Raw genomic sequence first — 56,675 nt, 5'->3', positions numbered from 1 at the left:
GATTCCCTACGCGACGCTCATCGACCGGATCTGGGACGAGTCCCTCCCCCGCCATCCGCGGGCGGCGCTCTACACGCTCGCGGCGCGGTTACGGGCGGCGTTCGGGATCGAGGGGAGGGATCGGGTGGTGCGGCGGTGCGGTGGATACGTGCTGCTCACCGCGCCCGATGCGGTAGATGTTCAGCGCTTCCGGGACGTCGTGGGCCAGGCGCGCGAGAAGGCGGGGAACGGCGCGGAGGCGGCGCGCCTTTTCGACGAGGCGATCGGGCTTTGGCGGGGCGCCCCGCTCGCGGGCATTCCGGGGACGTGGGCCGAACGGGTCCGCACGACCTTGGAGCAGGAAAGGCTGTCGGCGATGCTGGCGTGCGCCGAGGCGAGGCTGCGGCTGGGGCGGTACGCCGAAACCGTGCCGTTCCTGGCGGGGCTCGCCGACGAACATCCTTTGGACGAGCGGATCGCGAGCCTTCTCATGGTCGCCCTTTACCGCTGCGGGCGGCAGGGCGACGTGCTCGAACGCTACACGGTGGTTCGCAGGAGACTGGTCGGGAATCTCGGCGTGGAGCCGGGAGCCTCGATCAGCGAAATTCACCGGCGAATTCTCCGCGGCGAACTCGTCTCCGTCGCCTCCCGCGCCGACGGGCGATGAAAGGGCTTCCGGCATGCCGCCGAGCCGGCGCTCGGCCGGCTCGGCGGATCCGGAGAACGGAACGGGGCGGGTCAGCAGTGGGCGAGCCGGACGCGGCCGACGCTTCCGCCGACGTGCCAGATCTTCTTGCGTCCGTGGGTCCGGGGGTTGACGCGGATGCACGCGGTCACGTTGCCGGTCCCCGGGACGTGGACCTTGATCTTGATGTAGCTCTTGTGGGAGCAGTGGTTGTTGAAATAGAAGGTCGTGGACGCGCGGCCCGGCGAGTACGAGACGGTGAACCGCTTGTCGCGCGGCCGGGTGCACCGCTTGCTCAGCCGCCGGGTGCTGAGGGGCGTCGCGGCCGGGGTCCCCGCGCCCGCCTGCTTGACGGTGACGTGCGACGCCGGGGCCGCCGGGGGCGCCTCGGCCATGGCCGGGGTGGCGAGCGCGGTCAGCGCCAGCGCGGAGACGCCCACCGTTCGGGCCAGTTTCGTGGACTGCATTTCTTGCTCCTTTCTCAGGTGCGGAACTGCGTACCTGAGAAGTGTCGCGAGACCGCCTTTCTCATTTCTGTCGAGGATCTGTCGGCGGGGATTCGTCCGTGCGCAGCCACCGGGCGATGGCCGCGCCGCGCGTCCCGACCCCGAGTTTCGCGAAGATATGGCTCACGTGGTTCTTCACCGTGAATTCGGAGATGACCAGGGCGCGGGCGATCTCGGCGTTGGTGCGGCCCCGGGCGATGAGGTCCATGACGGTGCTCTCGCGCGATGTGAGGCCGAATTCGTCCCGGCCGGGCGGCGTCCCCCCGGCGGAGGGCGTTCGGCGGAGCGCCTCCACGACGGCCGTGCTCGCCGCGGGCGACAGCGGGCTGGCCCGCCCGCCGACCGTGTCGCGGATCGCGGCGACCAGCTCGGGCATGTCGAACGCGCCGTGGACGAGGTACCCCGACGCCCCGTTGCGGATCGCGTCGCCGATCAGCCCGGCGTCCGTGGCGTAGGACAGCATCAGCACCTTGGCGACGCGGCTGAGCGGCCCGGCGGCGGCCACGCCGTCCAGGACCGGCATCCGGACGTCGAGCAGCACGATGTCCGGGCGGAGCCGCCCGGCCAGCTCGATGGCGTGGCGTCCGTCCACGGCCTCGCCGACCACCTCGACGTCGGCGGCGCGCAGCAGCGTCACGAGCCCGCTGCGGACGATCGGGTTGTCCTCGACGACCAGCGCGCGGATCCGCGGCGGCGGCCCGGCGGTCACGGCGCGCGCCCGTCGTCGTCGCCCGCCGGGACCAGCAGATGGACCGTCGTGCCCCGGCCCGGTGCGCCGTCCACGGTGAGCCGCCCGCCGATCCGGTGCGCGCGCTCGCGCATGCCGACCAGGCCGTAGTGGCCGTCGCGGGCCAGCAGGTCCAGCCGTCCGTCCGGGGGAGGGACGAAGCCGCGCCCGTCGTCGCGGACGGCCAGCGCCAGGCACGCTGCGTCGGCGGAGCCGCTCACCGTGACGTTCCGCGCGTCCGCGTGCCGCTCGACGTTGGCGAGCGCCTCCCGGACGATCGAGACGATCTCGTGCCGGACGGCCGTCGCGCCGTACCCGCCGACCGCGTCGGGGAGGTGCATGACAGCGGCGATGCCGGTCCGCGCGCTCCACTGCGCGACGACGGCGGCGAGCGCGCCGTCGAGCGGCCACCGGTACAGGTCGTCGCGCAGGTCGGCCAGCAGGTCACGGGCCTGCCGGGCGGCGACCCGCAGCCCGGCGACGATGGCGCGGGCGTCCGCCTCGGCCTGCTCAGGCGACCGGCGGACCCACACCGGCAGCGCCTCGGCCGACATGCTGATCCCCTGCAGCGTCTTGGCGAGCGAGTCGTGCATCTCGCGGGCCAGCCGGGCGCGCTCCTCCGCCGCGGACCGCTCCGCCGAGAGCGCCGCCGCCGCGTCCCGGTGCCGTTCCTCGAGGACGGCGTAGTCGTCCAGGAACCGGCGCAGCGCCACCCCGGCGCAGGCCGCGAGCGGGTAGAAGGCGGGCAGCCCGATCAGGACGGGCGGGGCGGCGTCCGGCCCGGTCCCGCCCGCAGCGGCGGCGAAGAACAGCGCCGTCTGCGCCGCGCAGACGACCAGCACCGCCCGCCATTCGTACAGCACCCCGGCGATCGCGGACGTGAGGACGGTGACCGCGAAATACGGCCCGCCCGCCCCGGCGGCGAGCAGCACCGGGCACATGAGCAGGGCGTCCAGGCACCACAGCGCCGGATGGCGCAGCAGCAGGGACAGGACGCCGCGCCAGGCCAGGCAGGCGGCGGCCGTTCCCGCGCCGACCGCCGCGACCGCGAGCATCAGTGCCGTGTCGCGCCAGCCGTCCGGGACGAGCAGGACCGTCATGGCGAGCACCAGGCCCCGCAGCACGAGCAGTACGCGGAACGCCACGCCGAGCCGCGCGCGGTCGGGACGCTGCCCGGCAATCGTCGGCACGGCGGGGGTCGGCACGGCGGGGGTCGGCACGGCGGGGGTCAGCACTGGGGCGGGCTGCAGACGCGCATCAGGTCGGAGTTCCGGAACAGTTCCTCGATTCCCTCCGGGTTCCTGATCTGGAACGACTGCCCCTGCACCGCCCCGGTGAGCTGTTTCAGCCCCGGGTCGAGCCCGCTGCCGAAACCGACGACCACGAAGACGATCGGGCGCGCGGGATCGACCTGCCGCCGCAGCCGTTCGAGCGCCTTTCCGAATTGCGCGGGCGGACGCCCGTCCGCGCCCATCGCGGTGAGCACCAGCACCACATTGATCTGGTCGCCGTCGTAGCGGCGCTTCATCTCCTGATAGGCGGCGACGACCGATTCGTAAATGGCGCCGTCGCGGGCGCGCCGGGGGCGGATCGCGTTGAGCCGCTGCTCCAGGACGAGCCGGTGGGTGGTGCCCGTCGTCCGGGTGCGGCCGCCCAGCCCGCCGATCCCGGCGACCGGACGGTAGGGGCGGTGCGCCTCGCCGGACGTCGTCCACAGGCCGAACTCCGAGTCGTCCCCGACCAGGTTGAGGCCCCGGTTCAGGGAGACCAGCATGGCGTCCAGGCGGGTCCCGCCAGGGCGGATGGCGTCGCGCCAGGCCGCGCCGGTCATCGCCGTTCCGGCCGGGCCGGACGGGTCGACCAGCGCGAGCACGTTGATCTCCTGCTTGAAGCTCCGCCACGTCTGCTGGATCCGGGACGCCGCGCCGGGGCTCGCCAGCGGGAGGATGCGCGGCAGCGGCGTGGAGAGTGCCCCTCCGGCCGCCTTAGTCCGGCTGCCGCGGAGCCCGCGCCGGTTCAGTTCCGCGACGCCGGACGGGGACCGGAAGCGGCGGAGGAGATCGTCCGCGCGCCGCTGCCCGGCGAGGTCGGCCGTGGTGACGGTGAAGGGGAAGTCCAGCGCGGGCGTGCCGGACGCCGGGTAGACCGTGCCGGGCCGCCCCGGTGGCCAGCGCGTCGCCTGCTGCTCCGAGACCACGGCGACCTGCCCGGACGCGCCCTCGGCGGGGTCGCTCAGCGCGGCGCGCGGGTCCTCGTCCGGGTCCAGCGTCTCGATCGTGCGGAGCGTCGCGGCGAACCGCTTGAGCGAGGTGAATCCCTGCCCCTGCCCGATGGAGTCCTGGAGCGCGAGCAAGGACGCCATCCCGGACGCCGTCCGCGCGGGGTCCGGGACCCGCACCACGAGGTCGTTCCCCGCTTCGGACCGGTCGGCGTCCGTCCCGTCCGGAAGGGCGGCGAGGAGGCCGGCCCACGTCCGGTCGTCCGGCGCGCCTTCGTCCGGGGGATAGGCGAACAGCAGCGGCGAGACGGCCACGGACGCCGACCGTCCGAGGACGGTGCGCCCGGACGGCCCGCCCCGCGCGAGGTCGAGCCATAACTCCGAGTCCGGGATCCAGACGTCGGGGACGTTCCGCCCGGCGGAGATCGCGGCGGCCGTGTCGGCGGACGACTCAGCCACGACCCTCACGGCGGCGCACCGGCCGGACCCCTCCCGCGCCGCGAGCGCGGACGCCGCCGGCGCGATCGCCGGATCGGCCTTCACGACCAGCGACGCCTCATCACGCGCGCATTCATCGCCATTCGCGATGAGCGCCCAGCCGCCGCCTCCGAGAAGCAGTCCCGCGCCGAGCGCGACGGCCGCCGCGACACTGATCCGGTCGCGGCGGGAACGGGGCGAGCGTGCGGTGTAGGGATCCATTCTGAGCCGTCCTTGGTACCGGGACGCCCGAAGCGCGACGCGGGGCCGAACGGAAACTCGACCCACTTCTCTTGACGGGCGTGACCACGACTGTAGCCCCATCCGACCAATCCCGAATTCCGTCCGAGCAACTCGGAGAATCGGGGATGAAGCGCATTTTTGCTGATCACGTCGGCGACTCGTGTTCATGGACCGTTTTAATCGCCGTAGCGTCCGGAGGCACACCGCCTGTGGCAGCATGTGCACCCCATCCTCGTGGCGTGCCGGGGGGCCGCGACCGTGAAACCCGCGCTGGGTGTCGACGAGCAGGACGAAGAGCCGGTCGGCGACGAGCCGCGGGCCGCGCAGGAGCCGCGGGCCGCGCAGGAGCCGAGGCGGCGGCGCCGGGTGGGCGTGCTGTCGGCGGTGCCCGTCTGGGCGGTCGCCGCGCCGCTCGCCGCCGCCGCGCCCGCCGCCTTCGGCCTGGACCCGTTCCGGCAGGCGGACGCCGACGTCCCGCTCGCGATCGGCGGCGCCGCGACCGCGCTGGCCGCCTGCCTCGCGCTCTGGCGGCGCGGCGGTCCCGCGATCACCGGCGCGGCGGCGGGCCTCTTCGCCGCCTGGACCGTCCTGCTCCTGCGCACCGCCTGGCAGGGCACGCCCTTCCCGGCGGGAGGCGTCTACGGCGACGCCGGACGCATGGCCGCGATGGCCACCCGCTACACGGTCGGCTCGGCGAGCGCCGACGGCATCGTCGCGGGCGTCCCCTCCGAGTACCCGCCGCTGCTGCCCTGGCTGATCGGCAAGTCCGCGCTGGTCCTGGACGTCCCGGCGTGGCGGATGGTCGCGCCCGCGCTGATCCTCGTCGTGTCCGCGTCGGTCGTCGCGGCGTTCCTGCTGTGGTCGCGGCTGACCTCGCCGGGCGCGGCGCTCGCTATCGCCGCGCTCGGCCTCGCCGCGTTCGGCAAGCCGGACAAGGCGCACGAGGTCCTGTCCCTCGCGGTCGTCGTCCCGCTGCTCCTGCTCGCGGTCGCGAAGCCGCCGCGCGGGCGCCTGCACTGGCTGCCCGCCGGGCTCGCCGGGGGCCTCGCGGCGCTCGTCCACTTCGGCTACCTGGTGTACGCGGCGCCCGGCATCCTCGCGCTGGTGTGGCTGACCTGGCGCGGCGAGGACGACCGCCGCGCGTACGCGTGGCACGTCGGCCGCGTCGTCGCCGTGATGCTGGCCGTGTCGTCGTGGTACGTCGTCCCGTACGGGTGGGCGATGCTGCACGGCGGGCAGCAGGTCGCCGACACCTACGAGTCGAGCGCGATCTCGTCCAACCCGCTCCCGTTCCTCGCGATGACTCCGCTCGGCGTCGCGCAGGCGGCCGGGGCGGTCGGCCTCGTCTGGCTGCGCCGGACGGCGTGGTGGGCGACGCCGCTGCTCGCCGTGGTGCTCGGCGCGTACGGCTACTACCTGATCAGCATGGCGCGGTTCGTCACGACCGGGCACACCGGGCTGCTGCACTACGTGTTCCCGCTGGTGTCCGCGTGCCTGCTCGCCGCCGCCGCGCTCACCGCCGTCCACGCCGCCCCGGCGCTGGCGCGGCGGGCCGCGACGCCCTTCCCGCGCGGCGGCGGGACCGCCGTCGCCGCCGTCGTCCTCGTCTTCACCGGGTACACGTACTGGCAGCTCAACATGCCCGTCACGCACTGGACGCCGGGACGCGACGGCGTCGCCGTCCCCGACCTCGCCGCCGCCGGGCCGCAGAACCGGCAGGCCGCCCGCGCCCACGTCCAGCCGCTCCCGGACGGCCGCCGTTCCGAGTTCAGCGGCGAAGCCGCGCAGGCGGGCGCCCCGACCTGGTTCCCCGTCGAGCCGGTGCGGCGCGCGGTCGAGAACGTCCTCGGGACGGACGCCCGGCCCCGCACCCTGTCGTCCGACGAGCAGTTGTTCGCGTTCCTGCCCTGGCGCGGGTACATCGCCGTCGACCGCGGCTCCGCCGGCGGCCCGACCCGCTGGGACGACCGCTTCGCCGAGCTGACCAGGCTCTCCCGGACCACCGACCCGGCGGCCTTCGCCGCCGCCTCGGCGAAAACGCGGTTCGGGCCGATCGACGTATTCGTGCTGCGCCGCGACGGCGGGGAACTGGTGTGGCGTCCGGGCGGTGCGCGGGGCGTGCTGCGCTTCCAGCCGCGGCAGTTCGACCCGGCCGCATTCGTGCTGGTGGACGGGCTTCCCGCGAACACTTCGGTCGCCATCCGCCGCCGGTGAATAACGGGCGAATAGCTCGTGAAAGGTAACTCGGCAATGGCCGCATCCGCCCATTGCGCCCCGTGTGCCGCTCGATACTACGAGGCGGCAGGTTTCGCACGGAAAGGCTGTCCGGATGCTCGATGGCGTGAACGCGGCGTGGCTCACGGCCGCCGTCGGCGTATCCGCGGCGGCGGCGGTGCCGGTCCTCATCGTGCTGCGCCGGGCCAGACGCTGGGCGTCGATCGTCACGCGTCGGCTGATCGGCCTCGACGAGCGGCTCGCGTCCGTGACCACGGCGGTGGGCGACGGGCTGCGACCCCGGTTGGACAAGCTCAGCGGCGAGGTGTCCGCCGTGTCCACCGGCCTCGCGGACCTGGAGCGGACGAGCGCCGCCCGCTACGACCAGCTCGAGGCGTACATCGACCTGCGGAGCCTCGTCCGGCCGCGCGCCCCGATGCCGCCGCTGCGCGGCTGGGCGGCGTCCCCGGACGTCCTGCGCCACCTCACCGAGGCCGTCGCGCGGCGGCGGCCGAAGCTGATCGTCGAGTGCGGGAGCGGGTCGTCCAGCGTGTGGCTCGGGTACTTCGCCGAGCAGCTCGCGTCCGCGCGGGTCGTGTGCCTCGAACACGACGAGCGGTACGGGGAGCTGTCCCGCGAGCTGATCCGCGCGCACGGCCTGGACGGCGTGGTCGAGATCCGCAGCGCCCCGCTCGCCGACTGGACGTCCGGCGACCGCGCCTACCCCTGGTACTCCGTCGAGGCGCTGGAAGACCTCGCCGACATCGGGGTCCTCTTCGTGGACGGCCCCCCGGCCGCCACCGGCCCGCAGGCCCGCTACCCGGCGGTCCCGCTGCTGCTGCCGCGGTGCGCGGCGGACGCGGTGATCGTCCTGGACGACTCGCGCCGCGCCGAGGAGACCGCCGTCAGCGACCGGTGGCTGGCCGAGCACCCCGAGATCGAGCGGACCGTCCTGCCGTTCGAGAAGGGCGCGCACGTGTTCACCCGGCGGACGACATGATCCCGGAGCTGATCCGGGGCGTCCTCGCCGAACCGCCGCCGTCGTCGCTGTTCGCGATCGGGTTCCGTCCGGAGGAGGAGGCGGCCGTCCGCGAACTGGCCCCCGGCGGAGTCGTCGACCTGGACGCCGCCGAGGAACCCGCCGACCACGGCGGTTCCGGGACGGTCGCCGTGCTCGCCCGCACCTTCACCGACCTCCGCCGCGCGGCGTCCCTCGCGGCGCTGCTTCCGAAGGCGGCGCGGCACGTGGTCGCGGTGGCGGTGTCGTCCGCCGACCGGCCCTTCCTCCCGGCGTCCGTTCCCGGATCGCTCTCCTTCCAGGCGCGGCGCGGGAAGGCGGGCGAGTGGGTCGTGGAGATCGCGTTCGCCGGGCCGCGCCCGGTGGGGGAGTCGGTCGCCGCGCTCGTGCGCGGGCAGGGCGGGCACCGGCTCCGGCCGGTCCCGGGCCCGCGGGTCGCGCTGGCCGGGCCTGGGGCGTCGCACTGGCGTCCCGGCGATCCCGGCGCGACGCCGACGACGCCGCGCGGCCCGCTCGGGAACCCGGACGGCCCTCCGCCCGCCGACGTCGTGCTCCGCACGTCCCCGGATCCCGGCGAATGGTCTGATCCGAGGGTCGAGATCGTGATCGACCGGCCGTCGTCCGGCGGCGGGACCCTCTACGAGATGGACGCCGTCCCGCCGGTCGACGAGCGTTCGGTCAACCCGACCGGCTTCGTCACCGACCCGAAGCTCGGGGACGCGGTGCTCACCCTGGTGGGTGACCGCTGGTGCGTCCGGGCGGGCTCGGACGACCTCGTGCTGTTCCCGGAGTCGGGGGCCGTGACCGACGCCGACGTCGACCGGCTCCGCCAGGTGCGCGCCGTGACCGTCGACTGGGGGACGGGCGCCCGCCCTCTCGCGACCGCGCGGGTCGTCGCCGGGCTCGCCGCCGCCGGGGTCCCGCTCCGCGCCGAGCAGGTGCCGCCCTGGGCGATGGCGCTCGGCGGCGACCTCACCGCCGCCTTGATCGCAACCGCGGACATGGCCGACGACCTGCGCCGGGAGGAGCACAGCGTGCGGCTCCGCCGGGCGGCGCTGCGCGGCCATTCGACCGAGGCGCGCTGGCGGAGCCTCGCCCTGGCGGCCGGGCTGCCGGTCCCGCCCCGGCCGACCGCGTCGGTCGTGCTGTGCACGCGCCGCCCGGAGTTCCTCGGGTTCGCGCTGGGGCAGATCGCCGCGCAGCGGGACGTCGACCTGGAGGTCGTCCTCACCCTGCACGGGATTCCGGCGGACCTGCCCGAGGTGAAGGCGGCGGTCACCGCCTTCGACCGGCCGTTCACGGTCGTCGAGGTGCCCGCCGACGTCCCGTTCGGCGTCGCGCTCAACCTCGGCGTCGCACGGGCCTCCGGTCGGTACGTGGCGAAATGGGACGACGACGACTGGTACGGCCCGGACTTCCTCGCCGACATGCTGCTCGCGTCCGGCTACAGCGGTGCTGAGCTGGTCGGATGCCATGCTCAGTTCGTCTATCTGGGGCAGATAGACCTCACGATCTACCGGAAGGCGCGCTCCGAGCTGATGGGCCGTTGGATCTCGGGGGGAACGTTCGTCATGGAGAGACCCGTCCTCGATGCGGTGGGAGGGTTCCCGCCCGTCCCGCGCCATGTCGACGCGGCGCTCGTCGACCTCCTCACGGCGGCGGGCGGGCGGACCTACGGCGCGCACAGCCTCGGCTACGCCCTCCACCGCCGCGCCGCCGGGCACACCTGGAACCAGCCCGTCACCTACTTCCTCCGCGCGGCGGCCCGGCAGTGGCGCGGACGCCGGTTCAGCTCCTTCATCACCCCGGAGCGATTCCCCCTGCCCGCGATCGGGGACGTCCGATGAGCACGTCCGAAGCGCCGCGCATCCGGCACAACGACTACGGGACCCTGGCGCCGCCGAAGATCGGCGAATGGGAGCCCCGGCTGTCCGTCTCCGTCGTGATCCCGGCCTACGGGAACCAGGAGAAACTGGACCTCACGCTCGCGTCGCTCGCCGCGCAGACGTACCCCTCCCGGCTGCTGGAGGTCGTGGTCGTGGACGACGGCAGCGCGCCGCCGCTGCGGCTGCCGGAGATCGTCCCGGAGCGGGCGCGCCTGATCCGCACCGGCGGCGACGGCTGGGGACGCGCGCACGCCTGCCGCACCGGGTCCCTCGCCGCCGACGGCGACGTCGTCCACTGGCTGGACGCCGACCTGATCGCCTTCCCCGAGCACGTCGAGGCCCAACTGCGCTGGCACCACCTCGCCGACTACCTCGCCGTCCTCGGCTACAAGCGGTTCGTCGAAGCGGACGAGGGCTGGCCGACACCACAGGCGGTGTTCGAGGCGATCGAGGGCGGCTCGGCGGAGAAGCTGTTCGACCTCGGCCGGAGCCGCCGGCACGAGTGGGTCGAGGACATGATCGACGCGACGGACGGCCTGCGGAAACACGGTTCGCGCAGCTTCCGCGTCCACGTCGGCGCGACCGCCTCCGTCCACGCCTCCCTGCTCAAGGCCGCCGGAGGGATGGACGACTCGCTCGTCCTCGGCGAGGACGTCGAGCTGGGCTACCGGCTGGCGCAGCGTGGCGCGGTGTTCGTCCCCGAGCCGGCGGCGCGGAGCTGGCACCTCGGGCCCTCCACGCAGATGCGCGACGAGGAGCGGCTGACCCGGCACAACGAGCCGTACCTGAGCCACCGGCTGCCGATGCACCGCGACTGGCGGCGCCGAGGCACGGGACGGCAGTGGCTCGTCCCGTGCGTGGACGTCGTCGTCGACGCGCGCGGACGCCCGCACGAGGAGGTGCGCGCCACCGTCGGCGCGGTCCTCGCGAGCACCCTGCCCGACGCGGCCGTGACGATCGTCGGGCCCTGGTCCGGGCTGGGCGGCGAGCGCCGCGCCCCGCTCGACGACCCGCTGCTCGACCTGCGGCTGACCCGCGCCGCGTTCGCCCACGACGGACGGGTGACCTTTGCCGAGGAGGCCGCGCCGACGTCCGCGCCCGCGCCGTTCCGGCTGACCTGCCCGCCCGGCTGGGCGCCGACGTTCGACGCGCTCCAGCGGCTGCTGGAACTGGCCGAGACCGAGGACTTCGGCGCCGTCCTGCTCGCGCTGCCCGAGGCCGATGGGCTGAAGGTCGCGCGGTTCGAGCGGACCGCCGCCGTCGCCCGCGCGCTCGCCGTCCGGACGGACGGCGAGGACCTCGACGACGTCGTCTACGCGACGTACGGGTCGGTCTGGATCGACGGAACGGAGTGGGCCCTCGTCCCCGCCGCCGACGCCGCGCCGCCCTCCCGGCGCACCGAGGACCTGCTCACCTGGAAGAAGCGGGCCGAGCGGTGGGAGGCCGAGGCGGACCGGCTCCGGCGCAAGCTCAGAGCCCCGCTGAGCACGAAGCTGCTGGAGGCCGCCCACGGTCGGACCTCCCGCCTGAGACGACGCAAGGAGCCCCGATGACCGGAGCGGAGCGAGGATCGTCGGGACTCCGTCCCGGGGGTCTGGGGGTCGGCCCCCAGAAAGGCGGAGCCCGATGACCGCGCAGCCTCGTGTCAAGGAGAACGACTACGGGTCTCTCCGGCCGGCGGAGCTCGGCTGCTGGGAGCCCACCCTGACGGTGAGCGTGGTGATCCCCGCGTACGGGTCGCAGGACAAGCTCGACCTGACGCTCGCCGCGCTCGCCGCGCAGACCTACCCCTCGCGCCTGCTCGAAGTCGTGATCGCCGACGACGGCAGCGACCCGCCGCTGCGGCTGCCGGAGATCCGGCCGGAGCTGTGCCGGATCGTGCCGAGCCTGTCCGGCGGCTGGGGCTGCGCGCACGCCTACCGCTCCGGCGCGCTCGCGGCGGAGGGCGACGTGATCGTCCGGCTGGACGCCGACATGGTCTGCTTCCACGACAACGTGGAGGCGCAGCTCCGCTGGCACCACCTCGCCGACCACATCGCCGTCGTCGGGCACAAGCGGTTCGTCGACTACCGGCCCGGCGCGCTGACGCCGCGGGAGGTCCACGACGCGGTGGCGCGCGGCGGGGCCGAGAAGCTCTTCGAGTCGGACGCCTACGAGCTCCACCACTACGAGAAGTTCATCGAAGAGACCGACATGCTCCGCGCGGCGGGCGCGCAGGCGTCCCGGATCTTCACCGGGGCGTCCGCGTCCTACCACCGCGAGTTCTACCTCGACGCGGGCCAGGTCGACGGCGACATGATCCTCGGCGAGGACACCGAGTTCGGGTACCGGCTCGGGCAGGCCGGGGCGGTGTTCGTCCCGGAGATGGCGAGCAGCAGCTGGCACCTCGGCTGGTCCACCACGATGACGGACGGAGAGCGCGCCACCCGCTACTGCCAGCCGTTCTACGCCAACCGGGTGCTCGTCCCGCGCAAGCGCAGGCCCGACCCCGGGCGGACGTGGAAGGTCCCCGGCGTCGAAGCGGTCGTGGACGTGTCCGAGGCGACGTGGGAGCAGGCCCGCGCGACGGTGAGCGGCCTCGCGTCCGGCCTCGTGTCGGACGTGGGTGTGGTCCTGGCCGGGCCGTGGTCGCGGCTCGACGACGGCCGCCGCGACATCCTCGGCGACCCGCTCCTCGACCTGCGCCTCATCCGCGAGGGCCTCGGGGACGACGGCCGCGTTCGCCTCGTCGAGTCGGCGCCGGACACCGCGTTCCCCGCGCCGTACCGCTTCCGCTGCCCCGCCGGATGGGTGCCCGGCTCCACGACGCTCCGCCGTCTCATCCAGCTCGTGGAGAAGGAGGGGTACGGCCTCGTGATCCTCGACCTGCCGGGCGACGCCCAGGCCCGGTTCGAGCAGACCCGCGCCTTCGCCCGCGCCGCCCGCGTGACCGAACCCGGCGGCGACAGGGACGAGGCCGTCGCCGAGATGTTCGGCGCGCACACCGTGGACGGCGCCGACTACGGGCTCGAACCGGCCGGGGACGAGAGCGTCCCGAAACCGCCGGTCGACTGGCAGGCCAAGGCCGAGAAGTGGGAGGCCGACGCCCGCAAGTGGCAGAGCCGCGCGAACACCCTCGACGGCGAGCTGAAAACGGTGCGGGCCGAGCTCAACGCCCAGTTGCAGCGCCGGCTCCGGCGCCGGATCGGACGCCTCCGCCGCCGCCTGCTGCGCCGCTGAACGACCGGCGCCCCAGCGAACCGGATTGTCACCTCGACACGTTCCGGAATTCACAGGGCCGCAATTTCGGCCGCCTAATGTCCTCGATCATGAAACCTTCCCCAGGCGCAGTGATCCTCGCGGCGGCCGGAGCGCTGGCCGTACCGCTGGCGGCGACCCCGGCGAGTGCCGCCGCGCACGGTCCCGAGTCGATCGTCGTGCGGCGCGGCGGGCCCGCGCGCGGGCTGCCGTTCGTCGCGTCCCGGAGCGGGGAGGCGGTCGCGACGTTCACGGTCGCCGCGCCCGGCGTCTCGTGGGCGCGCAGGGGCGCGGAGGCCGCCGTGGTCGCCGTCGCCGTGGACGGACGGCACGTCACCGACCTCGTCGTCCCCTCGGCGGAGCCGACCGCGCGGAGCGTCGCGCTCGGCTCCGTCCGGCGCGGCGAGCACCGCCTGACCTTCGCGTTCGCGAGCGCGGGGAGCGCGGCGGCGGCCCGCCGCGTCACGGTCCGGCGGCCCCGGGCCGGGACGCCGCGCGCCGACCAGGTCGCGCTGCGGCACGCCCCGATCGTCGTCGGCCGCACGCTGCCGCAGCTCGGCGACGCCTACCAGAACGCCCGCACCGACACCCCGCTGCTGGCCTGGCACGAGGAACTGCCCGCGACCAAGCCAGGGCACCGCGTCCTGGAGTACTCGGTGGTGTGGAGCAACGAGGACGGCGGCACCGACACCCCCGCCCTAATGGCCCGCTGGGGACGCACCACCGACATCGAATGGGTGTACCGGGTCGAGGTGGACGCGGACGGGCGGCGCGTCCCCGGCACCGGCGTCTACCAGGCCCCCAACCACCAGACGCTCGCGTTCGCCGGACGCTACGAGGGCGACCACCCGCTCCTCCAGACCTGCACGGTGAACAACAACATGTGCGACACCGTGACCCCGGACGCGAAACTGCGCTTCTTCCTCGACTCGACGCCGACCCGTCCAGCAGACCGCGCCCGCGAAGTCGTCATGGACCGCTCGCCCTGGACCTATCCGGTGATGGCGCAGGAAATGGTCCGCGAAAACAAGATCGAAAACCCGGCGGACCCGGCCACCCCGCAGGTCGGAGACCAGCGCACCTACCTTTTCCTCGAATTCAAGAAGAAGACGGGCGCGCCCACCGGGATCGGCTCGATCCCCGGGGTGTCGATCGGAGTGCGGCTCAAGCGCGACCCGGGCACCCTCTACCGCTCCGACCATTCGACGCCGTCGTGGTCGATCGAGCGGGACCTTCCCGCCGCCACCACCGTCGAACTCCCGGCCGGCGCCAAGGTCGCGGACATCGCGAGCGTCGAGGCGGTCCGGCAGCCGATGGGCGCGGGCGACAACGGCGCCCCGGCCACCGTGACCTCGATCAACCGGGGCTTCTTCCTCGACGCCGGGTACCTGCCGCAGGCGTCCGGGATCGCGTGGAAGGGGTCGGTCACGCTGACGCCCGCCTCCCCGTCCGCCGTGCTCTGGAAGCCCTGACGCGCTCTGGGAGCCCTGACGGCCGGTACCGCGCCGGTGCCGCGCCAGGGGCGGTCAGCCCGACAGCGCCCGGCGCGCGTCCCGCTCGACCAGGATCGGGACGAAGTCGCGCACCGGACGCCCGTCGAAGCGGTGGTGGATCGCGCTGACCGCCTCGGCGACCTCGTCCGCGCCGTGCGTGTCGCCGTACGCCTTCATCAGCCGGGCGGTGACCTCTGTCATGGCCGTCTTCTCGCGCGCCGCAGTGTCCATGTCCAAAATGCTTCCTCGGAAATGCGCGATGCGCAACGCCCCAGCGCCGATGGATTTTCACCGGTGACCGGATGCGGCCGGGCATAACGATTTGAGGCCAAAGGGTGCCGCTTTGGCGAGCGTTGGGTGAACGATGGCCCCATGGGCGCGAGAGCCGGACTCAACCGGCTTCCCTTTTCGAACGGCGCGAAACCCGGTACTCGTCTTGTCGACCGGGTCGTGGACGAACTGTCCGGCTGGCCGGGATTGCGGGTCTCGGCGGCGGAATGCGGCACTGGGTCGGCCTTAGCCCTGGGCGGGCGGCAGATCATCCACCTGCCCGGGGAGCACGAGGCCGAGCTGCGGCTCGGTGCGTCGACGGTGCGGCGGCTGCTTCCGGCGCTCCGCGAGTCCGGCCGGCTCATCCCCATATCGGCGGACGAGCCGGCCGTGCCGAACCCGGCCGCGGCCGTACCGAACCCGGCCGCGGCCGGGACGGAGGCCGAGGCGGGCGGCGAGGAGTGGGTGCGGATCCGGGTGGACGGCCACGCCGACGTCTCGCTGATCCTGTCGCTGGCCAGCCTCGCCATCGCCGCCGGCACCCGGACGATCGCCGGTCCCGAGCGCCGCGAGCCGCCCTGCCCGCGGGCCCGGCGGGTCGCCGTCCTCGGCCTCTCCCGGCAGCCGCGCACACGGCCGTGAGTCCCCCGGAACCCACTGGAGCGGAACTCACTGGAGCGGCGCCACCGAGCTCGCGTTGTCGAGCAGCAGCCGCGGCCTCCCGCCGCCGGACGCCGGGAGGGCCCACGTCTGGTTCTTGCCGTCGCTGAGCTGGAGCGTGTAGGCGACGGTGCGGTCGTCCAGCCAGACGGGCTGGTCGTCGACGCTGCGCGTCTCGGCGAGCGGCGCCGTCCGCAGCGTGGCGAGGTCGAGCGTCGACAGCCGCCAGCCCTTCTTCGGGTCGCCGCCGATCGCCGACTTGAAGGCCAGGCGCGTGCCGTCCGGCGACAGGGACGGGCACTCGACGCCGGGCGCGAGCGTCCGGACCGTCCGGGCCGCGAAGTCGCCCTGCACGAGGTACCGCTCACCGCCCGTGGACAGCGTCGCGTAGAACCGGTTGTCGTCGGCGGCGAACGTGATGCCCCAGAAGTTGGCGTCCCGGTTCCGGTACGGGGCGCCGTCCTTGGTGATCGCGAAGTCCTCCACGGACGTGACGAGCCGCCCGGTCCGCGTGTCGAGGACGCCCGCCCGCGTGGAGAACCCCGTGGTCGCGTAGCTGTGGCCGTCGATGAAGAGCGTCCAGGCGACCATCCGCCCGGACGCCGACACCCGCAGCCGGTTCGGGAACCCGGTGAGCGGGACGCGCCGCCGCTCGCGCAGCGCCGCGTCCATGACGACCAGCGCGCCCGCGCTCAGCGCCCCGACCGGGCGCAGGCAGGCGACCGTCCCGGCGGCGGCGTAGGCCCGGTCGCACTCCACCGGCGTGATCCGCCGCGATCCCGGCGGGGACGTGTAGGACAGCCGCCCGTTGGTGAGGAGCTGGAGGCGGCGGCCGTCGCCCGTCCCGCCCGAGGTCCGGGCGGGCGCGGGCTCCGCGCCGCGGAACACCGTGTACGCGACGGCCACGGCCACGAGCAGCACGGACGAGACGGCCAGGACGGCGACGCGGGAGCGCACGTTCACGAGACGGCCCTTTCTGGCGAGCGGAGGAGAAGACCGGTCCCGGCGAGGGCGGCGGCGCTGACGGCGGCGGCGCCGAGCAGCGCCGGGCGGGTGCCCCACGCCTGCCAGGTGACCCCGAACAGCACCGACGACAGCAGGTAGGCGAGCGCCTGCCCGCTCTGCACGAGCGCGATGCCGGTCGTCCGGAGGGCGGCCGGGAGCAGCGGCCCGGCGAGCGCCATCAGCCCGCCGTCGGTCGCGGCGTAGAACGTCCCGTGCAGGACGACGGCCGCGCCCACCAGCCAGAGCCCGCCGCCCGACGCGAACCCGAGCAGCAGGTAGGTCGCGGTGAGCGTCAGGTAGCCGCCGAGCACGACGGGCAGCCGCCCGGCCCGGTCGGCGAGCAGGCCGAGGGGCGTGGCGAGCAGCAGGTAGACGCCGCTCGTCGCGACCGCGAGCAGCGGGAACCAGCCGAGCGCGAGGTCCGCGCGCTGGGCGACGAGCAGGTAGGTGAAGCCGTCCCCGATCGTGGCGAGCCCGAGCAGGACCGACGCGGGAACGAGCCGCCGCGCCGCCGGCCCGCGCAGCAGCTCACGCCAGCGCAGCGCCTCGCGCGGCGGCTTCGGCCCCGGCGCGTCCCGGACGAACAGCGCCAGCACCAGCACGCCGAGGAGCGCGACGCAGAAGCTCGTCATGATGACCGAGTCGTAGGAGCCGGGCGCGGCGGCGAGGACGGCGAGCGCGACGAGCGGACCGGCGAACGCCCCGGCGGCGTCCATCGTCCGGTGCACGCCGAACGCCCGGCCGAGCCGGTCGGGCGGCGTGGACAGCGTGATCAGCGCGTCCCGCGGGGCGGTGCGCAGGCCCTTGCCCGCGCGGTCCGCGGTGATGGCGAGGCCGATCCAGGCGCCGGAGCCCGCCGCGGCGAGCAGCCCGAGCTTCGCGGCGGCGGACGCGCCGTAGCCGAGCAGCGCCACCGGCTTGCGCCGGTCGACGCGGTCGGCCGCGTACCCGCCGACCAGCCGGAGCAGGACGGTCGCCCCGCTGTAGAGCCCGTCGATCGCCCCGTAGGCGGCCGGGCTGAACTGGAGTCCGACGACCAGGTACAGCGGCAGGATCGCGGTGACCATCTCGGCGGAGACGTCCGTGATCAGGCTGACCGCGCCGAGCGCGACGACGTTGGCGGCGACGGGCCCCGCGCGGCGGTGGCCCCTCGCCGGGCGGGTGAGGGTGGAAAGGTACACGCCGGCTCCTCGGGAGGGCCCGGCGCGGGTCGCGCGCCGGGCCCGGGACGTCAGTGACAGTTGGTGGTGCCGCTGTCGGCGTAGGTCTTTCCGGCCTGCGGGACGAACTGCCAGTCGTAGCTGCCCGCGTGCAGCGTCAGCTTCAGGACGCCGTACGTGTCGCTGTTCCGGGCCTGGCTGTTCGGCTGGATGGTGCCGAACGAGTAGTGGCTCGCCCCGCCCATCCCGGCGACGAACTCGCGGATGCCGCGCGCGTTGTCGGCCGCGCCGCTCGGGTTCATCGGCGCGAACCGCTCGTACTGGTGGTTGTGTCCGGTGACGATGACGTCGGCGTTGTTGTCGTAGAGCGCCTGCACCAGCGGCGCCACACCGGTGTAGGGCGCGTGGTTCGCGCCGGACGTCCACCGGGGGTGGTGCCAGTAGGCGATGGTGCACGGCTTCGGGTTGGCGGCGAGGTCGGCCCGCAGCCACTGCTCCTGCGCGCCGCCCGCCGCGCAGCCGCCGCTGATCGACGCGCAGTTGGAGTTGAGGGCGACGACGTGCCAGTTGGCGCCGATGTCGTAGGAGTAGTAGCCCTTGGTCGGGTCACCCGCCGCCGCGCCGAAGTACCCGTAGTAGCCCGTGGCGCCAGCCGTGTTGTAGTCGTGGTTGCCGGGCGACGGCCGGGTGCGGGCCTTGTGCCGTCCCCACGTCGGGTTGTAGTAGGTGTTGAACTCGCTGGTCGTGCCGCTGTCGTAGACGTTGTCGCCGGCGGTGAAGACCGTGCCGGGGATGTTGTCGAGCAGCGCCGCGGTCGCGGTGTCGCCGGTGCCGGAGTTGCTGATGTCGCCGGCGCCGACGAGGACCGGGTCGGCCGCCGCCGAGGCCGCGCCGCCCGGCAGCGTGACCGCCGCGATCGAGGCCGCGCCGAGGACGCCCGTGAGGACGGTCGCGAGCACGCTTCTGCTTGGGGCCATGTCCGCTCCTTTGCGGGGGAATGGGGCGCTCCGGACGGTAATTTCGCAGTTACACGTCCCGGCGAGGGCCCGGCGAGCGCACGCCATCCAGTGGATGAATGACGCCGGAGAACAAAGATCCGTAAAAAGCGGGAGTCAGGAATTGGGGGCGCCGCGGCGCCGGGATAACCCCGAACCGGAAATTGAAAAGCACAATTATCGCGACGATTTCCGGGTCGCGGGACGAACCATTTCCGTGGCGGCGCGTTCCCGAATGCGCCAGGATGAGGGGTCCGGGCCAGGCCCCTCACCCGTCGTCGGAGGTCCGTTGCGTGGCAGAGACCGCTGGCTGGTCGCGTTCCTCGGGATCGCGGTGGCGGTCGTCGCGCTGCTGGCCGGGATACCCCTCAACAAGCTGAGCGGCCTCGTCCTCGCGGGCCGGGACCGCGACCTCCGGTTCTGGCTCGTCGTCACCGGCGGCTGCGTGCTGGCGCTGGTCGCGCTCGGCGTGGCCGCCGAATTCGTGAGCGGCCGGGGCGAGCGGCGCGGTTCGGCGCCGTTCGACGTCCCCGCGCAGGACGCCGGCTGGGTGCCCCGCCGCGAGCTGTCCTCCGCCGTGTCGGAGCTGCTGCGCGGACGGCGCGGCCGGACCGTCGCGTTCACCACGGCCCTGCACGGCGCGGGCGGCTTCGGCAAGACCATGCTCGCCCGCGAGGTGGCCCGCCACCCCGACGTGCGGCGCCGCTACCGGGGCGGCGTCGTGTGGACGACGGTCGGCCGCGACCGGCGCGGCGCCGACCTCGCCGAGCTGATCGGCACGCTCACCGCGCGGCTCGGCGGGACGCCCGCGCCGACCAGCGACCCCGAGCAGGCCGGGCTCCAGCTCGGCCAGGTCCTCGCCGGACGCCGCCCGACCCTCCTCGTGATCGACGACGTCTGGGACGAGTCCCAGCTCACCCCCTTCCTCGGCGGGACGGGCGACTGCACCCGCCTGGTCACCACCCGCAACGCGAAGGCCCTGCCCCGCGAGGCGGCGCGGATCCGCGTCGACCAGATGGACCGGGACGCCGCCGACCGCCTCCTCACCCAGGGGCTGCCGCCGCTCGATCCCTCCGGCCATCGCGATCTGCTGCTGCTCACGGGCCGGTGGCCGCTGCTGCTCTCCCTGGTCAACGGCGTGCTGCGGGACCGGATCGAGACCGGTCTCCCGGCCGCGCGGGTCGCCCGGGACGTCGCCGCCCGGCTGCGCGCCGCCGGGCCCGCCGCGCTGGACCTCGACGACCGGGGCAGCAGGCAGCGCGCCGTCCGCGCGACCGTCGAGTACAGCCTGGAGACGCTCGGCGCCGGGTTCCGCGACCGCTACCTCGAACTGGGCGTCTTCGCCGAGGACGCCCTCGTCCCGCTCGACGCCGTGACCGCGCTGTGGGGCGCGACCGGCGGGCTCGCGCCGGACGAGTGCGACGCGCTGGCCGCCCGGCTCGCGGAGCACTCGCTCGTCCGCAGGCACGGCGGCGAGCTGGAGATGCACGACGTCCTGCGCGACTACGCGAGGTCGCGGCTCGGCGACCATCGCGCCGTGCACCGGGCGCTCGTCGAGAGCCTGCGCGCGGGGGACTGGTGGGACCTCGCGCCCGGCTACCTCTTCCGCTACCTCGTCCACCACCTGTCGGAGGCGGGGCTGACCGACGAGGTGGACGAACTGGTCACCGACGTCCGCTGGCTGGATGCCAAGGTCCGGACGCTGGGCCCCGCCGCCGCGATCAGCGACCTGCGGTACGGGACGACGCCGGAGGCGGGATTCGTCCGCGCCGCGCTGGCGCAGAGCGCCCACCTGCTGGAGCCCGCCGTGCCCTCGTCGGTGCTGACCAGCACGCTGCTCAGCCGCCTGAAGATGCTGGTGCCCGAGCTGTCCGAGCGCGTCGACGCCTACGCGGCGGCGTACGCGACCGTGCGCGGCGGGGCGCTGCTGGAGGCGCGCTGGCCGCTGCCCGACGTGCCCGACCCGCGGCTCGTCCGCCGGTTCGCCTGGCATGCCGGAAACGTCACCGGCCTGGAGTTCGCCCCTGACGGGAGCTGGCTCGCGTCCGCCGACGAACACGGCGGCGTCCGGCTGTGGACGCCCGGCGGCACCGACCTCGGCAGCGCGCAGCTCGACCTCCCCGATCCGCGCCCCACCACCGTGCGGATCAGTCCGGACGGGACGTGGTTCGTCGCCGCCACCGACCGCGGCGACGCGCACCTCTTCGGCCGCGACGGCGAGCACTTCGCCGACCTCGGCGCCGCCCACCCCGGCGGGCTCGCCGGATGGTCGGCGGCGGGCGACGGCTCGTGGCTCGCCACGCTCGGCCGGACCGGCACCGTCCGCTGCTGGACGGCGCGCGGCGTCCCGCTCGACCGCCTCCCCGGCTGCCCGCGCGCCGGGACGACGGGCCTCGCCGTCTCCCCGGACGGCGGCTGGCTCGCGACCGTCGACGCCGCCGGGACCATCCGCCGCTGGGACCGGGACGGCACCGGCTGGCGGCCGGCGACGCTGCGCAAGGGCGGCGGCCGGGGCGCCGACTCGGGCCTGGTCGCCTACCGCGCGCTGATCACCGGACGGAGGACGTACCGCCGCCACCTGGAGGCGCGCCGGCCGATGCTCACGGGCGACGTCCCGGCGGTGGTGATCCGCGCCCTCGCGGCCGGACTGCGTGTCAAGCTCGGCCTGCTCGGCGGCACCGGCCCGTTCGGCTGGTTCGCGGCCGTCACCGGGTTCCGCGCCACGAGCCGTCTCACCCGGCACTTCGACAGCGGCTGGCGGGTCGGCCGCCAGTCCGAGGACGGTCAGCGCGGGTCGCCGCTGGACCGGCCGTCCACCCTCGCAATCGCGCCCGACGGGACGTGGCTGGCGGCCGTCACCAACGACGGCGGCCTCCGGCTCCTCGACCCCGACGGCACGCCCCGCGAGTCCCCGGACTTCTACGTCCGGCCCGGCACCCGCCTGTGGATCTCCCCGGACGGGGAGTACCTCGTCCTCTGCGCGGCCACGACCCTGACGCTCTGGCCGAAGAGCGCCCCGGCGCGCGGGGCGCCGAACCTCGACACCGTCCGCCCCGTCGCGCCGTGGGCGGCGCCCCGACCGGTGCCGGGGGAGCCGGGCCTGTTCCTGGTGGAGACCACGCGGGGGTCGCGCGTCTTCACCGGTCAGGGCGAGGAGAAGAATCTGGACCACCGGATCATCGGCCTCGGCTACGCCCGCCTCGGCGCGCTGACCGCGATCGGCCCCGACCCAGAGACGGCCGCCGTGGCGATCGGCGACACGATCCACCTGTACCGCAAGGCCGTCACGCGGGTGGTGCCGAGGCGGTGGACCGGCGACGTCAAACGGGCCGAGCTGTTCCCGTCCGGCGAGTGGCTGGTCGAGCAGGCGCTCCGGCGCCATCCGGGCCGCCGCCCGCGCGGGCCCCACGGCCCGCGCTGGGAACTGACCGTCCGCGCCGCGGACGGTCAGTTCCGCGTCCTTCTCACCTGCGGGCCCTTCCTGGACGCGGACGACGAATTCCTCGTCCTCTCCGAGGGGCGGCGGATCCTCACCGTCCACGATGAGCTGCTTCAGTTGTGGAGCACCGAGGGCGGCGGGCGGGTCGCGCTGCTGCCGGGGGAGACGCGCCCGGCCGCCGATCCGTCGTCCCCCGGTTTCGTGACCGTCTCCACGCGCGGCCGGTGGGGCGCCGCGCTGTGGACCGACGACGGCGACGAGAAGCTGCTGCTCGGACGGCTCGGCGACGTCACCCGTGTCGGACGGCACCGCGACCGCGTCCTGACGCTCTCTCCCGGCGGCGAGCTGAACCTGCTGGCGGACGACGGCACCCACCTGGCGACCCGTCGTGACGTGCACGGCCACGCCTTCTTCCCCGAGGGCGGGCTGCTCACCTGGGGACCGTCCGGGCTGGCGATCGACGACGTGGACGGCGTCTCCCGCGACCTCGGCGTGCCGTGCGCCGCGCCGCCGGTCGTCGCGTCCGGCTGGTTCGCGCTCCACGACGGCGTCGTCGTCGACCTCTGGCACCGCGACGGGACGCGCCGGGCCCGCGTCCCCGGCCGCGACCCCGCGATCTCCCCGAGCGGGACGTGGTTCACGACGACCGACGACGACCGGTCGACGCTCACGGTCTGGGGCACGGAGGGGTCCGTCCTGCGCGAGATCGGCGGCCCGCCGGGCTGGCTGGCGGGGCCGCCGGTGATCGCGCCGTCCGGCGCGCTCCTCCTCGCCGTGTCCGACGACGGCGTCCTCCGCGTCGCCGACACCGCGACCGGCGAGATCATCACCGGCGTCCGCGCCGAGGCGACGTCCTACGCCTCGCTCACCTGGTTCCCGGATTCCACCGGCTTCCTGGCCACCGGCCTGGACCGCCTCTACTCCTTCACCCTCCGCAGGAATTGACGTCCGCCGGACCCTCGGGACCTGCCGGAAGGCCATGCCGATGTGGTCGGGACGAACGGATTTGTGTCCCGGCGGCAGGTAGGCGGCATCCGCGCTGGAGGAATGGTCTTCCCGGGGGTCGGCCTGAGAGCCGAAAGGGTCCGCCATGCTGCACGGCATCGACGTGGCTTCCTACGAGCCCACCTTCAAGACCGAAGGGCTCGACTTCGTGATCGTGAAAGCGACCGAGGGGCGCACCTACACCAATCCCTACCGGGCCAAGCAGGCCAGGCGGGCCCGCGACGCCGGATGCGCGGTGGGGTTCTACCATTTCCTGCGCGGCCGCCGGGGAATCCGGCTGGCCCGGATCAAAGCCCAGGCCAAGTACTTCGTCGAGCACTGCGGCGCCGAGGACGGCGACATCCTCGCCCTCGACTGGGAGTCCGACCCGAAGGGGCGCCTCCCCACCGCCGCGCAGAAGGACAAGTTCCTGCACGAGGTCAAGAAGCTCCGTCCCGGCCACCGGCTGGTCCTCTACTGCAACCGCGACCTGTGGACGAGGAAGAGCACCACCGACTACAGGGCCGACGGGCTCTGGATCGCCGACTACCGCAAGGCCGGCGAGCCGAAGATCCAGGACGAGTGGCTCTTCCACCAGTACACCTCGGAGCCCATCGACAAGAACGTCGCCGACTTCAAGAGCCGCGACGAACTCAAGGAGTGGGCGTCCGCCGGCTGACCATCTCGTTGATCCAGACGGGCGCGAACGGCGACGTGCAGTTCGGCGGAGTCGGGTAGTCCTTGAGCACCTCAAGGCGCTCCCCGATGCCGATCGCGCGGGCGCGGTGCTCGGCGTGCTCGATGCCGATATGGCTGAGGCACTCGTTCATGGCCCATTGCAGGCGGTCCGGCGCGTCCTTCATCCGCGCCTCGATGATGTCGAGCAGGCCGTCCAGATCGAGGCCCTCGGGCTTCTTCCGGACGCGTTCGCTGGTCAACGCCCAACCGGCGCTCGCGACCACCGGATCCGGGTCGGCGAACCACGCCAGGCGCAATTCCTCCGAATGGGGACTCTTCTTCACCACGTAGTTCACGAGCCAGTCATGGACCTTGGGCGTGCGCGCCTGGCGCAGCATCGCGTCCAGCTCGTCGCGCCCGAACGCCTTCGGACGGCAGATCAGAATGGCCAGCAGCCTCGCCGCGCTGTCGCCGGTCTGCCAGAGCCGCAGCGCGAGTTCCTGCTGCGTCTTCAACCGCTTCGCGAGCGCCCGCAGCTTGCCGAGGTTCACCCCGTGGTCGTCGCCGTGCCTCTCGTTCACGGCGCGCGTCTTCGGATCGTCCAGCCCGGCCAGCTCGGCCATCACCTCGGCCACCGCCGTGTCGCCCACCGCAGTGTCACCCACCGCCGCCTCCCTCCGACGTCCGTCCCATGCGGTCATCAGACTACGACGGAGGCCCATCGTCGGCCGGACGGTCCGCCGCCGCCGTCGCCCTCGGCGGCGACGTCCGACGGCACGCAACTCCGAGCGTGCTCGACGTCCCTCCGGGGCGGTGACCGGGAACGATCCGGGCGCTCGCGGGTGTCCGTTACCGGTCATCGGCGTGCTCACCCATTGTGATTGATGATCCTCGTAGCGTTACCTACGCTCGGGGCCATGGCGATACCGACCGAGCAGATCGGCAGCATTCCCCGTCCCCCTGAACTGCTGGCCGCGATGGCGGCCCACGCCGCCGGCGAGGTCGGCGACGCCGATCTCGCCGCCGCGCGGGACGCGGCGGTCCGCGACACCGTCCAGCGGCTGGAGGCGACGGGCTCGCCGGTCGTCAGCGACGGCGAGCAGGCCAAGCCCAGCTTCGCCACCTATCCGATCGCCGGGCTTCCGGGCTTGGCGCCCGAGGGCGTGGTCATCCCGTTCGCGGACGGCCACCAGCGGCAGTTGCCCGTCCTGACCGAGGGACCGTTCCGATACCAGGTCCACGCCGACACGTTCTACCGGGTCGCGGCGGAGCACGCGCGGGTGCCCGTCAAGCAGGCCGTGATCGCGCCGTCCGCGCTCAGCCTCCTCTACCCGCCGGACGGCATCCCCGGGTATCCGCGCGAGGCTTTCGTGTCCGATCTGGTCGCGGAGGCGGAGGCCGACATCCGGGGCCCGCTGGACGCCGGGGCCCACGCCGTCCAGCTCGACTTCACCGAGGGCAGGCTCTCGCTCAAGCTCGACCCGAGCGGCGGCGTCCTGGACGACTTCATCGCGCTCAACAACCAGGTCCTGGAGCGCTTCACCGACGCCGAGCGCGCCCGGATCGGGGTGCACACCTGCCCCGGCGGCGACCAGGACTCCACCCACAGCCTGGACGTCGACTACGCCGGGCTGCTGCCCAGGCTGTTCCAGCTCAAGGCCGGGAACTTCTACGTCCAGCTGGCGAGCGAGGCCGACCCGGAGAAGGTCCTCGCCGTCATCGTCGACCACCTGCCCGCGGGCGCCCGCGTCTTCATCGGGGTCACCGACCCGATCGACCCGCGGGTCGAGACGCCGGAGGAGGTCCGCGACCGGGTGCTCGCCGCGGCCCGGCACCTGCCGGTCGACCGCCTCGGCACCTGCGACGACTGCGGCTTCTCGCCGTTCGCCGACGACACGTCCACCTCCCGCGAGACCGCCTTCGCCAAGATCGCCGCCCGCGTCCAGGGCACCGCCCTCGCCGCCCGCGAGCTCGGCCTGGCGAGCTAGCGACCCGCCCCCCGCAGGCCCGTGCGGACGGCACGCCCCGCCGTCCGCACGGGCCCCGCCTTTCCCGGCGGGGCGAACGGCCCCGCCACGCGGGCGCGCGCCGAGGCGCGCGAACTCGCCGGGCGCGGCCGCCTCCCCATTATCATTGCGGGCTTACCGCGCGCCGATGTGGTGGCGGCGCGTTCATCCGGAGGCGCGGAATCGGCCTGCCCCACGATCACCGCGCGACATTGCCGTTCACCGTCCGCGGCCCCATGGGCTAAGTGCCCGGCCCGGTCGTCCCGGTCCGCGCCGGGCCTTTGGGTCCGCCGTTTCTTCCGGGCTCGGCGCACTTAGGGGGACCGCATGGACGACAAACCCAGCGTCCTGTTCGGCCGCGTCCACAACGCGGGACGGTCCCAAATGGCCGCCGCCTACCTCACCCACTTCGCGGGCGACGCGATCGAAGTCCGGTCCGCCGGATCGGCCCCCGCGGACCGGATCAACCCCGCCGTCGCCGAGGCGATGGCGGAAGAAGGCATCGACATCTCCGCCGAAATCCCGAAGGTCCGCACCGCCGACGCGGCGCGGGCCTCGGACGTCGTCACCACCATGGGCTGCGACGACAGCCGTCCCGTCTTCCCCGGCAAACGCCACGGGGACCGGCGACTCGACGACCCCGCGGGCCAAGGCGCCGAAGCGGTCCGTCCGTTCAGGGGCGAAATCCGCGTCCGCATCCAAGAACTCGCCGCCGAACTCACCGGCGCGCCCGGCCGGGGAAAGTAAGCGCCCGGCGGCGGGTCGAGTCCGTAACCAGGCGACTTCTATGGCGGGCCGGACGACCGACCGGGAAGACCGCGGTGCTACGCGACCTGTGCGGGCTCTATACTTCTGGATCCACGATGCGTTCGATTCGCTAAAGTAACGATGACGTAGCGCCACGAGATGAAAGGCAGAAAATGGCTCAGAAGGTACAAGTCATCATGACGGACGACCTCGACGGCGGTGCGGCGGAGGAGACCGTCTCCTTCGGCCTCGACGGCAGGGTCTACGAAATCGATTTGAGTGAGAAGAACGCCAACAAACTCCGGCGCACTCTGCACGCCTACATGGAGAGCGGCCGGCGGCTGAAGGCCACCCGGGGCGGGCGCCCCGCGGCCCGCGGCGCCGGGAACCGCGAGCGGTCCGCCGAGATCCGCGAGTGGGCGAGGCAGGCCGGGATCAAGGTCAACGACCGTGGGCGCATTCCCGCCACCGTGGTCGAGCAGTACGAGGCCGCGCACTAGCGGTCCCCGGACCGGACGCGGACGCTCGCCGGGAGGCCGGTGGCTTCGCCTGGCCGCCTCGTCGCCGAGCGAGGCCGCCAGGCGATTCTGCGGCCCGGCGACGCCGCGCGCGGGGATGCCGGGGGCATGAGGTCGCCCGGGGGCGTGCCTCGCTGACCACGTGAAATCCACTGAGCCGGTACTTCGCGGGCAGGATGCTAGCATCCTGTCAAATTAGGAAAGTAGCGATCAGGGCGCGACACGCCCGGGGGAGGACGAGATGATCGGCGGTGATCTGCGGAGGACGGTCAGGGGACGGGTCCTGACGCGCGGCGACGACGGCTTCGACACGGCGCGCAGAGCGTGGAACCTGACGGTCGAGCAGCCGGTCGCGGCCGTGGTGGAGGCCGCGGACGCCGCCGACGTGGCCGCGCTCGTCCGGTACGCCCGCCGCGCCGGGCTGTCGGTCGCCGCCCAGGCCGGAGGCCATGACGCGTCCGGCGACGTCGAAGGCGTGATCTTGCTGCGCACCGGCCGCCTCGACGGCCTGCGCGTCCGCGCGGACGAGCGGACCGCCCAGGTGGGCGCGGGCGTCAACTGGGGCCGGGTGCTCGCGGAGACCGGGCCTCTCGGGCTGACCGGGCTGGCGGGAAGCTCGCCCGCCGTCAACGTGACCGGCTACACGCTGGGCGGCGGCTTGTCGTGGTTCAGCCGGAAGTTCGGCTGGGCCGCCGACAGCGTCCGCGCCGCCGACGTCGTCGACGCGGACGGCGACCAGACGCGGGTGACCGACACGTCCGATCCAGAGCTGTTCTGGGGGCTCAGGGGCGGCGGCGGCGACTTCGCGCTGGTGACGTCCCTCGATCTCGACCTGTTCCCGGTGCCCGTCCTGTACGGCGGACGGGTGGTCTGGCCGGACGCCCGCGCCCCCGAGGTGTTCGACGCCTTCCGGACGATCACCGCCGGCGCGCCGCGCGAGCTGGCCGTCTGGTTCAGCCGGTTCGCCTTCCCCGGCGCCCCGCCGATGGCGGCCCTGGATCTCACCTACCTGGGCGACCCGCGCGAGGGCGCCGCACTCGTCCGCGCCGTCGAGAAGATCGAGGGCGCGATCAGCGACACGCGCGGGACGCTGCCCGTCGCCGACCTCGGCGGGATCGCCGCCGAGCCGACCAGGCCGTCCGCGTCGATGCCCCGCGCGGAACTGCTCACCGGCCTGGACGACGCCCTCGCCACGGAGCCGATCGAACCGCTGCTCTCCGTCCAGATCCGGCATCTCTCCGGCGCGCTGGCCGAGCCGGGTCCCGGCCCGAGCGGCGCCTTGACCGAGCCCTACAGCCTCCACCTGGTCGGCGTCGGACCCAGCCCCGACCTGGCGCGTGCGACCCGCGCCGGGCAGGCCCGTTTCGTCGAGCGTTTCCGCGCCGTCGTCACCGGACGCAAGCCCTACACGCTGCTGGCCCCCGACGAGACGGCGGCCGACTTCTTCGCCCCGCCGGTCCTCGCCCGGCTGCGCGAGTTGAAGCGCGCCCGCGACCCGCACGACGTCTTCCGCGCGAACCACCCCGTCCTCAAGTAGGCGGCCGCTCCTCGCCCTCCGGCGCTGTGACCTCGTGCTTCGCTTGTATTGACCGTTCCATGCCCGGCCATTGACGGTTGCATGTTGTATGTGACAACATCCACGCCACGTGAGCGGCGCCACCCCCGCGTGGGGTGGGCCCCGGCCGCAGACGGAGGAGCGAGTTCGCGCGAGGCCCGGCCCGGGCCGCGGCGCGCCGCGGAAAGCGAGGAGTTCATGAAGGTTCGGGCACGCGTTCTGGGCTCGGTGCTGATCGCTGCGTCACTCGTCCTCGCCGGATGCGGCGGGGGCGACTCGGGTGACGGCGACAAGGGGAAGAAGATCACCGTCGCGACCCAGCCGGACTTCTTCGGGGTGCCGCTGTACTTCGCGGTGCAGAAGGGCTTCCTGAAGAAGCAGGGCCTGGACGCCAAGCTCCAGAAGTTCCCGACCGGCGTCGAGGGCACCGAGGCCGTGGCGACCGGCCAGGCCGACTTCACCACGGTCGCGGGCTTCCCCGTGGTCAGCCTCGCGGCCAGGAAGGCGCAGGTGAAGGTGATCGGGCACAACGCGACGTCCGCCAAGTGGTGGGGCTTCGTGACCGACGGCAGCATCAGCGAGCCGTCCGACCTCGAAGGCAAGACGGTCGGGTTCCAGTCCAACTCCACCGCGAACTACTGGTTCGACCAGTTCGTCGCGTTCCACAAGCTGGATCGTTCCAAGATCAAGATCGTGGACGCCAAGTTCGCGCAGCTCGTCCCGACGTTCGCGCAGGGCAAGGCCAACGCGATCATCCACTTCGAGCCCAACGTCTCCAAGGCCGTCGCCAGCAAGAGCGGCGCCAAGGTGACCTGGTGGGGCGGCGACGACAACCTGCTCCCGTTCTACGGCTACGTCGCGGCGGGTCCGAAGGTCTACAAGGACAAGGACACGGCCCTGCGCGTCCTGCGCGGGCTGCGCGAGACGGCCGAGTACATGAAGAACAACGAGGCCGAGGTCATCAAGCTCGCCAAGGAGCTGACCGGCATGACCGACGACGCCCAGATCAAGGAGATCCTCGCCCAGATCGACTTCAGCCTCGCGTTCGACCCGAAGAGCGTCGAGCAGGTCCAGCAGATCGCGGACTACCAGCTCCAGCACAAGCAGATCAAGGAGCGCGTGGACGCGCAGAGCCTGGTCGAGGCGAGCTGGGTTTCGGAGTCGGAGAAGTAAGGCTCCGGCTCACGGAACGGAGCGCAGCGGAGTGGAGTGAGCCGCAGCCTCACTTCCCCTTGGGGGGTGTGGGGGTCGTCCCCCCACAAGAGAAGAGCCCGGACGGCGGGCGGGCATTGGGGCGGCCCGCCGTCCGGGGCACCATCGCTCAGCCATGTCCATCGATCAGCCGCGTGGAGGCACGTCGTGGAAATCGGGATCTCACACCTGCCGGTGTCGCCGTCCCGCGCGCTGCGCCTCGCCCGGATCGCCGACGCCACGGGGATCGCGAGGTTCGGGGTGGCGGACTCGTCGCACCTGTTCGGCGCGATGTATCCCACCGTGCAACTGATCCTGTCCCGGACGTCGCGGATCAAGGTCGGGCCGTTCGTCACCAACCCGGTGACGCGGCACCCGTCCGTGCACGCGGCGGACGTCGCCGCGCTCGCGGAGCTGTACTCCCCGGACCGGATCGCGGTCGCGATGGGCACCGGGGACTCGGCCGTCCACAGCGTGGGCCTGCGCCCGGCCAAGGCCGAGGACGTGGGCCGCGCGCTGGGGACGATCCGCGCCGTCGCCCCGGCCGGGGTGACGCTGGAGCTCGCCGCGAGCGGGCCGAAGGCGGCCTCGGCCGCGTCGGCCGAAGGCGTCGACGGGCTGGTGCTGGGCGGCGGGATGTCCGTCCCGTGGACGCGGCGGCTCATCGAGGCGGCGGGGCCCCGGCCGCTGAGCGCGCACGTGTTCCTGATCGGCCACCTGGTGGAACGCGAGGACGAGGTGAAGCGGGCACGCGCGGCCGTCCGCGCCTCGGTCCTGGCGGTGGCGCGGCACGCGATCGGCGTCGACATGGCCGGGCGGGACGTCCCGCCCCGGCTGCGTCCCGGCCTTGAGCAGGCGTTCGCCCGGTACGACTTCGCCGCGCACGCCAAGGCCGACGGCGCGAACGAGCGGCTCCTGGACGACCACCCCGAAGAAGAGGCGTACCTGTTCGAGCGTTTCGCGGCGGTCGGCACGCCGGGCGCCGTGGCGGAGCGCCTCCGCGAGTTCCAGCGGGAGAGCGGGATCGACGGCGCCGTGCTGAGCACGACCGTCCCCGACCCGGACGCGCACGTCGCCCTCACCGGCGAACGGCTGACCACCGCGCTGCGCCCATGAGCACGCGCGCCCCCAACGACCCAGAGGAGAGGACGGCATGACGCAACCGACCACGGGCTCGCAGCCGCGTTCGTCCGACGAGGGATTCGTCGCCATCGACGGCGTCTCCTTCTCCTATCCCGGCAGCCCGCAGCCGATCCTGCGGGACGTCAGCCTGACGCTGCGGCGCGGCGAGTTCTTCGTCCTGCTCGGGCCGAGCGGCTGCGGCAAGACGACGATCATGAACCAGGTCGCCGGGTTCGAGCGGCCGACCACGGGCTCGATCACCGTGGACGGCCGACCCGTCAGCGGCCCCGGGCCCGACCGCGCCGTCATCTTCCAGGGCGACGACTCGCTGCTCGGATGGCTCAACGTCCGGCACAACGTCGAGTTCGGGCTGCGCGCGCTGCGCGTCCCCGGCGCCGAGCGCACGAAACGCGTGCAACGCGCGCTGGAGACGGTCGAGCTGGCCGGGCAGCAGGGCAAGTTCCCGCACGAGCTGTCGGGCGGGATGAAGCAGCGCGTCCAGATCGCCCGCGCCTTGGTGGTGGACGCGCCCGTCCTGCTGATGGACGAGCCGTTCGGCGCCCTCGACGCGCAGACCCGCACCAACCTGCAGGACGCGCTCGCCGGGCTGTGGGAGCAGTCGCAGCGGACCGTCCTGTTCATCACGCACGACATCTCCGAGGCGCTCATCCTCGGCGACCGGATCGGCGTCATGACGTCCGGCCCGGAGGCGCGGCTCCAGACGGTGATGGACAACCCGCTGCCGCGCCCGCGCCACCGCGGCACCGCCGAGTTCGCCGACCTGTACCAGCGGGTCGAGGACGCGGTGACGGCCGCGAAGTCCCGTCCACCCGTAGGGGAGTCGCGGTGAGCCGGACGGCGGCGGCGCGGCGCTGGCGCTGGCAGCGGCTCGGGCTGAACGTCCTCGCCGTGCTGGTGGCGGTGGCCGCCTGGCATGTCGCGGCGCTGTGGAAGGACAACCTGCTCGTCTTCCCCACGCCGGGGACCAGCCTGTCGGCGCTCGGCGACGTGCTGTCCGAGGCGGACCAGCGGCACCAGTTGATCATCACGCTGCGCCGGGTCGTCGTCGGGTTCGCGCTCGGCAGCGCGCTCGGCGTCGTGATCGGCAGCCTGATCGGGAGCGTCCGGAGCGTCGCGCTGACGCTCGAACCGGTCGTCCACTTCCTCCGGTCGGTGACGCCGGTGGCGTGGATCGTCCCCGCCACCATCTGGCTCGGCGTGGGCGAGGGGTCGCTGCGGTTCATCGTCGTCTACGCGACGGTCTTCCCGGTCACCATCAACACGCTGGCCGGGCTGGCCCAGGTGCCGGTCAACAAGGTGCGGATGGCGCGCACGTTCGGGGCGTCCCGGCTGCGCATCTACCGGTCGATCATCATTCCGAGCGCCGTGCCGTACATCGTCACCGGCATGCGGCTGTCGCTCGGCTACTCGTTCATGAGCGTCGTCGCGGCGGAGATGGTCGCGGGCCGGGACGGCATCGGCTACCTGATCTACAACTCCCGCATCTTCTTCGACACCGCCACGATGTTCGCCGGGATCCTGCTGCTCGGCGCCGCCGGACTCGTGTTCGACAAGATCTTCAGCGTCGCCGCCCACCGCGGCCTCGCCCGCTTCTACGCCGGGCAGGTGAACACGTGAGCACGACCACCACGCGGGCCGGGACCCGCCGGGTCCCGGCGAACCCGGCGGGGCGGGCCGCGCTCCGCCGGGCCCCCGTCGCCGTCGCCGGGATCCTCGTGATCCTGGTCGCCTGGGAACTGGTCGCCCGCGCCTACGGCAAGCCGCTGCTGTTCCCCGGACCGGCCGAAACGGGTTCCACCCTGCTGGACGGCCTGACCGGCGGGGACATCCCGGACGCGGCGGTCGCCAGCATCGGGCGCGTCCTGTCCGGCCTCGCCATCGGGTCGCTCGCGGGCGTCCTGCTGGGGCTGCTGTCCGGGTCGAGCCGGGTCCTTGAGGCGCTGTTCGAGCCGTTCATCAACGTCTTCCGGTTCATCCCTCCGCTGGCCTGGTTCGCTCCGGCGCTGCTGTGGCTCGGCGCGGGGGAGACGTCCAAGGTCGCGCTGATCGTCTACACGTCGGTGTTCGTCGTCGCGGTGAACACGGCGGCCGGCGTGAAGGCGGTCCCGAAGAACATGGTGCGGATGGCGCGCACGTACGGGGCGGGCCCGGTCCGGGTGTTCTTCGCGGTGCGGCTGCCCGCGAGCCTCCCCTACATCTTCTCCGGCGTGCGCATCGCGATGGGGAACGCGTTCATGACGGTCGTCACCGCCGAGATGCTCGGCGCCGAGTCCGGGCTCGGGGTCCTGATCACCGAGGGGACCGCCAACACCGACGTGCGCGGGGTGTTCGCCGCGCTGATCGTCCTCGGCGCGCTCGGGCTGTGCGCCGACCGGCTGTTCGTCCTGCTGCTGCGGCGGTTCGGCGGACGGTTCTCCGCGCGGACGCTCGGTGGGCCGTGAGCGGCGCCTCGGCTTCGGCGCCGGAACGAGACACAGGGCTGGAACGAGACACAGGGGGAGCGATGGGCGCGCGTTCCGCGCCCGCGGCGGCTCCTCCGCGACAGAAAGGCTTGATTCGATGACGACCCTGGTCACGGGTGCGTCCGGTTTCGTCGGCCGGTACGCGGTGCGCGAGTTGGTCTCGGCGGGGGCCGAGGTCGTCGCGCTCGACCACGCGCCCGCCGCCGGGCTGCCGCGGTCCCCCCGGTTGAGCGCGGTTCAGGGCGACGTCCGGGACCTCAGGCACCTGGCGCGCGTCGCGCGCGAGCACCGGGTCGACCGGATCATCCACCTGGCCTCGCTGCTGGCCCCGGCATCGCAGGACGACCCGTACCACGCGCTCGAAGTGAACGTCATCGGGACGCAGAACCTGATGGAGGTCGCGCTCCTGTGCGGCGTCACCAATTTCACGTGGGCGAGTTCGATGGCGGTGTTCGGCCACCAGACGCAGGCCGATGACGATTCCGAGGAGTTCACCGAGTCGAGCCGCCATTGCCCCGACAACGTCTACGGCACCACCAAGTCCTATGCCGAGGGGATTTCGCTCGCCTACCGGGAGCGGTACGGCTTGAACACCGTCGGGCTCCGGATCGGATTGGTGTACGGGCAGGGCAAGGAACGCGGCGAGGGGCTTTTCACCGAGCATTTGTTCGACCGTCCGGCGCGCGGCGAGGACTCCGTGGTGCCGTTCGGGGACGACGTCTTCTCGTGGCAGTACGTCCGCGACGTCGCGCGAGCGTTCATCCTGGTCAACGGCCGCGACGAGACCGACCAGGGCATCTACAACCTGCCGGGGACGGTCGCGAGCATGCGGGACGCGGTGGACCTCGTCCGGGAACTGCGCCCGGCGGTGACCATCGGCACCGAGCCGGGACGGCTCGGATTCCCGTACCGGTTCAGCACCACCGCCTTCGAGAAACTCGCCGGGGACGAACACCCGCTGACCCCGCTCCGCGACGGTTTCGCGGAGACGCTGGACCGGCTGCGCGACGGCGGCGGCGAATGACGTCCGGCGGCCTTCGACACGACGAATACGGGAGGTGAGCGTGGCAACGCTCGAATTGGGTGACGGATCTGTCGTCTGGTACCGGCGCGAGGGGACCGGCCCGACGATCGTCGACATTCACGGAAGCGGCTTCGGCTACCGGAACTTCGCGATGCTGACCCCGCATCTCGTCGACTCCTTCGACGTGATCGACCTGGACCTGCCCGGCTACGGGCAGAGCACCGCGAACGGCCCGCTCGGCGTCGCGGAATGGGCGGGCTACGTCGCCGAGTTCATCGAGCGGCTGATCGGCGGTCCCGCGTACGTGCACGGCACGTCGATGGGCGCCGTCGTCGCGACCAGGCTCGCCGCCGACCACCCCGAGGCGCTGAAAGACCTCGTCCTCTCGTGCTGCCTTTTCCGCTACGACAATGCCGCCCGGCATATGCGGCACACCTGGAAGCGCGGCGCGATGGACAGCGGAATGGTGCAGGCCGCCGACCAGACGGCCGCCGCCGGGTTCTCGCGGAGCTTCTACGACCGTCCGGACGCCGCCGACATCCTCGACCGGCTGCGGACCGCGATGGGCTCCAACGACCCCGAGTCGTTCGTCGCGGGAACCGAGAGCCTGGAGGCGATGGACCTGTCGGACCTGCTGCCCCGGCTGCCCCGGACCCTCCTGCTCGGCGGGGACGAGGACCAGATGACGCCGCCCGTCCCGGCCGGGAGCGGCGTCGGCTTCGACACCGCCGTCCGGGTCATCCCGAACGCGGAACTGCACATCCTGGAGAAGTGCGGCCATTACCTCGTGCTGGAGCAGCCGGAGCGGGCGGCGGAGGTCATCAAGCGCTTCGTGTCCCGATCCGGCGACACCGGCTGACCCGGGCGACCGCCGCCCGCGGATACGGCGCATCTGCCATGATCCGCGTCAGCCGCACCCCCCATCCGTAGGAGGAGATCAATGACCAGCGAGCCGCCCTCGGGGGCGAAGGCGTCGCGGTCCGACCGGTCGTCCCGTGCGATCAAGTTGGACCTGCCGAGCGACGCCGGGAGCCAGCCGCAGGTCACCGAGACGGTCGAGCAGCGCATCGCGCAGGAGCTGCGCCGGCTGATCGCGGAGGGCGACCTCGCGCCCGGCGCGCATCTGCCGCTGCGCCAGCTCGCCGCGCATTTCGGGGTGAGCATCACGCCGGTGCGGGTGGCGCTGATCGAGCTGGCCGCCGCCGGGCTGGTGGTCAGCCGTCCCCATTCCGGCATGCGGGTGGCGCCGATGAGCCTTGAGGAGTTCGAGGAGGTCTGGACGATCCGGGTGAGTCTCGAATGGTGGCTCACGCGGCGGGCGGTCGAGCAGGTCCAGGACCACGACATCGAGCACCTGCGCGGCGCCCTGGAGAAGATCCAGCATGCCGCCCACAGCCAGGCGGAATGGCCGGAATACGTCGGGCACAGCTGGAACTACCGCCGGTACCTCTATTCGCTCGCCGACCGTCCGCAGATGTTGAACAGCCTGGACACGGTGTACGTGCGGTCCGCCCGGTACAGCCGCCTCATGCTCGTCGGCGGGGAGCGGATCAACCGCGCGGCCGCCTCGATGGAGGAGGTGCACGCGGCCGTGGAACGGCGCGACGCCAAGGCGGCGCAGGAGGCGCTGCGGCGCGGAATGGAATGGACGATGGAGGCCGCGCTCAACCAGTTCGTCAGCGATCTGCCCGCCACTCCGGAATGGTGACCGTGCGGGACCGTCCCCTCGTGACGGTGTTCTCCCTCGGCGGGACGATCGCGTCGACGAACGAGCGGGGGACGGAAGGGGTAACGCCGCGGCTCGGCGCCGAGGAACTGCTCGCGGGCGTCCCCGGACTGGACGACTTCGCCGAGCTGGAACCGGTGGCGTTCCGGCGGACCGCGTCCGGCGACCTCGCCTTCGGCGACCTCGTCGCCCTCGCGGCGGAGATCGGCGCGCGGTTCGAGGCGGGGACGGCGGGCGCGGTGGTCGTCCAGGGCACCGACACGGTCGAGGAGACCTCGTTCGTCCTGGACCTGCTGGTCGGCGCGCCGAACCCGGTCGTGGTGACCGGCGCCATGCGCAACCCGACGCTGGCGGGGCCGGACGGGCCCGCGAACCTGCGCGCCGCCGTCCGGGTCGCGGCGTCGTCCGAGGCGCGGGGGCTCGGCTCGCTGGTCGTGCTCAACGACGAGATCCACGCGGCGCGGTTCGTCGCCAAGACCCACACGAGCAGCCCCGCCGCCTTCCGCTCGGCGCCCGCCGGGCCGGTCGGCTGGCTGGTCGAGGACCGTCCGCGGTTCGCGGTTCGGACGGAGCGGCTGCCCGGCCTGCCGCTTCCCGCCGGGCCGGTGCCGCCTGTGGCGCTGCTGACGATGACCCTCGGGGAAGGCGCCCGGCTCATCGAGCAGGTCGGCGCTCTGGGCTATGCGGGGCTCGTCGTCGAGTCGTTCGGCGGCGGGCACGTCCCCTCGTGGAACGTTCCCGCGCTGGAACGGCTGGCCGCGACCATTCCCGTCGTGCTCGCCTCGCGGACGGGCGGCGGCGACATACTCCAGGCCACCTACGGATTCCCCGGTTCCGAACGCGACCTCATCGCACGCGGGCTGATCCCGGCCGGATTCCTGAACGGTCCGAAGGCGCGCATTCTGCTGAGCCTGCTGCTCGCGAACGGCGCCGGGCTCGATGAGGTGCGGAAGGTGTTCGCGGGTATTTAGGTGTCATTCCCGGTCAGCTCTGCGGAAGGCCATTGGCCCCGGCTCAGAGCCGATTCGACCTGGCGGGTCAGTTCGTTGACGACGACATCCGTGGCGGGTGCCTTTCGGCCCGTCCGGGGTGTGCCGAGCACTATGGAGCGCCACAGGGTCGGGTCGGACAATGGCGCGGCGCTGAGGGAGCCGTCGGCGACGTCTTCGGCTATGCCGACGCCGGGGAGAATGGTCCAGCCGTGACCGGCCCGCACCAGCCGTTTCTGGACGTGCATGGAATTGGTCTGCGCGGCGATGGCCACCTGCGTCCCGGCGCGGGCGGCGGCCGCGTCGATCAGCGCCCGCAGCCCGTGCCCCGCCGCGGGCATCACCAGCGGCTGCGCCGCGACCTCCGCGAACGGCACCGGATCGGCGGCGCGGAGCCCGGCGGACGGCGGCGCGACCGCCCACAGCCTCTCCCGCACCAGCGGCCGGACGTTCAGCGACGGCGTCCCGGCCAGGTCGTAGAGCAGGGTGAGGTCGAGGTCGCCGTCGTCCAGCCACTGCTGGAGGTGCCCGGAGTACGCGGTGAGGACGCGCAGTTCGATGCCCGGATGGTCGCGGGCGATGGCGGACACGAGCGGTTCGGCGAGCAGGTCGCTGGCGCTGTCGAGCAGCCCGACCGTCACGATGCCGGTGACCTGTCCGGGCGTCGGCTGGATCTCCGCGCGGGCCCGCTCCAGTTCGGTGAGGGCGCGCCTGGCGCGTTCGAGCAGGATCGTCCCGGCGTCGGTGAGGCGCATGCCGTGCCGCGTCCGCTCGAACAGCGGGACGCCGAGGTCGCGCTCCAACGCGCGGATCTGCCTGGTCACGGCCGGTTGGACGAGGTGCAGCAACTCCGCCGCCCGCGTCACGCTCCCGGCTTCGGCCACCGTCACGAGCGCCTTGAGCTGTTTGACGTCCATTGGTTCCTCCCGCACCATCCGTACCCGGCATGCACACATCAGCGATCGGTATTTTACTCGACTCCACATTACGGACGATGATGATCTCAGTGCGCGAGGAGGAGGTCACCGCATGTATGAGCGTCCGCTTTCGGGCGTCACGGTCGTGAGCCTTGAGCAGGCCGTGGCGGCGCCGTTCGCGACCCGCCAGCTCGCGGACCTCGGCGCCCGCGTGATCAAGGTGGAGCGGCCGGGCGGCGGCGACTTCGCGCGCCGGTACGACACGACGGTGCACGGGCAGTCCAGCTATTTCGTATGGCTCAACCGGTCGAAGGAATCGCTGACCCTGGACGTGAAAACCCCGGGCGGGCGTCAGGTCCTGGAGGAGTTGCTCGCCGGAGCCGACGTGTTCGTGCAGAACCTCGCTCCGGGCGCGGCCGACCGACTGGGATTGGACGTCGCTTCGCTGTCCGCGCGATATCCGTCGTTGATCCCGTGCACGATCTCCGGGTACGGGACGTCCGGCCCGTGGGCCGACCGCAAGGCGTACGACCTGCTCGTCCAGTGCCAGACCGGACTGGTCTCGCTGACGGGCACCGCCGAGGAGACCGCGCGCGTCGGGATATCGGTCGCCGACATCGCGGCGGGCATGTACGCCTATTCGGGAATCCTCACCGCCCTCTACACCCGCGCGACCACCGGCACGGCGCGCGCCGTGGAGGTGTCGCTTTTCGAGGCCCTCGGCGAATGGATGAGCCAGCCCGCCTATTACACGCGGTTCGGCGGGACGCCGCCGCAGCGGATCGGCACGCAGCACGCCACCATCGCGCCCTACGGCGCCTATGCGGCGGGGGATGGCGGGCAGGTGCTGTTCTCCGTCCAGAACGAGCGGGAGTGGGCCGCGCTGTGCGAGCGGTTCCTCGAACGTCCGGACCTGGTGGACGATCCCCGTTTCGCCAACGGATCGGCGCGGGTCGCCCACCGGGACGAGTTGAACGCCGTCATCGCCGAACGGTTCCGGCGATCCGGGAGCGCCGAGGTCATGCGGACGCTGGACGAGGCGGGAATCGCCAACGCCGGGGTCAACGACGTCCACGAGTTCGTCGCGCATGAGGTCCTCGCCGAACGCGGACGCTGGCACGACGTCGCGATTCCCGGCGCGGTCGTGCCGATGCTCAAACCGCCCGCCGACATTTCCGGTTCCCGTCCGCGAATGGACCCGGTGCCCGCCGCCGGGGAGCACACCGAGCGGATCCTGACCGAACTGGGACGCACCGAGGCCGACATCGACGCCCTGCGCGCCGACGGCGCGATCTGACGACACGCGATCCGACGACAGAGGAAAGACAATGAGCACCCTGGACATCCTGTCCTCCGACGAGCGCTTCGTCGTCGAGACCGTGCGCGAGTTCGTGGACAACGAGGTGAAGCCCGTCGTCCGGGAACTGGAGCACGCGAACACCTATCCCGAGGCGTTGATCGAGCAGATGAAGCAGCTCGGCATCTTCGGTCTCGCGGTTCCGGAGGAATACGGCGGGAATCCCGTGTCCCTGCCCTGTTACGTCCTGGTCACCGAGGAGCTGGCGCGCGGCTGGATGAGCCTCGCCGGCGCCATGGGCGGCCACACCGTGGTCGCGAAACTCCTGCTGACCTTCGGCACGGAGGAGCAGAAGCGCCGCTACCTCCCGAGAATGGCCACCGGCGAAGTGCGCGCCACGATGGCGCTGACCGAGCCGGGCGGCGGTTCGGACCTCCAGGCGATGCGCACCATCGCCCGCAAGGACGCGGACGGCTATGTCGTCAACGGCCAGAAGACGTGGATCAGCAATTCGAGGCGCTCCCAGTTGATCGCCCTGATGTGCAAGACGGACCCCGACGCGCAACCCGCGCACAAGGGCGTCTCGATCCTCCTCGTCGAGCACGGGCCCGGCCTCACCGTGTCCCGCGACCTCCCCAAACTCGGCTACAAGGGCGTGGAGAGCTGCGAGATCGTCTTCGACGAGTATCGCGCGCCGCTCGACTCCGTCCTCGGCGGAACCGAGGGCAAGGGCTTCGCCCAGATGATGAAGGGACTGGAGACGGGCAGGCTCCAGGTCGCCGCCCGTGCCCTCGGCGTGGGACGGGCCGCATTGGAGGATTCCCTCGCCTACGCCCAGGAGCGCGAGTCGTTCGGAAAGCCGATCTGGCGGCACCAGGCCGTCGGCAACTACCTCGCCGACATGGCCACGTCGCTGACCGCCGCGCGCCAGCTCACCCTTTACGCCGCGCGGGAGGGCGAGGCGGGACGGCGCGTGGACATGGAAGCCGGAATGGCGAAGCTGTTCGCGTCCGAGACCGCCATGAAGATTGCCCTGGACGCCGTCCGCATCCACGGCGGCTACGGCTATTCGACGGAGTTCGACGTCGAGCGGTATTTCCGCGACGCGCCGCTGATGATCGTCGGCGAGGGCACGAACGAGATCCAGCGCAACGTCATCACGCGCCAGCTCGTCAGCCGTGGCGGTCTCGACGCCTGACGGCCTCTTCGGCGGGCCCCAGCCGCCACGGGACGCTGGTCACCATCACGCCCGGCCGGAAGAGCAGACGCGCCGTGAGGCGAAGCGCGCTCTGGTTGTGCAGCAGTTGCTCCCACCAATGGTTCACGACGTATTCCGGGATGAACACGCAGACGACGTCACGGGGGCTCTTCCGGCGGATCCGTCCGACGTAGTCCAGGACGGGCCCCGTGATGTCGCGGTAAGGCGAGTCGAGAACGGTCAGGGGCACGGGAATCCCGAACCGCGCCCATTCCTCTTCGAGTTCCGCCGTGTCGCTCCCGAACGTCCGGACGGTCACGGCGGTGAGCGTCGAAGGCTGGGTCGCGCGCGCGAAGGCGATGGCGCGCAGCGCGGGAGTGTGCAGTTTCGAGACCAGCACCACGGCGTGGACGCGGCTCGGCAGGGAAACGGCCTCCTCGGACGGTTCGAGCTCTATGGCCAGCCGGGCGTAATGGCCGTGAATGGCCTTCATCGTCATGAAGACGACCGGCATCGCGATGACGACGATCCACGCGCCGTGCGTGAACTTCGTGACCAGGACGACGGCCAGGACCAGCGCGGTCAGGACGGCCCCCGCCGCGTTGATCAGCCGGGCCCGGTGGATCCGTCCGCGCTCCCGCGCGGAGCTTCGCTCGAGAAGCGCCGTCCAGTGCCGGACCATGCCGGTCTGGCTGAGGGTGAAGGAGACGAAGACGCCGATGATGTAGAGCTGGATGAGCCGCGTCGTGCTGGCGTTGAACGCCCAGATCAGGATGCTCGCGAAGACGGCGAGGATGATGATCCCGTTGCTGAACACCAGCCGGTCGCCGCGCCGGGAGAACTGCTTCGGCAGGAAACCGTCCTCGCCCAGGATGGACGCGAGGATCGGGAAGCCGTTGTAGGCGGTGTTGGCCGCCAGCACCAGGATCGCGGCGGTGAACCCGGCCACCAGGTAGAACAGCATCGAACCTGAGCCGGACACCGCCGCCGCGATCTGCGTGATGACCGTCTTCTGCTCGTAGCCCGCGGGCGTCCCGGTCAGCAGGCGGGGGTCGGCGGCGATCCGCACGTCCGAGAGCAGGGCGAGCCCGGTGATCCCGGCGAAGACGGTCCCGGTGATCACGCCCATGATCGCCAGGGTGGCGGCCGCGTTGTCGGCCTTCGGCGGCTTGAACCCGGGGACGCCGTTGCTGACCGCCTCGACCCCGGTGAGCGCCGTGCAGCCCTGCGAGAACGCCCGCAGGACCAGCGCGATGGCCAGCCACCCCGTCGTCCCGTGGGACGGCTGAATCCCGAAATGCGCTGACTCGGCGCGCGGTGTGTCACCCGCCAGGGCCCGGCCCACGCCCCACAGGATCACGGCCATGACCACGGCGACGAACCCGTAGGTGGGGACGGCGAAGACCGTCCCCGACTCCCTGACCCCGCGCAGGTTCATCAGCGCCAGCAGCGCGACCAGCCCGACGCAGATCGGCACCGAGTGCGGCGCCAGCCCCGGCAGCGCGGACGCGAGGTTGGCGACCCCCGCGGCCACCGACACCGCCACCGTCAGCACGTAGTCGACGAGGAGCGCGCTGGCGGCGACCAGCGACGCGTTGACGCCGAGGTTCTCGCGGCTGACGACGTAGGCGCCGCCGCCGTTCGGGTAGCCGTGGCAGGTCTGCCGGTACGACAGCACGACCACCGTCAGCAGGACGACGACCGCGCCCGCGATCCACGGCGTGAGATGCGTCAGCGCCAGCCCGCCCAAGCTGAGCGCCAGCAGGATCTCCTCCGTCGCGTACGCGTTGGACGACAGCGGGTCGCTGCAGAACACGGGCAGCGCGAGTTTCTTGGGCAGCAGCGTCCGGCCGAGCTGCCCGCTGCGGAGCGGCCGGCCGACGAGGAACCGCTTGGGAAGGCTCACCCCGCTCCTCCCCCCGGAGGGCCGCCTCTCCGAAGGCCGCATACCCCGTCTGGCCGGGACTAAGGTGCTGCGAGTGAGCGACGCACCCCCATGCCCGCGAGGGAAATCGATGCCGACGCCTTTCCGTTCCGCCGTCGTTTCGGCCGCCTCCGGCGCGATCGCCGTGGCGTTCCTTTCGGGATGTTCCTCATCCGACGGCGGCACAACGTCGAAACAAGCGCCCGCCGCCTCGGCCGCCGCGCCGACCGGCTGCTCGCCGCAGCCCTGCGCGCGCACCGAGGACGATCCGCCTGTGACGGTCTACATCAGCGGCTTCAAGGCCAACCCGCATCCGGAGATCAAGGCCATGGGACTGCCGGACGACAAGACCGTCCATGTGGTCACGTTCGACTGGCGATACGAGAACCGCAGCGACGACGACCTGGACATCGGCAATGACGCCTTCGAGTTCTACGACGCCGCCAACGTCAAGGTCGAAGGAATTCTGGTGACCGGGAACGACCTGTGCCCGTCCAACGAGTACAAGACCATTCAGGTGCCGCGCGGCAGCACGGGCTCAGGAAAGGCGTGCGCGATCCTGGGCGACGTGCCCGCACGCATCGACATGCCCTACGGCCCGACCCTCCCCGTCCACTGACCACGCCCGCCCACCCAGGGTCTCGTCGGCTGACGCCGGCGGACGGTCAGGAGCGGAAGAGGGTCGCCGCGACGTGGGCTGTGTCGGCGTATTCGACGACCTCGACGATCCGCCCGTCGCGGACGGTGTAGACGCCGATGCAGCGGTTGTCGTAGTCGTCGCCCCGGACGGTCCGCGCCGTGGCGGTCCATTCGGCGACGACGCGGTCCCCCTCGGCGACGGTCGAGACGAGTTCGATCTTCATCGTGCCGGGGACGAAGTGCACCCCCATGCCGCCGAGGAACTCGTCCACGATCGCGTCGCGTCCCCGCCAGACCCGGGAAATCGGCAGGCTGCCGGGGTAGTGCCAGGTCGCGTCCTCGGCGAAGCTCTCGCGGATCACCTGGGCGTCGCCGTCGCGAACGGCCTCGACGTAGCGGACGACGACCTCGCGCGGGCTGGTCATGATCGGGTACCTCCGGTGGTCTCTTCGGATGGGACGAGGGTGAGCACGGCCTTGCCGCGGATCCGGCGTTCACGCAGGTCGACGAGGGTGGACGCGGTGTCGGCCCAGTCCGCGACGCGGCCGATCTCGGGACGCAGGCGGCCCTCGCCGGTGAGCCGGACGAGGGCGGCGAGGTCGTCCCCGAGCCGGGCGTCGGCGTCGAGGTAGTGGAAATGGCGGACGGCCGCCGACTCGGGACCGGCGAAGAAGTCGAAGAAGTCGAGCGTCACCGGGGTCCGGCTGGCCTGCCCGAACCAGATCAGCGTGCCGCGCCGCGCGAGGCGCGCCAGGGCGAGGGGGAGCGCGGCGCCGCCGGTCGACTCCAGGACGACGTCGAACGTCCCGTCCGCGTCGGCCACGTCGTGGACGATCTCGGCCGCGCCCCGCCGGACGAGCCCGCGCCCCCGCCCGGCGTCGCGGGTCACGGCGGTGACGTGCGCTCCGGCGCCGGCGGCGAGTTCCGTCACGTAGTGCCCGACGCCGCCGGACGCGCCGGTGAGCAGCACGCGCCGTCCGACCACGGGACCGGCGGCGCGCAACAGGCGCAACGCGGTGAGCCCGGCCAGCGGGAGTGCCGCGCCCTCAACGGCCGGCACCGCGCCCGGCAGCACCGCGAGCGCGTCGGCCGGGACCGCCGCGAACTCCGCCCAGCCGCCCTGCATCGGATGCCCCACGACTCGCGCGCCGACGGCGGGGCCGGTGCCGTCGGCGGCGGCGCGGACCACGCGTCCCGCGACGTCCTTGCCGGGACGGTCGCCCGGCCGCGGCCGCTCCAGCTTGAACGTCTCGCCCCGGTTGATCGAGAACGCCTCGACCTTGACCAGCGCCTCGCCGTCCCCGGGTTCGGGGTCGGCGACGTCGGCGAGCGTGACCGGTTCGTCCGGGTCCCCGGTCGGGACGAGCGCCTTCATCGTCATCTCCTCCTCGTCGGCGTCCTGACCGCACTCCACCGGACGGCACGCCCGCCCGGCCAACAACGCGGAACCCCGTCCGACAACGCCGGGTTGTCGCCTATGGTCGGCGGCATGGACCTCGACCTCGCGCTGGTCCGCGCGTTCACCGCGACCGCCGGGACGCTGCATTTCGGACGCGCCGCCGAAGCCCTGGGCACGAGCCAGCAGACGGTGTCCAAGCGGATCGCGCGGCTGGAGGCGCTGCTCGGCGTGCGGCTCTTCGAGCGCGCGGGCGGCGTCCGGCTGACCGAGGCGGGCGAGCGGTTCCTGCCCGCCGCGCGGGAGGCCCTCGCGGCGGGCGGACGCGCGGTCGGCGCGGCGCGCGGGGAGCAGCCGGTCGTCCGGGTCGACACGTGGGGACACCTCTACGCGCCCATGCGCACCGTCGCGCACGTCGCGGAGACGCTCGCCGCGCCGCGCCTGGAGCCGGGCGCGGGACGCGACTGGCCGTCCGTCGCCCAGGCGCTCCTGCGGGGCGACACCGACCTCGGCTTCGGCCGCGTCCACCCGCTGCCGGGCGGCGCGGACGCCGGGCTCGCCCACCGCCTGATCCGGCTCGAACCCGTGGACGCGCTGGTCAGCGCCTCGCATCCGCGCGCGGACGCGGACGCCCTGCGGCCGGTGGAGCTGCGCGGCGACACCCTGTGGTGCCCGGCCCCGCTGACCCGCCTGGACTTCCTCCGCCACTTCGCCGACGAGTTCTGGATCACCCGGCGGGAGGACGGCCCCAACCTCGGCCCGGAGCACCTCGTCGAGCGGCTGCGCGGCGACGCCTCCTGCTTCACGCTCTTCCCGGCCGACGCGCCGCTGCCCGGCGGCGCCGGCCTGCGCTCGATCCCGCTGGTCGACCCGACGCCGCTGTACGCGTGGTCGCTGGCGTGGCGCGGGTCCGTCCCGCCGCCGCGGCTGGACGCCGTGCTGCGCGCGGCGGCCGAGGCCGGGCGCGCCCGCCGCTGGCTCGACCACCGTCCCGGCCGCGACTGGCTCCCGGACTCCGACCGGGCGGCGCTGGAGCGTGCGGAAAAGCCCTGATCAGGGGGTCGGGCGGGAGGCGGCGTCGAGGGCCTTGCGGAGCAGGGCGGTCAACTGGTCGCGCTCGTCGGCGCTGAGACCGGCGGTGACGGCGCGGGCGAACGCGAAGGACTCCTCGAAGGCGGTGTAGAGAGCCGTCCCCTCGGGCGTGCGGACGATCTGCCGCGACCGCCCGTCCGCCGGGTGCGGGCGGCGGCGGACGAGGCCGCGCGCCTCCAGCCGCCGGATGATCTGCGTGATGTTGGACGCGTCGCAGCCGAGCTCGTCCGCCAGCTCCCGCATCCCGCGGTCGCGGCCGACACGTCCGAGCACGCACGCCTGCGCCATGCTCAGACCGTGCTCCTGCGCGGCCTGCTCGAAGGCGCGGTCGTAGGCGTCGACGAAGTCGAACATCGCCCGTTCCGCGCCGGTGGCGGCGGCGACGGGTCCCGGTGGCGCGGCCATGCGTCCAGGTTACCCAAGAACTTGATGCACTCAAGTATCTGTGCCACGCTGGGTGCTTGATTGCATCAAGTACTTCTGAGAGGGGCGTCCGATGGCGGAGAGCGGCAGGCGTCAGGCCCGGGAATGGCATCTCGTGCGGCGGCCGGAGGGACGGCTGTCGGCCGACGACCTCGCGCTGGTCGAGGCGCCGGTCCCCGACCTGGAGCCGGGGCAGGTCCTGGTGCGCAACACGCACCTGTCGGTCGACCCGTACATGCGCGGCCGGATGGACGACCGTCCGTCCTACATCCCGCCGTTCCCGCTGAACGCGCCGCTCGACGGGGGAGCGGTCGGGGTCGTCGCCGAGTCCCGCGCGGACGGCGTCGAGCCGGGCCGGGTGGTCACGCATTTCCGAGGGCTGCGCGAGGTCGCCGTGCTCGACGCGGACGGCGTCACCCCGGTCGATCCGGACGGCCTTCCCCCCGAGGTGTTCCTGAGCGCGCTCGGCGGGACGGGCCTGACCGCCTGGCTCGGCATCACGCGCGTCGCGGAGGTCCGGCCCGGCGACACGGTGTTCGTCACCGGCGCGGCGGGCGCGGTCGGCGGCATCGCCGGGCAGCTCGCCCGGCTGCGCGGCGCCAAGCGGGTGATCGGCAGCGCGGGCTCGCCCGCCAAGGTGCGCCACCTCGTGGACGAGCTCGGTTTCGACGCCGCCTTCGACTACCACGACGGCCCGGTCGGCGACCACCTCGCCGAGGCCGCGCCGGACGGGCTCGACGTCGTCTTCGACAACGTCGGCGGCGTCCAGTTGGAGGCCGCGATCGACCACCTGCGGATCGGCGCGCGGCTGGCCCTGTGCGGGGCGGCCGGGCAGTACGACGACCGCGAGCCGTACGGCCCGCGAAACCTCTACAACCTGACCACCAAGCGGGCGACGGCGCGCGGCTTCCTCGTCTCCGACCACGCCGACCAGGCGCCCGCCTTCTACTCCGAGGTCGCGCCGTGGATCCGGTCGGGCGAGATCGTCGACCGGCGGACCGTCCTGGACGGGATCGAGCGCGTGCCCGAAGGGCTGCTCGGCCTGTTGCGCAGCGGTGCGCCGACGGTCGGGAAGGTCGTCGTCCGGGTCGCCGGGGAGGACGCGTGACCGGAGCGAAGCAAGGATCACAGTGCTTCGGAGGTCGGGAGGGCGTCCTCCAGAAAGGTGGGAACACGTGAGCCGCACGGTTCTGGTGACCGGGGCGCGGGGCAAGACGGGCGTCGAGGTGACGTCCCGGCTGCGCCGCCTGGGGGCGGACGTGCGGGCGGGGTCGTCGCGGCCCGCCGCGGGGATGGTCCGGTTCGACTGGGACGATCCCGCGTCGTGGCGCGATGCCGTCGCGGGCGTGGACGCGGTCTTCCTGGTGCGTCCGGACATTCCGGCCGCGCCCGAGCTCGCCGCCGGGCTGGTCGAGGCGAACCCGGACGCGCACGTCGTCCTGCTGTCCGAGCAGGGCGCGGAGGCCATGGCGCCGGAGGCATGGGCGCGCCGGGTCGAGGACGCGGTCGCCGCGCGGGCCTCGTCCTGGACGTGGCTGCGCCCGTCGTGGTTCCACCAGGTCCTGACCGACCCGCGCTTCTACCGCGACGCCGTCCGGGACGACGGCGTCCTGAGCGTGCCCTCGGGCGGCGGCGCGATCGCCTGGGTGGACGCGCGCGACATCGCCGACGTCGCCGTCGCCGCGCTCCTCGCCCCGGACGACCACGACGGACGCGCCCACACCATCACCGGACCGGAGGCGCTCACGGTCACGGCGGTCGCGGCGGAGCTGTCCGCGCGCCTCGGCCGCCCGGTCCGCGCCGACGACCCGCCGCCGGAGACGGCCGTCCAAGGCGTCGACCCGTGGACGGCGGACATCCTCGACGACCTGCACCAGCGCATCCGGGACGGCGGCTTCGCCGACCTCTCCCCGGCGGTGAAGGAGATCACCGGACACGCGCCGATCCCGATGGGCGACTTCATGGCCGCCCACCTGGACCACTGGAAGAGAGCGGCCGAATAGGGCCCGCGACCTCGGGCGGGACTGGCGACCGATCCGGCGCCCACCCGCCCGAGGCACGGTTCAGCTCAATTGATGGTGATGCCGCCGTGCACGTCCCTCACCTGGACGACCTTTTCGGCTTTTCCGGTGAAGACATTCGTGACGCCGTCGTCATTCGCCGTCGTTTCGACACGTGCCTGGCTGAGGTGATTCTCGACCTCAAGCCGGAATTCGGCGTCCTCGCTCATGGCGTTTCGGAGCGCGACCGTGAGATCGTCGGCGAACCCGGTGTCGTCCGCCATTGTCCGGCGCAGCGCCTCGGCCAACCTCGCGAGCCCGTCGTCGCCGCCGGACGCGATCGCGCCCTCCAGGACCTCTTCCTCGGCGGGACGTCCCCGAAAACGCTCGCGCACCTTCCGGCACAGCGCGGCGACGCCGTCCCTGACCGGTTCCCCGGTGAGCTCGACCGCCCTGCCCGCCGCCGCCGTCGCGACAGCCAAGGTAAACGGATCAGCCATCGGTCACATCCAAAGCGTGGGAGAGGGGGCCGCATTGACGATACCCCGAGTGAAGGTTACCCTCCGCTCAACCTTCTGTAACTACGTCCGTTTATGGACTTTTTGAGCGGAAAGTAATGGCCATGCGAACCGGAATCGCCATTGTAGCCGCGGCGCTCACGCTGACCGCGACGCCGTCCGCGTCGGCCGCCGCCGCTCCACGCGGCCCGGACGCGATGACCATCAAGATCGCCCAAAGCGGCGGCTCAGGCTGCCCCTTCGACACGACCACGGTCGCCGTCTCGGACGACCTCACGGCGTTCTCCGTCGCCTACTCCGACTACACGGCGCAGGCGGGCGGTTCGTCGCTCCCCGTCCAATCCCGCAAGTACTGCAGGCTGGCCCTGCGGGTGTTCGTCCCGCAGAACGTCACCTACGGCATCGTGGCGACGGACCACCACGGCTACGCCTCTCTCCTGGACGGCGCGAAGGCCACCCACAGCGCCGGCGCCTACTTCCACGGCCAGCCAAGCAGGCCGATCACCCACGACCTGACCGGTCCCTACGCCGACAACTGGCAATTCACCGACCAGTCAGACCTGGGAAACTTCCTCTGGAAACCCTGCGGCCAGGACCCCACCTTCGACATCAACACCGAACTGAGAGTCGATCAGGGCACCGCAGACCCGTCCAAGCTCAACCTGATCACCATGGAAGCCGCCGACTCCACGATAAGAACGACCTACCACCTAACCTGGAAACCCTGCCCCTAACCCGCCCCACTGGCAGGTCGACCTGCGCACGACGGCTTCGGGTTCGATCCCCCTGGCGGATGGGGGTCAGGGTTTGTGGAGGACGCCGCCGAATTCTTTGGCGCGGCGCCAGTCGGCTGAGGCGCCGAGGAGGTGGCGCAGTTCCGGGTCGACGGGTTCGAGGGGCGGTTGGGTGGGGTCCGGGCGCCAGTCCACGACGTTGACCAGGCCCGGGTCGACCGGTTCCAGGTCGCGGACGAAGTCCGCGACCTGGTCGGGGGTTCGGCTTTTCCAGCGCATGCCGACGCTGTGCATGGTCGCGGTGAACTCGTCGGCCGTCCGCTGGTCGATGCCGACGAACTGGGACAGCGCGACGTAGCTGTCCGAGGGCAGCGCGTTCGCGACCGTGGTGATCGTGTGATGGGCCGTGGCGTCGTCGGGAATCGAGTGCGGCACCGACAGGAAGAGCGCGGCGACGGGCTGGGTGAAATCGATGAGGCGTCGGGTGTCCAGGTCGTTGAGGACTTCGTCGGGATCGGTCATGTCCCGGCCGATTACGGTGGTGTGCTCGTTGTCGGCGAGCAGGGCGCGGCCATGGGTGAGAACGATCGGGTCGTTGTCGACGTAGACGACGTGCGCCGTCGGTTGGAAACGCTGCGCCACCTGATGCACATTGTGCTGGGTGGGGAGTCCGCTGCCGAGGTCGAGAAACTGCGTGATGCCGACGTCGCGGGCCAGGAAGCGGACCACCCGATAGAGGAACAGGCGATTGGCCCTGGTCGCGTCAAGGGCTTCTGGGAATCTCTCGTTGAGCGCCAGCACGGCGGCCCGGTCGACGGCGTAGTGGTCCTTGCCGCCGAGCGCGTAATTGTACATTCGCGCAGGTGTGGGGACGTCTACCGAGAAATTCGCGTGAATCGAGGGACCGTCTGCTGGCACGGCAGACCCCCTATCGTCCAGCCGGCTACCGGGGGCGACAATGCTACCGGGAAAATCAACGGTGAAGGATCGGCGCTTTCAGGTGGCGGTCAGCCGTCATCCAGTTAGCGCGGCGCCCGTGATGAGCGGGGGCGGGAGCGCGGGCGGCGGGGCATGGGCATCGTCCATCCGCGGTGCGGCGAGATGTCCGCGACGACCGATTGCTTGGCCGCGTCGGCCGCAGTATTCACGTTCCAGCCACGCTGGGTTAACCCCTTTATCGCCGCTCGTCGCCAGACTAATTTGTCCCCTCAGGTTCATAATTGAATGGATTACCGTGCGTTCATATCTCGCCGTCATAGCGTCATCGCCTGGAGGTCGGCTGCCCGAGGTGGTCCTTGAGGCGGCGGAGGCCGCGGCGGTGGACTCCATTCCGGTGCCGCCCGAACATCTCGAATCCGGGCGCTGGATCTCGGGCGACGGCGGTGTCGCCCTTCTGTCCTGGTCGAATGAGCCCCGGCACGAACTCCTCCCGCGGCCGCTGATCGAACACGGCGGACGGGTGCTCGGATACTGCGGCTATCTCGGCGAGCCCGAGGACGACGAGCGGAAACTGCTCGATTCCGACCGGCTGGGCGACGCGGCCGAGTCGCTCGGCGGATGTTTCTCGGTGTTCCGCGCGGACGAGCGCGAGGTGCAGGCGGCGACGTCGATCGCGCGGGTCTGCCCCGTCTACCACGCGGAGGCGGGCGGGGTCTTCGTCGCGGGCAGCCGGGCCCTCCTCGTCCATCTCGTGGCGCGGGCGGCGGTGACGAACATGGTCAGGCCGCCGGTCGACCTCGACACCATGGCGCTCCAGCCGATGGTCCGGCACGGGTTCTTCACGAACGACGAGACGCCGTTCGCGGGGGTGCGCGCGTTGCCCGCTGCCAGCACGATCACGGTCCGGTCCGGCGGGCGGCCCGACATCGTCACGGCGCCGCTGCCGGAGGTGCTGCCCGCCCCGACCGGGGCCCGCGCGGCGCGCGAGCGCGTCGGACGGCTCGGCGAGGCGCTGATCAAGGCCGCCGCGCCGCTGGCCAGGCACGACGAGCCCGTCAACCTGGCCCTGTCGGGCGGCCGCGACAGCCGCGTCATGGCGTCGATCCTGCGGGCCGCCAAGGTCCCGATGACGGCCACCACCCACGGTTTCGCGGACGACCCCGACGTCATCCTGGGGACGGAGATCGCAAGGCGGCTCGGCATCGAGCACAAGGTCACCCAGACGGTCACCGCCGAGAACCAGACGTCCGTCGACGTCGCCCACCCGTTCCTCAGGGCCTACGACATCATCCGCACCTGCGAGGGAATGACGTCGGCGTACGAGCGCGTCAACAACTGGGCCCCGTACACCCTCACCCCGAAGACGTCCGGGTCGGGCGGCGAAACTCTGCGGGGCGGTTTCCTCTACGACCAGAAGGACCAGAGCCCGGCCGGGCTTCGGAAACGGGTCGAGAGCATTTTCAAGTCGGGCAGCGCCTTCCTCACCCCGGAGGCCAACGCGCGGGCGGCGGAACTGCACGGCGAATGGGCGGAACGCGCCGAGAACGACGGTGCCGGAGTGCTCGACCTGCTTTACCTGTTCTACCGGTCAGGCCGCTGGATCGTCGGCTCCCACACGGCCACCCTGATGAACGGGCCCTATTACCACCCGTTCTTCGACAACCGCGTCGTCCGGGAGGCGCTGGCCCTGCCCGCGACGTGGCGGGCGAACGAGGAGGTCGTGTTCCGGCTGATCGAGACACTGGCCCCCGAGATCGCCCAGGTCCCGCCGGAGGGAAAGCGGTGGCGTTTCGAGGCGAACTCGCCGCGGCGCCTGCGCGAATGGCCCGCCTGGCGGCGCCGGGCCGCGGTCCTCCCGGTGGGGCGGACCTCCGGCTTCAACTGGCGGAAGTCCTACGACGAGAACTTCCTCGCCATTCTGCGCGACCAGGTCATGAACGCGCCGCCGGAGCTGTTCGACATCGTCGACGAGCGCAGGGCCAAGGAGCATTTCGCCACCGTCCCGAAGGGGTGGGCCAACCAGACCTGGCACATCTACACGCTTGCGGTCCTGCTGTCGGGCGAATGGCGCGACGCCCGTCCCGACCTCCCGGACGTCACCATTCCGATCCCGTGACCGGCTGACGCCGCCGCCGAGGCGCGGGGTCACATTCGCGTCGTCCGGTCGGTCAGTGCTGCGACACGGCCGGACGAACGGATGTGACGCCGGATCGACCGCATCGACGGCGCCGCCGGCCCCGGGCGCCTCCGCCGCCTCGACCTGACCGCCCTCGCCTGAAACCCACGACGACGGCGGTCACATTCGTCCGCCGCCGTCAGTCATAGCGGTGACGGCACGAACGAAGAGGAGACAACGATGCTGCAAGCAATCGCCTATGCGAGCGTCTTCGTCAGCGACCAGGACAAGGCGCTCGACTTTTACACCAACGTTCTCGGCTTCGAGGTCCGGTTCGAGAACCCGACGCCCGACGGCCCCCGATTCCTGACGGTCGGCCTGCCCGGACAGGATTTCCAGTTGGTCCTCTGGCCGGGAACTCCCGGACAGGCCCAGCCGATCAAGACCCACATCCCCGGGGCCTACACCATCGACACCGACGATTTCGAGCGGGCGCACCAGGAGTTGACGTCGCGCGGCGTCCGGTTCGACACCGAGGTGATGGAGTACCCGTGGGGGAGCCTCGCGATTTTCCAGGATCCCGACGGCAACCGCCTGCAACTGCGCGGACTGCGGAAAAGCACCGGCTGACCCCGGCTGACCATCGGCGCGGACAGGCGCCCGAACCCACGCTCGGGCGCCTGTCCGCATTCCCCGCCCACGGGACGGCCAGGCCCCCGACCCACGTCGAAACGACCTTCCACCTCGTCTGGAAGCGCTGCAAGAGCTGAGCCCGGCCCCGCACGGGCAGGACGAGGCCGGGCCGCCGGGCGTCAGCGCACCTTGTACTCGGGGGTCATCTGGGCGCGGTAGGGGCCGGTCTCCGCGACGAGGCCGCCCTCGGCCGCCGCGTCCACCCTGGAGATGAACGTCTCGGTCGACGCGGGCGCGCCCGGGACGGTGAAGTCCATCGGCGCCATCAGCCCGCCCGTGTCGAGGCCCTTCAGCTTCCGGTAGGACGTGCGCAGCCCTTCGCGCGTGAGGTCCTTCTCGGCGCACGCCTGCTTGAGGGCCTCGCCGAGCACCTGCGCGGAGACGTAGCCGTAATCGGCCAGCGCGTTCGCGGGCGCGTCCGGGTGCTTGGCCTTGAACGCGGCCGCCACCTCCTTCGGCCCCGGCGCGTCGGCGCCGTAGGGGGCGTACGACGTCAGGACGGTCAGGTTCTTCTCCAGCGCGGCGCGGACGGGCGTGTCGAGCAGGGCCGGGTCGAAGCCGGGCGCCTGCGTCAGGATCGGGACGTCCATCCCGATCGAGCGGGTCACGCCCGCGACGGACGCGGTCTGCCGGGCGGACGCGCTGAGCAGGATCGCCTTGGCCCCCTCCGCCTTCAGTTTGGTGACCTGGGCGGTGAGGTCCGCGTCGGTCGCCTTGATCTGCGCGCCCCTGACCGTCAGGCCGAGCCGTCCCGCCGCCCACGAGCTGCCCCGGAAGGCGTTGGCGCCGTACTCGCCCTCGAAGTAGATGTGGCCGATCGTGTCGCCCTTCGCGAGCAGCCTCCGCTTCGTCGTGAAGTAGTCCAGGCCGTTGATCATGTCGATGTCGTAGGTGCTGCCGAGCACGACCAGGTACTCGCTCGACAGCAGCGAGGACGCGAACGAGGACGGCACGGTCAGCAGCTTCTTCGCCCGGATCTCCGGCTCCAGCGCCGCCGTCATCGGCGAGCCGAGCAGGTGCGTGATGCCGAGCACCTGCGGCTCCAGCTCGCTGAAGGCGACGGTGGCCTTCTGGACGTCGTACCCGTGGTCCTTGACCACCAGTTCCAGCTTGCGTCCGCAGATCCCGCCGGCCGCGTTGACCTTGTCGATGTAGAGCTGGTTGCCCTGGACCTGCGTGCGGCCGAGCGGCCCGAAGACGGCGCCGGACAGGTCGCTGATCGCGCCCAGCTTGATCGTCTTCGCGGTGACGCCGGGGCCCGTCCGGACTCCGTCGCCGCCCGCGCCGTCCCCGCCCTCAGCGGCCTTGCCGCTGCAGCCCCCGGCGAGCACCGCCAGGCAGAGCGCGCCGAGCGCGGTCCATCGTGATCGTGATGGCATTGGGTGTTCCCTTCCGAGCCTTCTGAGCTTTCCGAGCCTGCTGAGCCGAGCCGATGACGAAGGCGACGATCGCCGCGCCGTAGAGCATGCGGACGGCGGTGGCGGCGTCGACGCCGTCCTCGCCGGGCCGCGCGAGGAACCCGATGTCGTCGCCGTAGTGGGAGAGGACGAGCGGGAGCCCGGTGATGAAGGCCGCGCCGGCCGCCGCGCCCCGGACCGAGCCGAGGCCGCCGATGACGACCATCGCGAGGTACTCGATGGACAGCACCAGCCCGAAGTGGTCGGGGACGATCCGCCGCGCGGTCAGCGCGATCAGGATCCCGGCGAGCCCCGCGTACATCGCGGAGAGCACGAACGCGCCCGCCCGGTACCGGCGGAGCGGCACGCCCATGCTCGCGGCGGCGATCGGGTTCTGCCGCATGAGGCGCATGGCCCGTCCCGGCCTGCCGCGGGCGATCCGTCCGGCGACGACGTAGGCGGCCACGGCGCACGCGAGCGCCACGTACCAGAGGCGCTCCCTCGCCCCGAAGGGCACGCCCAGCAGGACGAGCTCCGGTTCGTCGCCGGTCAGCCGGAACCCGAGAACAGACAGCTCGGGGACGGACCGTCCGTTGAACCCGCCCGTGACCGGACGCGCGTTGAACAGCACGTGCTGCCCGAGGAACACCAGTCCGAGCGAGGCGACGCCGAGGTAGAGGCCGCTGAGCCGTCCGGCGACCGGGCTGAACGCCAGCCCGGCCCCGCCCGCGAGCGCGACGGCGAGCAGCGCGGCGACCGGCGTCGGCAGCCCGGCCCCGGCCAGCTCCGTCCCGGCGGACCCGGCGCCCGGCTCGCCCGCCAGGAAGGCGTAGCCGTACGCGCCGACGGCGAGGAAGAAGGCGTGCGCGAGGGAGAGCTGCCCGGCCGTCCCGACCAGGACGGTGAGCCCGATCGCGCCGATGATCGCCGCCATCATGAACGCGCCGACCTGCAACCAGAAGGCGTCGAGGTAGAAGGGCATGGCGACCAGCACGCCGAGCGCCGCCACCGCCCCCGCGATCCGCAGGACCCTAGACACGGACGGCCTCCTTGCTTCCGAACAGCCCGGACGGCCGCCACAGCAGGATGAGGATCATCAGCAGGTAGGGCGTGACGTCGCCCGCGCCCTGGCCGAGGAAGCCCAGCTCGTCGGCGTATCCGGCGACGAGCGTCTCGGTGACGCCGACCGCGATGCCGCCCGCCACCGCGCCCTCCGGCGAGTCGAGGCCGCCGATGATCACGGCGGGGACGGCGCGCAGCGCCAGCAGCCCGGTGTGCGGCTCGACCCCGGTGTTCGGGAACGCCACGAGGAACAGTCCGGCGAGGGTGGCGAGCGCGCCGCCGATCAGCCAGGACGCGGCGCGGACGCGCCGCAGCCTGATCCCCATCAGCGTCGCGACCTCGGGGTCCGCCGCGGCGGACCGCCAGGAGACGCCCCAGGTGGTGCGCTTGAACACGACGAACAGCAGCCCGATCACCAGCAGCGCGGACAGCAGGGCGGCGGTGCGCGAGTGCGGGACGACGAGCCCGCCGACCCGCCAGACGCCGTCCGCCCACGGGTCCCCGGTCGGCATGACACGCGATCCGATGCGGCGGGCCAGCTCGGTGGCGAGGAGCACGTCCGCGCCGATGGTAAGGATCGACAGCGTCATGTGCTCGCCGTGCGGGACGAGCCCCACCAGCCAGTACAGGCCGAGCCCGCCGAGCGCGCCCGCCCCGAGCCCGAGCCCGAGCGCGGGCCAGAAGCCCGTGTGCGGGGAGAGCGCCGCGACGACGTACGCGCCGAGCAGCAGCAGGGAGCCCTGCGCGAAGTTCACCACCCGCGTGCCCTTGAAGATCACCGCGAAGCCCACGGCGATCAGCGCGTAGATGGATCCGAGCGAGACGCCGATGGCGAGCAGCTCGATCAGCCGGCTCATGAGTGCGCTCCCAGGTAGGCGCGGAGGACCTCCGGGTGCTCCCGGACGTGCGCGGGCGGCCCGTCGGCGATGACGCGGCCGAAGTCCAGGACAGTGATCCGGTCGGCCAGGCCCATGACGAGCGGCATGTCGTGCTCGACCAGGACCACCGCCACACCGAGCACCGCGCGGGTCTCCTGGATCAGGGCGACGGCCGTCGCCTTCTCGTGGTGGGTCATCCCGGCGACCGGCTCGTCCA

The 56,675-nt window shown here is 72.6% G+C and carries 52 protein-coding genes (2 of these 52 cut by a window edge); 32 read left to right on the top strand and 20 right to left on the bottom strand.

Annotation, left to right across the window (positions count from 1 at the left end; translation table 11 throughout):
• Positions 1–646, top strand: partial view of an AfsR/SARP family transcriptional regulator gene (locus FXF68_RS17390; RefSeq protein ID WP_187437972.1) — the 3' portion only. It extends 116 nt beyond the left edge of the window; 646 of the gene's 762 nt are visible here — the last part of the coding sequence; its start codon lies beyond the left edge, outside the window; its stop codon occupies positions 644–646.
• Positions 647–717: 71 nt separating this feature from the next.
• On the opposite strand, the gene FXF68_RS17385 is transcribed toward FXF68_RS17390, so the two are convergent.
• From FXF68_RS17385 to FXF68_RS17370, 4 genes are all read right to left on the bottom strand, one after another.
• Complete coding sequence (locus FXF68_RS17385; RefSeq protein WP_148760336.1) at positions 718–1,131, bottom strand: hypothetical protein; 414 nt, start codon at positions 1,129–1,131, stop codon at positions 718–720.
• Between the two features lie 61 nt (positions 1,132–1,192).
• On the bottom strand, positions 1,193–1,879 hold the full coding sequence (locus FXF68_RS17380; RefSeq protein WP_148760334.1) for a response regulator: 687 nt from the start codon (positions 1,877–1,879) through the stop codon (positions 1,193–1,195).
• The gene (locus FXF68_RS17375) at positions 1,876–3,132 is read right to left on the bottom strand and encodes a sensor histidine kinase (RefSeq protein ID WP_148760332.1); all 1,257 of its coding nucleotides are present in this window, start codon (positions 3,130–3,132) and stop codon (positions 1,876–1,878) included. The genes FXF68_RS17380 and FXF68_RS17375 overlap by 4 nt, the downstream gene beginning before the upstream one ends.
• Positions 3,126–4,814, bottom strand: coding sequence for a substrate-binding domain-containing protein (locus tag FXF68_RS17370; protein WP_187437971.1), 1,689 nt, complete (start codon positions 4,812–4,814; stop codon positions 3,126–3,128). Before FXF68_RS17370 ends, FXF68_RS17375 begins: the two co-directional genes overlap by 7 nt.
• A gap of 279 nt (positions 4,815–5,093) precedes the next feature.
• Between FXF68_RS17370 and FXF68_RS17365 the strand changes: the two genes are divergently transcribed.
• The 6 genes from FXF68_RS17365 (at position 5,094) to FXF68_RS17340 (ending at position 14,662) form a co-directional block, all read left to right on the top strand.
• A complete protein-coding gene (locus FXF68_RS17365) occupies positions 5,094–7,049 on the top strand; it encodes an arabinofuranosyltransferase (RefSeq protein ID WP_148760328.1) in 1,956 nt (651 codons plus the stop codon).
• Between the two features lie 115 nt (positions 7,050–7,164).
• Positions 7,165–8,049, top strand: a complete 885-nt coding sequence (locus FXF68_RS44490; RefSeq protein ID WP_148760326.1) for an O-methyltransferase — start codon at positions 7,165–7,167, stop codon at positions 8,047–8,049.
• The gene (locus tag FXF68_RS17355; RefSeq protein ID WP_187437970.1) at positions 8,046–9,914 is read left to right on the top strand and encodes a glycosyltransferase; all 1,869 of its coding nucleotides are present in this window, start codon (positions 8,046–8,048) and stop codon (positions 9,912–9,914) included. The genes FXF68_RS44490 and FXF68_RS17355 overlap by 4 nt, the downstream gene beginning before the upstream one ends.
• On the top strand, positions 9,911–11,506 hold the full coding sequence (locus tag FXF68_RS17350) for a glycosyltransferase family 2 protein (protein WP_187437969.1): 1,596 nt from the start codon (positions 9,911–9,913) through the stop codon (positions 11,504–11,506). The genes FXF68_RS17355 and FXF68_RS17350 overlap by 4 nt, the downstream gene beginning before the upstream one ends.
• A gap of 73 nt (positions 11,507–11,579) precedes the next feature.
• Complete coding sequence (locus tag FXF68_RS43075) at positions 11,580–13,172, top strand: glycosyltransferase family A protein (RefSeq protein ID WP_222869980.1); 1,593 nt, start codon at positions 11,580–11,582, stop codon at positions 13,170–13,172.
• Between the two features lie 89 nt (positions 13,173–13,261).
• The gene (locus tag FXF68_RS17340) at positions 13,262–14,662 is read left to right on the top strand and encodes a hypothetical protein (protein WP_222869979.1); all 1,401 of its coding nucleotides are present in this window, start codon (positions 13,262–13,264) and stop codon (positions 14,660–14,662) included.
• Positions 14,663–14,716: 54 nt separating this feature from the next.
• Here FXF68_RS17340 and FXF68_RS17335 read toward each other — a convergent pair whose 3' ends face one another.
• Positions 14,717–14,914 (bottom strand): three-helix bundle dimerization domain-containing protein, encoded by a 198-nt coding sequence (locus FXF68_RS17335; protein ID WP_148760318.1) that lies wholly within the window; start codon positions 14,912–14,914, stop codon positions 14,717–14,719.
• A gap of 141 nt (positions 14,915–15,055) precedes the next feature.
• On the opposite strand from FXF68_RS17335, the gene FXF68_RS17330 reads away from it, so the two are divergent.
• A complete protein-coding gene (locus FXF68_RS17330; RefSeq protein WP_148760316.1) occupies positions 15,056–15,595 on the top strand; it encodes a luciferase family protein in 540 nt (179 codons plus the stop codon).
• Positions 15,596–15,622: 27 nt separating this feature from the next.
• Here FXF68_RS17330 and FXF68_RS17325 read toward each other — a convergent pair whose 3' ends face one another.
• From FXF68_RS17325 to FXF68_RS17315, 3 genes are read right to left on the bottom strand one after another with little or no spacing between them, the layout of a single operon-like run.
• Positions 15,623–16,576 (bottom strand): TolB-like translocation protein, encoded by a 954-nt coding sequence (locus tag FXF68_RS17325; protein WP_222869978.1) that lies wholly within the window; start codon positions 16,574–16,576, stop codon positions 15,623–15,625.
• Positions 16,573–17,799 (bottom strand): MFS transporter, encoded by a 1,227-nt coding sequence (locus tag FXF68_RS17320; protein ID WP_148760314.1) that lies wholly within the window; start codon positions 17,797–17,799, stop codon positions 16,573–16,575. Before FXF68_RS17320 ends, FXF68_RS17325 begins: the two co-directional genes overlap by 4 nt.
• 50 nt (positions 17,800–17,849) lie before the next feature.
• The gene (locus FXF68_RS17315; RefSeq protein WP_222869977.1) at positions 17,850–18,755 is read right to left on the bottom strand and encodes a metallophosphoesterase family protein; all 906 of its coding nucleotides are present in this window, start codon (positions 18,753–18,755) and stop codon (positions 17,850–17,852) included.
• Between the two features lie 307 nt (positions 18,756–19,062).
• Here FXF68_RS17315 and FXF68_RS17310 point away from each other — a divergent pair, with 307 nt between their 5' ends.
• Both FXF68_RS17310 and FXF68_RS17305 read left to right on the top strand, forming a co-directional pair.
• On the top strand, positions 19,063–23,157 hold the full coding sequence (locus FXF68_RS17310) for an NB-ARC domain-containing protein (RefSeq protein WP_148760312.1): 4,095 nt from the start codon (positions 19,063–19,065) through the stop codon (positions 23,155–23,157).
• Between the two features lie 145 nt (positions 23,158–23,302).
• Positions 23,303–23,875 (top strand): glycoside hydrolase family 25 protein, encoded by a 573-nt coding sequence (locus FXF68_RS17305; protein WP_148760310.1) that lies wholly within the window; start codon positions 23,303–23,305, stop codon positions 23,873–23,875.
• On the opposite strand, the gene FXF68_RS17300 is transcribed toward FXF68_RS17305, so the two are convergent.
• Positions 23,850–24,497, bottom strand: a complete 648-nt coding sequence (locus FXF68_RS17300) for a DNA alkylation repair protein (RefSeq protein ID WP_222870004.1) — start codon at positions 24,495–24,497, stop codon at positions 23,850–23,852. The genes FXF68_RS17305 and FXF68_RS17300 overlap by 26 nt on opposite strands.
• 294 nt (positions 24,498–24,791) lie before the next feature.
• Here FXF68_RS17300 and FXF68_RS17295 point away from each other — a divergent pair, with 294 nt between their 5' ends.
• From FXF68_RS17295 to FXF68_RS17235, 13 genes are all read left to right on the top strand, one after another.
• Positions 24,792–25,862: a uroporphyrinogen decarboxylase/cobalamine-independent methonine synthase family protein gene (locus FXF68_RS17295; RefSeq protein WP_148760306.1), complete on the top strand. Its 1,071-nt coding sequence runs from the start codon at positions 24,792–24,794 to the stop codon at positions 25,860–25,862.
• 345 nt (positions 25,863–26,207) lie between these two features.
• Positions 26,208–26,627 carry an arsenate reductase/protein-tyrosine-phosphatase family protein gene (locus tag FXF68_RS17290; RefSeq protein WP_148760303.1) on the top strand — a complete coding sequence of 140 codons (420 nt, stop codon included), beginning with the start codon at positions 26,208–26,210 and terminating at the stop codon, positions 26,625–26,627.
• A 173-nt stretch (positions 26,628–26,800) separates the two neighbouring features.
• Positions 26,801–27,127, top strand: a complete 327-nt coding sequence (locus tag FXF68_RS17285; RefSeq protein WP_067892072.1) for a histone-like nucleoid-structuring protein Lsr2 — start codon at positions 26,801–26,803, stop codon at positions 27,125–27,127.
• 259 nt (positions 27,128–27,386) lie between these two features.
• Complete coding sequence (locus FXF68_RS17280) at positions 27,387–28,682, top strand: FAD-binding oxidoreductase (protein WP_148760302.1); 1,296 nt, start codon at positions 27,387–27,389, stop codon at positions 28,680–28,682.
• Between the two features lie 216 nt (positions 28,683–28,898).
• Entirely contained in the window at positions 28,899–29,873 is a 975-nt protein-coding gene (locus FXF68_RS17275) for an ABC transporter substrate-binding protein (RefSeq protein WP_187437968.1), read from the top strand.
• A 186-nt stretch (positions 29,874–30,059) separates the two neighbouring features.
• Complete coding sequence (locus FXF68_RS17270) at positions 30,060–31,007, top strand: LLM class flavin-dependent oxidoreductase (protein WP_187437967.1); 948 nt, start codon at positions 30,060–30,062, stop codon at positions 31,005–31,007.
• A gap of 37 nt (positions 31,008–31,044) precedes the next feature.
• Positions 31,045–31,863 carry an ABC transporter ATP-binding protein gene (locus FXF68_RS17265; protein ID WP_148760296.1) on the top strand — a complete coding sequence of 273 codons (819 nt, stop codon included), beginning with the start codon at positions 31,045–31,047 and terminating at the stop codon, positions 31,861–31,863.
• Entirely contained in the window at positions 31,860–32,651 is a 792-nt protein-coding gene (locus tag FXF68_RS17260; RefSeq protein ID WP_148760294.1) for an ABC transporter permease, read from the top strand. Before FXF68_RS17265 ends, FXF68_RS17260 begins: the two co-directional genes overlap by 4 nt.
• Complete coding sequence (locus FXF68_RS17255) at positions 32,648–33,475, top strand: ABC transporter permease (RefSeq protein ID WP_148760292.1); 828 nt, start codon at positions 32,648–32,650, stop codon at positions 33,473–33,475. Before FXF68_RS17260 ends, FXF68_RS17255 begins: the two co-directional genes overlap by 4 nt.
• Before the next feature lie 118 nt (positions 33,476–33,593).
• Positions 33,594–34,520 carry an NAD-dependent epimerase/dehydratase family protein gene (locus FXF68_RS17250; protein ID WP_148760290.1) on the top strand — a complete coding sequence of 309 codons (927 nt, stop codon included), beginning with the start codon at positions 33,594–33,596 and terminating at the stop codon, positions 34,518–34,520.
• A 40-nt stretch (positions 34,521–34,560) separates the two neighbouring features.
• Positions 34,561–35,379, top strand: coding sequence for an alpha/beta fold hydrolase (locus FXF68_RS17245; protein WP_187437966.1), 819 nt, complete (start codon positions 34,561–34,563; stop codon positions 35,377–35,379).
• An 81-nt stretch (positions 35,380–35,460) separates the two neighbouring features.
• Entirely contained in the window at positions 35,461–36,228 is a 768-nt protein-coding gene (locus FXF68_RS17240; protein WP_148760286.1) for a GntR family transcriptional regulator, read from the top strand.
• A 20-nt stretch (positions 36,229–36,248) separates the two neighbouring features.
• Positions 36,249–37,217, top strand: a complete 969-nt coding sequence (locus tag FXF68_RS17235) for an asparaginase (RefSeq protein WP_222869975.1) — start codon at positions 36,249–36,251, stop codon at positions 37,215–37,217.
• Here the strand turns inward: FXF68_RS17235 and FXF68_RS17230 are convergent.
• Positions 37,214–38,152, bottom strand: coding sequence for a LysR family transcriptional regulator (locus tag FXF68_RS17230; protein ID WP_148760282.1), 939 nt, complete (start codon positions 38,150–38,152; stop codon positions 37,214–37,216). The genes FXF68_RS17235 and FXF68_RS17230 overlap by 4 nt on opposite strands.
• A gap of 112 nt (positions 38,153–38,264) precedes the next feature.
• Here FXF68_RS17230 and FXF68_RS17225 point away from each other — a divergent pair, with 112 nt between their 5' ends.
• Both FXF68_RS17225 and FXF68_RS17220 read left to right on the top strand, forming a co-directional pair.
• Positions 38,265–39,449 (top strand): CaiB/BaiF CoA transferase family protein, encoded by a 1,185-nt coding sequence (locus FXF68_RS17225; RefSeq protein WP_148760280.1) that lies wholly within the window; start codon positions 38,265–38,267, stop codon positions 39,447–39,449.
• A gap of 31 nt (positions 39,450–39,480) precedes the next feature.
• Positions 39,481–40,647, top strand: coding sequence for an acyl-CoA dehydrogenase family protein (locus tag FXF68_RS17220; RefSeq protein ID WP_148760278.1), 1,167 nt, complete (start codon positions 39,481–39,483; stop codon positions 40,645–40,647).
• On the opposite strand, the gene FXF68_RS17215 is transcribed toward FXF68_RS17220, so the two are convergent.
• A complete protein-coding gene (locus FXF68_RS17215) occupies positions 40,622–42,553 on the bottom strand; it encodes an APC family permease (protein ID WP_222869974.1) in 1,932 nt (643 codons plus the stop codon). The genes FXF68_RS17220 and FXF68_RS17215 overlap by 26 nt on opposite strands.
• Positions 42,554–42,626: 73 nt before the next feature.
• Here FXF68_RS17215 and FXF68_RS17210 point away from each other — a divergent pair, with 73 nt between their 5' ends.
• Entirely contained in the window at positions 42,627–43,190 is a 564-nt protein-coding gene (locus FXF68_RS17210) for a hypothetical protein (protein ID WP_148760275.1), read from the top strand.
• 46 nt (positions 43,191–43,236) lie between these two features.
• Here FXF68_RS17210 and FXF68_RS17205 read toward each other — a convergent pair whose 3' ends face one another.
• A complete protein-coding gene (locus FXF68_RS17205; protein ID WP_148760273.1) occupies positions 43,237–43,635 on the bottom strand; it encodes a nuclear transport factor 2 family protein in 399 nt (132 codons plus the stop codon).
• A complete protein-coding gene (locus FXF68_RS17200) occupies positions 43,632–44,624 on the bottom strand; it encodes a zinc-binding dehydrogenase (protein ID WP_246178752.1) in 993 nt (330 codons plus the stop codon). The genes FXF68_RS17205 and FXF68_RS17200 overlap by 4 nt, the downstream gene beginning before the upstream one ends.
• 75 nt (positions 44,625–44,699) lie before the next feature.
• Between FXF68_RS17200 and FXF68_RS17195 the strand changes: the two genes are divergently transcribed.
• Entirely contained in the window at positions 44,700–45,659 is a 960-nt protein-coding gene (locus FXF68_RS17195) for a LysR family transcriptional regulator (protein WP_148760271.1), read from the top strand.
• Here the strand turns inward: FXF68_RS17195 and FXF68_RS17190 are convergent, their stop codons facing one another.
• Complete coding sequence (locus FXF68_RS17190; protein ID WP_148760269.1) at positions 45,660–46,103, bottom strand: MarR family winged helix-turn-helix transcriptional regulator; 444 nt, start codon at positions 46,101–46,103, stop codon at positions 45,660–45,662. It abuts the gene before it with no gap.
• Positions 46,104–46,194: 91 nt separating this feature from the next.
• Here FXF68_RS17190 and FXF68_RS17185 point away from each other — a divergent pair, with 91 nt between their 5' ends.
• Both FXF68_RS17185 and FXF68_RS17180 read left to right on the top strand, forming a co-directional pair.
• The gene (locus FXF68_RS17185) at positions 46,195–47,229 is read left to right on the top strand and encodes an NADP-dependent oxidoreductase (protein WP_148760267.1); all 1,035 of its coding nucleotides are present in this window, start codon (positions 46,195–46,197) and stop codon (positions 47,227–47,229) included.
• A gap of 67 nt (positions 47,230–47,296) precedes the next feature.
• On the top strand, positions 47,297–48,124 hold the full coding sequence (locus FXF68_RS17180; RefSeq protein WP_187437965.1) for an NmrA family NAD(P)-binding protein: 828 nt from the start codon (positions 47,297–47,299) through the stop codon (positions 48,122–48,124).
• A gap of 65 nt (positions 48,125–48,189) precedes the next feature.
• Here the strand turns inward: FXF68_RS17180 and FXF68_RS17175 are convergent, their stop codons facing one another.
• Positions 48,190–48,621: a hypothetical protein gene (locus FXF68_RS17175; protein WP_148760263.1), complete on the bottom strand. Its 432-nt coding sequence runs from the start codon at positions 48,619–48,621 to the stop codon at positions 48,190–48,192.
• Between the two features lie 122 nt (positions 48,622–48,743).
• On the opposite strand from FXF68_RS17175, the gene FXF68_RS17170 reads away from it, so the two are divergent.
• Positions 48,744–49,373, top strand: a complete 630-nt coding sequence (locus FXF68_RS17170) for a DUF4360 domain-containing protein (RefSeq protein ID WP_148760261.1) — start codon at positions 48,744–48,746, stop codon at positions 49,371–49,373.
• Positions 49,374–49,439: 66 nt separating this feature from the next.
• Here FXF68_RS17170 and FXF68_RS17165 read toward each other — a convergent pair whose 3' ends face one another.
• On the bottom strand, positions 49,440–50,291 hold the full coding sequence (locus tag FXF68_RS17165; protein WP_148760259.1) for an SAM-dependent methyltransferase: 852 nt from the start codon (positions 50,289–50,291) through the stop codon (positions 49,440–49,442).
• A gap of 370 nt (positions 50,292–50,661) precedes the next feature.
• Between FXF68_RS17165 and FXF68_RS17160 the strand changes: the two genes are divergently transcribed.
• Both FXF68_RS17160 and FXF68_RS17155 read left to right on the top strand, forming a co-directional pair.
• The gene (locus FXF68_RS17160; RefSeq protein WP_187437964.1) at positions 50,662–52,428 is read left to right on the top strand and encodes an asparagine synthase-related protein; all 1,767 of its coding nucleotides are present in this window, start codon (positions 50,662–50,664) and stop codon (positions 52,426–52,428) included.
• Between the two features lie 240 nt (positions 52,429–52,668).
• On the top strand, positions 52,669–53,058 hold the full coding sequence (locus FXF68_RS17155; protein WP_148760255.1) for a VOC family protein: 390 nt from the start codon (positions 52,669–52,671) through the stop codon (positions 53,056–53,058).
• Between the two features lie 182 nt (positions 53,059–53,240).
• Here the strand turns inward: FXF68_RS17155 and FXF68_RS17150 are convergent, their stop codons facing one another.
• The 4 genes in view from FXF68_RS17150 to FXF68_RS17135 are tightly spaced (each overlapping or abutting the next) and all read right to left on the bottom strand, a layout consistent with a single transcriptional unit that may run on beyond the window.
• Positions 53,241–54,500, bottom strand: a complete 1,260-nt coding sequence (locus tag FXF68_RS17150; protein ID WP_148760253.1) for an ABC transporter substrate-binding protein — start codon at positions 54,498–54,500, stop codon at positions 53,241–53,243.
• The gene (locus FXF68_RS17145; RefSeq protein WP_222869973.1) at positions 54,418–55,557 is read right to left on the bottom strand and encodes a branched-chain amino acid ABC transporter permease; all 1,140 of its coding nucleotides are present in this window, start codon (positions 55,555–55,557) and stop codon (positions 54,418–54,420) included. Before FXF68_RS17145 ends, FXF68_RS17150 begins: the two co-directional genes overlap by 83 nt.
• The gene (locus FXF68_RS17140; RefSeq protein WP_148760251.1) at positions 55,550–56,437 is read right to left on the bottom strand and encodes a branched-chain amino acid ABC transporter permease; all 888 of its coding nucleotides are present in this window, start codon (positions 56,435–56,437) and stop codon (positions 55,550–55,552) included. Before FXF68_RS17140 ends, FXF68_RS17145 begins: the two co-directional genes overlap by 8 nt.
• A protein-coding gene (locus FXF68_RS17135) for an ABC transporter ATP-binding protein (protein WP_148760249.1) crosses the window boundary here: on the bottom strand, positions 56,434–56,675 show its final stretch. Its footprint extends 517 nt past the window's final position; 242 of the gene's 759 nt are visible here — the last part of the coding sequence; its start codon lies off the right edge, out of view; its stop codon occupies positions 56,434–56,436. The genes FXF68_RS17140 and FXF68_RS17135 overlap by 4 nt, the downstream gene beginning before the upstream one ends.

The sequence above is a fragment of the Actinomadura decatromicini genome (assembly GCF_008121305.1).
GTDB classification, from domain to species: Bacteria; Actinomycetota; Actinomycetes; order Streptosporangiales; family Streptosporangiaceae; genus Spirillospora; species Spirillospora syzygii.
This window is presented reverse-complemented; position numbering and strand designations above follow the sequence as displayed.

Excerpts from the sequence above, each read along its gene's own strand:
- FXF68_RS17385 (WP_148760336.1), bottom strand. The coding sequence starts at position 1,131 with ATGCAGTCCACGAAACTGGCCCGAACGGTGGGCGTCTCCGCGCTGGCG.
- FXF68_RS17370 (WP_187437971.1), bottom strand. The coding sequence starts at position 4,814 with ATGGATCCCTACACCGCACGCTCGCCCCGTTCCCGCCGCGACCGGATC.
- FXF68_RS44490 (WP_148760326.1), top strand. The coding sequence starts at position 7,165 with ATGCTCGATGGCGTGAACGCGGCGTGGCTCACGGCCGCCGTCGGCGTA.
- FXF68_RS17355 (WP_187437970.1), top strand. The coding sequence starts at position 8,046 with ATGATCCCGGAGCTGATCCGGGGCGTCCTCGCCGAACCGCCGCCGTCG.
- FXF68_RS17350 (WP_187437969.1), top strand. The coding sequence starts at position 9,911 with ATGAGCACGTCCGAAGCGCCGCGCATCCGGCACAACGACTACGGGACC.
- FXF68_RS43075 (WP_222869980.1), top strand. The coding sequence starts at position 11,580 with ATGACCGCGCAGCCTCGTGTCAAGGAGAACGACTACGGGTCTCTCCGG.
- FXF68_RS17340 (WP_222869979.1), top strand. The coding sequence starts at position 13,262 with ATGAAACCTTCCCCAGGCGCAGTGATCCTCGCGGCGGCCGGAGCGCTG.
- FXF68_RS17335 (WP_148760318.1), bottom strand. The coding sequence starts at position 14,914 with ATGGACACTGCGGCGCGCGAGAAGACGGCCATGACAGAGGTCACCGCC.
- FXF68_RS17330 (WP_148760316.1), top strand. The coding sequence starts at position 15,056 with ATGGGCGCGAGAGCCGGACTCAACCGGCTTCCCTTTTCGAACGGCGCG.
- FXF68_RS17315 (WP_222869977.1), bottom strand. The coding sequence starts at position 18,755 with ATGGCCCCAAGCAGAAGCGTGCTCGCGACCGTCCTCACGGGCGTCCTC.
- FXF68_RS17305 (WP_148760310.1), top strand. The coding sequence starts at position 23,303 with ATGCTGCACGGCATCGACGTGGCTTCCTACGAGCCCACCTTCAAGACC.
- FXF68_RS17300 (WP_222870004.1), bottom strand. The coding sequence starts at position 24,497 with ATGGCCGAGCTGGCCGGGCTGGACGATCCGAAGACGCGCGCCGTGAAC.
- FXF68_RS17295 (WP_148760306.1), top strand. The coding sequence starts at position 24,792 with ATGGCGATACCGACCGAGCAGATCGGCAGCATTCCCCGTCCCCCTGAA.
- FXF68_RS17290 (WP_148760303.1), top strand. The coding sequence starts at position 26,208 with ATGGACGACAAACCCAGCGTCCTGTTCGGCCGCGTCCACAACGCGGGA.
- FXF68_RS17285 (WP_067892072.1), top strand. The coding sequence starts at position 26,801 with ATGGCTCAGAAGGTACAAGTCATCATGACGGACGACCTCGACGGCGGT.
- FXF68_RS17280 (WP_148760302.1), top strand. The coding sequence starts at position 27,387 with ATGATCGGCGGTGATCTGCGGAGGACGGTCAGGGGACGGGTCCTGACG.
- FXF68_RS17275 (WP_187437968.1), top strand. The coding sequence starts at position 28,899 with ATGAAGGTTCGGGCACGCGTTCTGGGCTCGGTGCTGATCGCTGCGTCA.
- FXF68_RS17265 (WP_148760296.1), top strand. The coding sequence starts at position 31,045 with ATGACGCAACCGACCACGGGCTCGCAGCCGCGTTCGTCCGACGAGGGA.
- FXF68_RS17250 (WP_148760290.1), top strand. The coding sequence starts at position 33,594 with ATGACGACCCTGGTCACGGGTGCGTCCGGTTTCGTCGGCCGGTACGCG.
- FXF68_RS17240 (WP_148760286.1), top strand. The coding sequence starts at position 35,461 with ATGACCAGCGAGCCGCCCTCGGGGGCGAAGGCGTCGCGGTCCGACCGG.
- FXF68_RS17230 (WP_148760282.1), bottom strand. The coding sequence starts at position 38,152 with ATGGACGTCAAACAGCTCAAGGCGCTCGTGACGGTGGCCGAAGCCGGG.
- FXF68_RS17225 (WP_148760280.1), top strand. The coding sequence starts at position 38,265 with ATGTATGAGCGTCCGCTTTCGGGCGTCACGGTCGTGAGCCTTGAGCAG.
- FXF68_RS17220 (WP_148760278.1), top strand. The coding sequence starts at position 39,481 with ATGAGCACCCTGGACATCCTGTCCTCCGACGAGCGCTTCGTCGTCGAG.
- FXF68_RS17205 (WP_148760273.1), bottom strand. The coding sequence starts at position 43,635 with ATGACCAGCCCGCGCGAGGTCGTCGTCCGCTACGTCGAGGCCGTTCGC.
- FXF68_RS17195 (WP_148760271.1), top strand. The coding sequence starts at position 44,700 with ATGGACCTCGACCTCGCGCTGGTCCGCGCGTTCACCGCGACCGCCGGG.
- FXF68_RS17190 (WP_148760269.1), bottom strand. The coding sequence starts at position 46,103 with ATGGCCGCGCCACCGGGACCCGTCGCCGCCGCCACCGGCGCGGAACGG.
- FXF68_RS17185 (WP_148760267.1), top strand. The coding sequence starts at position 46,195 with ATGGCGGAGAGCGGCAGGCGTCAGGCCCGGGAATGGCATCTCGTGCGG.
- FXF68_RS17175 (WP_148760263.1), bottom strand. The coding sequence starts at position 48,621 with ATGGCTGATCCGTTTACCTTGGCTGTCGCGACGGCGGCGGCGGGCAGG.
- FXF68_RS17170 (WP_148760261.1), top strand. The coding sequence starts at position 48,744 with ATGCGAACCGGAATCGCCATTGTAGCCGCGGCGCTCACGCTGACCGCG.
- FXF68_RS17155 (WP_148760255.1), top strand. The coding sequence starts at position 52,669 with ATGCTGCAAGCAATCGCCTATGCGAGCGTCTTCGTCAGCGACCAGGAC.
- FXF68_RS17150 (WP_148760253.1), bottom strand. The coding sequence starts at position 54,500 with ATGCCATCACGATCACGATGGACCGCGCTCGGCGCGCTCTGCCTGGCG.
- FXF68_RS17140 (WP_148760251.1), bottom strand. The coding sequence starts at position 56,437 with ATGAGCCGGCTGATCGAGCTGCTCGCCATCGGCGTCTCGCTCGGATCC.